Origin of the sequence: Bradyrhizobium nitroreducens, assembly GCF_002776695.1 — a bacterium.
GTDB lineage: Bacteria > Pseudomonadota > Alphaproteobacteria > Rhizobiales > Xanthobacteraceae > Bradyrhizobium > Bradyrhizobium nitroreducens.
Genome location: NZ_LFJC01000003.1, coordinates 233,682 through 288,524, shown reverse-complemented (window position 1 = coordinate 288,524; position 54,843 = coordinate 233,682). Strand labels below are relative to the sequence as shown.

General features: G+C 64.9%; 57 protein-coding genes and 1 tRNA gene (1 of these 58 cut by a window edge). 34 read left to right on the top strand and 24 right to left on the bottom strand.

Annotated elements, in window-relative coordinates:
• Together TSA1_RS01460 and TSA1_RS01455 are read right to left on the bottom strand one after the other, a co-directional pair.
• Positions 1-650: the 5' portion of an acetylornithine transaminase gene (locus TSA1_RS01460; RefSeq protein WP_100174776.1), read on the bottom strand. Its footprint begins 541 nt before the window's first position; only the first 650 of its 1,191 coding nucleotides appear in the window; it begins with the start codon at positions 648-650; its stop codon lies beyond the left edge, outside the window.
• 267 nt (positions 651-917) lie between these two features.
• Positions 918-1,559, bottom strand: a complete 642-nt coding sequence (locus TSA1_RS01455; protein WP_100174775.1) for a hypothetical protein — start codon at positions 1,557-1,559, stop codon at positions 918-920.
• 261 nt (positions 1,560-1,820) lie between these two features.
• Here TSA1_RS01455 and TSA1_RS01450 point away from each other — a divergent pair, with 261 nt between their 5' ends.
• From TSA1_RS01450 to TSA1_RS01440, 3 genes are all read left to right on the top strand, one after another.
• Positions 1,821-2,768 (top strand): hypothetical protein, encoded by a 948-nt coding sequence (locus tag TSA1_RS01450; RefSeq protein ID WP_100174774.1) that lies wholly within the window; start codon positions 1,821-1,823, stop codon positions 2,766-2,768.
• 169 nt (positions 2,769-2,937) lie between these two features.
• Positions 2,938-3,369 carry a MerR family transcriptional regulator gene (locus TSA1_RS01445; protein WP_100174773.1) on the top strand — a complete coding sequence of 144 codons (432 nt, stop codon included), beginning with the start codon at positions 2,938-2,940 and terminating at the stop codon, positions 3,367-3,369.
• Positions 3,302-3,715 (top strand): carboxymuconolactone decarboxylase family protein, encoded by a 414-nt coding sequence (locus TSA1_RS01440; RefSeq protein WP_100174772.1) that lies wholly within the window; start codon positions 3,302-3,304, stop codon positions 3,713-3,715. Before TSA1_RS01445 ends, TSA1_RS01440 begins: the two co-directional genes overlap by 68 nt.
• A 159-nt stretch (positions 3,716-3,874) precedes the next feature.
• Here the strand turns inward: TSA1_RS01440 and rimO are convergent, their stop codons facing one another.
• The gene (gene rimO / locus TSA1_RS01435) at positions 3,875-5,200 is read right to left on the bottom strand and encodes a 30S ribosomal protein S12 methylthiotransferase RimO (protein WP_100174771.1); all 1,326 of its coding nucleotides are present in this window, start codon (positions 5,198-5,200) and stop codon (positions 3,875-3,877) included.
• 110 nt (positions 5,201-5,310) lie between these two features.
• On the opposite strand from rimO, the gene TSA1_RS01430 reads away from it, so the two are divergent.
• The 5 genes from TSA1_RS01430 to TSA1_RS01410 all read left to right on the top strand — a co-directional run bounded on the left by TSA1_RS01430 (position 5,311) and on the right by TSA1_RS01410 (position 11,137).
• The gene (locus TSA1_RS01430) at positions 5,311-5,901 is read left to right on the top strand and encodes an ANTAR domain-containing response regulator (protein WP_100174770.1); all 591 of its coding nucleotides are present in this window, start codon (positions 5,311-5,313) and stop codon (positions 5,899-5,901) included.
• The gene (locus tag TSA1_RS01425; protein WP_100174769.1) at positions 5,898-7,061 is read left to right on the top strand and encodes a CmpA/NrtA family ABC transporter substrate-binding protein; all 1,164 of its coding nucleotides are present in this window, start codon (positions 5,898-5,900) and stop codon (positions 7,059-7,061) included. The genes TSA1_RS01430 and TSA1_RS01425 overlap by 4 nt, the downstream gene beginning before the upstream one ends.
• 335 nt (positions 7,062-7,396) lie before the next feature.
• Positions 7,397-9,178 carry a NirA family protein gene (locus TSA1_RS01420; RefSeq protein WP_174718689.1) on the top strand — a complete coding sequence of 594 codons (1,782 nt, stop codon included), beginning with the start codon at positions 7,397-7,399 and terminating at the stop codon, positions 9,176-9,178.
• A complete protein-coding gene (locus TSA1_RS01415) occupies positions 9,175-10,782 on the top strand; it encodes a sulfite reductase subunit alpha (RefSeq protein ID WP_100174767.1) in 1,608 nt (535 codons plus the stop codon). The genes TSA1_RS01420 and TSA1_RS01415 overlap by 4 nt, the downstream gene beginning before the upstream one ends.
• A gap of 202 nt (positions 10,783-10,984) precedes the next feature.
• On the top strand, positions 10,985-11,137 hold the full coding sequence (locus tag TSA1_RS01410; protein WP_174718688.1) for a hypothetical protein: 153 nt from the start codon (positions 10,985-10,987) through the stop codon (positions 11,135-11,137).
• Positions 11,138-11,224: 87 nt separating this feature from the next.
• On the opposite strand, the gene TSA1_RS01405 is transcribed toward TSA1_RS01410, so the two are convergent.
• From TSA1_RS01405 to pxpB, 3 genes are read right to left on the bottom strand one after another with little or no spacing between them, the layout of a single operon-like run.
• Entirely contained in the window at positions 11,225-11,992 is a 768-nt protein-coding gene (locus tag TSA1_RS01405) for a LamB/YcsF family protein (protein WP_100174765.1), read from the bottom strand.
• A gap of 33 nt (positions 11,993-12,025) precedes the next feature.
• The gene (locus TSA1_RS01400; protein ID WP_100174764.1) at positions 12,026-13,063 is read right to left on the bottom strand and encodes a 5-oxoprolinase subunit C family protein; all 1,038 of its coding nucleotides are present in this window, start codon (positions 13,061-13,063) and stop codon (positions 12,026-12,028) included.
• Positions 13,060-13,791, bottom strand: a complete 732-nt coding sequence (gene pxpB, locus TSA1_RS01395) for a 5-oxoprolinase subunit PxpB (protein ID WP_100174763.1) — start codon at positions 13,789-13,791, stop codon at positions 13,060-13,062. The genes TSA1_RS01400 and pxpB overlap by 4 nt, the downstream gene beginning before the upstream one ends.
• A gap of 254 nt (positions 13,792-14,045) precedes the next feature.
• Between pxpB and TSA1_RS01390 the strand changes: the two genes are divergently transcribed.
• Positions 14,046-14,744, top strand: coding sequence for a ribonuclease activity regulator RraA (locus TSA1_RS01390; RefSeq protein WP_100180914.1), 699 nt, complete (start codon positions 14,046-14,048; stop codon positions 14,742-14,744).
• Positions 14,745-14,764: 20 nt separating this feature from the next.
• Positions 14,765-15,169 carry a (R)-mandelonitrile lyase gene (locus TSA1_RS01385; protein ID WP_100174762.1) on the top strand — a complete coding sequence of 135 codons (405 nt, stop codon included), beginning with the start codon at positions 14,765-14,767 and terminating at the stop codon, positions 15,167-15,169.
• Positions 15,170-15,309: 140 nt separating this feature from the next.
• Here TSA1_RS01385 and TSA1_RS01380 read toward each other — a convergent pair whose 3' ends face one another.
• From TSA1_RS01380 to TSA1_RS01370, 3 genes are all read right to left on the bottom strand, one after another.
• The gene (locus TSA1_RS01380; RefSeq protein WP_100174761.1) at positions 15,310-15,666 is read right to left on the bottom strand and encodes a hypothetical protein; all 357 of its coding nucleotides are present in this window, start codon (positions 15,664-15,666) and stop codon (positions 15,310-15,312) included.
• 174 nt (positions 15,667-15,840) lie between these two features.
• Positions 15,841-16,713 carry a DUF2147 domain-containing protein gene (locus TSA1_RS01375; protein WP_100174760.1) on the bottom strand — a complete coding sequence of 291 codons (873 nt, stop codon included), beginning with the start codon at positions 16,711-16,713 and terminating at the stop codon, positions 15,841-15,843.
• A gap of 268 nt (positions 16,714-16,981) precedes the next feature.
• Positions 16,982-17,764 (bottom strand): transporter substrate-binding domain-containing protein, encoded by a 783-nt coding sequence (locus TSA1_RS01370; protein ID WP_100174759.1) that lies wholly within the window; start codon positions 17,762-17,764, stop codon positions 16,982-16,984.
• 114 nt (positions 17,765-17,878) lie between these two features.
• Here TSA1_RS01370 and TSA1_RS01365 point away from each other — a divergent pair, with 114 nt between their 5' ends.
• On the top strand, positions 17,879-18,382 hold the full coding sequence (locus TSA1_RS01365) for a DUF1993 domain-containing protein (RefSeq protein WP_100174758.1): 504 nt from the start codon (positions 17,879-17,881) through the stop codon (positions 18,380-18,382).
• A 113-nt stretch (positions 18,383-18,495) separates the two neighbouring features.
• Here the strand turns inward: TSA1_RS01365 and TSA1_RS39525 are convergent, their stop codons facing one another.
• From TSA1_RS39525 to TSA1_RS01335, 6 genes are all read right to left on the bottom strand, one after another.
• Positions 18,496-18,984: a hypothetical protein gene (locus TSA1_RS39525; RefSeq protein ID WP_174718687.1), complete on the bottom strand. Its 489-nt coding sequence runs from the start codon at positions 18,982-18,984 to the stop codon at positions 18,496-18,498.
• Between the two features lie 169 nt (positions 18,985-19,153).
• Positions 19,154-20,143 carry a hydroxyacid dehydrogenase gene (locus TSA1_RS01355; protein WP_100174757.1) on the bottom strand — a complete coding sequence of 330 codons (990 nt, stop codon included), beginning with the start codon at positions 20,141-20,143 and terminating at the stop codon, positions 19,154-19,156.
• A 34-nt stretch (positions 20,144-20,177) separates the two neighbouring features.
• Positions 20,178-21,278, bottom strand: coding sequence for an ABC transporter ATP-binding protein (locus tag TSA1_RS01350; protein ID WP_100174756.1), 1,101 nt, complete (start codon positions 21,276-21,278; stop codon positions 20,178-20,180).
• Positions 21,279-21,298: 20 nt separating this feature from the next.
• A complete protein-coding gene (locus tag TSA1_RS01345; RefSeq protein ID WP_025036339.1) occupies positions 21,299-22,210 on the bottom strand; it encodes a carbohydrate ABC transporter permease in 912 nt (303 codons plus the stop codon).
• Positions 22,210-23,148: a carbohydrate ABC transporter permease gene (locus TSA1_RS01340; protein ID WP_100174755.1), complete on the bottom strand. Its 939-nt coding sequence runs from the start codon at positions 23,146-23,148 to the stop codon at positions 22,210-22,212. The genes TSA1_RS01345 and TSA1_RS01340 overlap by 1 nt, the downstream gene beginning before the upstream one ends.
• 108 nt (positions 23,149-23,256) lie before the next feature.
• Positions 23,257-24,597, bottom strand: coding sequence for an ABC transporter substrate-binding protein (locus TSA1_RS01335; RefSeq protein ID WP_100174754.1), 1,341 nt, complete (start codon positions 24,595-24,597; stop codon positions 23,257-23,259).
• A 468-nt stretch (positions 24,598-25,065) separates the two neighbouring features.
• Here TSA1_RS01335 and TSA1_RS01330 point away from each other — a divergent pair, with 468 nt between their 5' ends.
• Together TSA1_RS01330 and TSA1_RS01325 are read left to right on the top strand one after the other, a co-directional pair.
• Entirely contained in the window at positions 25,066-25,881 is an 816-nt protein-coding gene (locus TSA1_RS01330; RefSeq protein WP_100174753.1) for a Spy/CpxP family protein refolding chaperone, read from the top strand.
• A gap of 111 nt (positions 25,882-25,992) precedes the next feature.
• Positions 25,993-26,370, top strand: a complete 378-nt coding sequence (locus TSA1_RS01325) for a response regulator (RefSeq protein ID WP_100174752.1) — start codon at positions 25,993-25,995, stop codon at positions 26,368-26,370.
• Positions 26,371-26,430: 60 nt separating this feature from the next.
• Here the strand turns inward: TSA1_RS01325 and TSA1_RS39520 are convergent, their stop codons facing one another.
• The 3 genes from TSA1_RS39520 to glk form a co-directional block, all read right to left on the bottom strand.
• Positions 26,431-26,586, bottom strand: coding sequence for a hypothetical protein (locus TSA1_RS39520; protein WP_174718686.1), 156 nt, complete (start codon positions 26,584-26,586; stop codon positions 26,431-26,433).
• Positions 26,587-26,729: 143 nt separating this feature from the next.
• The gene (locus tag TSA1_RS01320; protein ID WP_100174751.1) at positions 26,730-26,933 is read right to left on the bottom strand and encodes a hypothetical protein; all 204 of its coding nucleotides are present in this window, start codon (positions 26,931-26,933) and stop codon (positions 26,730-26,732) included.
• A 146-nt stretch (positions 26,934-27,079) separates the two neighbouring features.
• A complete protein-coding gene (gene glk / locus TSA1_RS01315) occupies positions 27,080-28,072 on the bottom strand; it encodes a glucokinase (RefSeq protein ID WP_100180912.1) in 993 nt (330 codons plus the stop codon).
• Positions 28,073-28,347: 275 nt separating this feature from the next.
• Between glk and pncA the strand changes: the two genes are divergently transcribed.
• The 12 genes from pncA (at position 28,348) to TSA1_RS01255 (ending at position 42,206) form a co-directional block, all read left to right on the top strand.
• Positions 28,348-28,974, top strand: a complete 627-nt coding sequence (gene pncA / locus TSA1_RS01310; protein ID WP_100180911.1) for a bifunctional nicotinamidase/pyrazinamidase — start codon at positions 28,348-28,350, stop codon at positions 28,972-28,974.
• Between the two features lie 16 nt (positions 28,975-28,990).
• Positions 28,991-30,106, top strand: coding sequence for an alpha/beta fold hydrolase (locus tag TSA1_RS01305; RefSeq protein WP_100174750.1), 1,116 nt, complete (start codon positions 28,991-28,993; stop codon positions 30,104-30,106).
• Positions 30,107-30,246: 140 nt separating this feature from the next.
• Complete coding sequence (locus TSA1_RS01300; protein WP_100174749.1) at positions 30,247-32,280, top strand: NAD(+) synthase; 2,034 nt, start codon at positions 30,247-30,249, stop codon at positions 32,278-32,280.
• A gap of 30 nt (positions 32,281-32,310) precedes the next feature.
• Positions 32,311-32,694 carry a GrlR family regulatory protein gene (locus TSA1_RS01295; protein WP_100174748.1) on the top strand — a complete coding sequence of 128 codons (384 nt, stop codon included), beginning with the start codon at positions 32,311-32,313 and terminating at the stop codon, positions 32,692-32,694.
• 456 nt (positions 32,695-33,150) lie between these two features.
• A complete protein-coding gene (locus TSA1_RS01290) occupies positions 33,151-33,966 on the top strand; it encodes a sugar phosphate isomerase/epimerase family protein (RefSeq protein ID WP_100180910.1) in 816 nt (271 codons plus the stop codon).
• Between the two features lie 28 nt (positions 33,967-33,994).
• Positions 33,995-35,632: an ABC transporter substrate-binding protein gene (locus TSA1_RS01285; protein ID WP_100174747.1), complete on the top strand. Its 1,638-nt coding sequence runs from the start codon at positions 33,995-33,997 to the stop codon at positions 35,630-35,632.
• Between the two features lies 1 nt (position 35,633).
• Entirely contained in the window at positions 35,634-36,617 is a 984-nt protein-coding gene (locus tag TSA1_RS01280) for an ABC transporter ATP-binding protein (RefSeq protein WP_100174746.1), read from the top strand.
• A complete protein-coding gene (locus TSA1_RS01275; RefSeq protein ID WP_100174745.1) occupies positions 36,614-37,600 on the top strand; it encodes an ABC transporter ATP-binding protein in 987 nt (328 codons plus the stop codon). Before TSA1_RS01280 ends, TSA1_RS01275 begins: the two co-directional genes overlap by 4 nt.
• On the top strand, positions 37,600-38,529 hold the full coding sequence (locus TSA1_RS01270) for an ABC transporter permease (protein WP_174718685.1): 930 nt from the start codon (positions 37,600-37,602) through the stop codon (positions 38,527-38,529). Before TSA1_RS01275 ends, TSA1_RS01270 begins: the two co-directional genes overlap by 1 nt.
• On the top strand, positions 38,526-39,386 hold the full coding sequence (locus TSA1_RS01265; protein WP_100174743.1) for an ABC transporter permease: 861 nt from the start codon (positions 38,526-38,528) through the stop codon (positions 39,384-39,386). The genes TSA1_RS01270 and TSA1_RS01265 overlap by 4 nt, the downstream gene beginning before the upstream one ends.
• A 302-nt stretch (positions 39,387-39,688) precedes the next feature.
• A complete protein-coding gene (gene ilvD / locus TSA1_RS01260) occupies positions 39,689-41,539 on the top strand; it encodes a dihydroxy-acid dehydratase (protein ID WP_100174742.1) in 1,851 nt (616 codons plus the stop codon).
• A gap of 343 nt (positions 41,540-41,882) precedes the next feature.
• Complete coding sequence (locus TSA1_RS01255; protein ID WP_100174741.1) at positions 41,883-42,206, top strand: hypothetical protein; 324 nt, start codon at positions 41,883-41,885, stop codon at positions 42,204-42,206.
• 66 nt (positions 42,207-42,272) lie between these two features.
• Here the strand turns inward: TSA1_RS01255 and TSA1_RS01250 are convergent, their stop codons facing one another.
• The gene (locus tag TSA1_RS01250; RefSeq protein WP_145984258.1) at positions 42,273-42,695 is read right to left on the bottom strand and encodes a hypothetical protein; all 423 of its coding nucleotides are present in this window, start codon (positions 42,693-42,695) and stop codon (positions 42,273-42,275) included.
• A 238-nt stretch (positions 42,696-42,933) separates the two neighbouring features.
• Between TSA1_RS01250 and TSA1_RS01245 the strand changes: the two genes are divergently transcribed.
• The 5 genes from TSA1_RS01245 to TSA1_RS01225 all read left to right on the top strand — a co-directional run bounded on the left by TSA1_RS01245 (position 42,934) and on the right by TSA1_RS01225 (position 46,166).
• Positions 42,934-43,023, top strand: a tRNA-Ser gene (locus tag TSA1_RS01245).
• A gap of 1,056 nt (positions 43,024-44,079) precedes the next feature.
• Complete coding sequence (locus tag TSA1_RS01240) at positions 44,080-44,823, top strand: DUF7168 domain-containing protein (protein WP_100174739.1); 744 nt, start codon at positions 44,080-44,082, stop codon at positions 44,821-44,823.
• A 196-nt stretch (positions 44,824-45,019) separates the two neighbouring features.
• Positions 45,020-45,298 carry a hypothetical protein gene (locus TSA1_RS01235; RefSeq protein ID WP_100174738.1) on the top strand — a complete coding sequence of 93 codons (279 nt, stop codon included), beginning with the start codon at positions 45,020-45,022 and terminating at the stop codon, positions 45,296-45,298.
• Positions 45,286-45,588: a hypothetical protein gene (locus TSA1_RS01230; RefSeq protein WP_145984257.1), complete on the top strand. Its 303-nt coding sequence runs from the start codon at positions 45,286-45,288 to the stop codon at positions 45,586-45,588. Before TSA1_RS01235 ends, TSA1_RS01230 begins: the two co-directional genes overlap by 13 nt.
• 17 nt (positions 45,589-45,605) lie before the next feature.
• Positions 45,606-46,166 carry a hypothetical protein gene (locus tag TSA1_RS01225; RefSeq protein WP_145984256.1) on the top strand — a complete coding sequence of 187 codons (561 nt, stop codon included), beginning with the start codon at positions 45,606-45,608 and terminating at the stop codon, positions 46,164-46,166.
• Positions 46,167-46,367: 201 nt separating this feature from the next.
• Here TSA1_RS01225 and TSA1_RS01220 read toward each other — a convergent pair whose 3' ends face one another.
• Positions 46,368-46,976: a sll1863 family stress response protein gene (locus tag TSA1_RS01220; RefSeq protein ID WP_100180909.1), complete on the bottom strand. Its 609-nt coding sequence runs from the start codon at positions 46,974-46,976 to the stop codon at positions 46,368-46,370.
• Positions 46,977-47,303: 327 nt separating this feature from the next.
• Between TSA1_RS01220 and TSA1_RS01215 the strand changes: the two genes are divergently transcribed.
• Positions 47,304-47,495, top strand: coding sequence for a hypothetical protein (locus TSA1_RS01215; protein ID WP_100174735.1), 192 nt, complete (start codon positions 47,304-47,306; stop codon positions 47,493-47,495).
• A gap of 49 nt (positions 47,496-47,544) precedes the next feature.
• Here the strand turns inward: TSA1_RS01215 and TSA1_RS01210 are convergent, their stop codons facing one another.
• On the bottom strand, positions 47,545-47,769 hold the full coding sequence (locus TSA1_RS01210) for a hypothetical protein (RefSeq protein ID WP_100174734.1): 225 nt from the start codon (positions 47,767-47,769) through the stop codon (positions 47,545-47,547).
• A 254-nt stretch (positions 47,770-48,023) separates the two neighbouring features.
• Here TSA1_RS01210 and TSA1_RS01205 point away from each other — a divergent pair, with 254 nt between their 5' ends.
• Positions 48,024-48,341: a DUF1476 domain-containing protein gene (locus TSA1_RS01205; RefSeq protein WP_174718684.1), complete on the top strand. Its 318-nt coding sequence runs from the start codon at positions 48,024-48,026 to the stop codon at positions 48,339-48,341.
• A gap of 19 nt (positions 48,342-48,360) precedes the next feature.
• Here TSA1_RS01205 and TSA1_RS01200 read toward each other — a convergent pair whose 3' ends face one another.
• Both TSA1_RS01200 and TSA1_RS01195 read right to left on the bottom strand, forming a co-directional pair.
• A complete protein-coding gene (locus tag TSA1_RS01200; RefSeq protein ID WP_100174732.1) occupies positions 48,361-48,831 on the bottom strand; it encodes a GNAT family N-acetyltransferase in 471 nt (156 codons plus the stop codon).
• A 41-nt stretch (positions 48,832-48,872) separates the two neighbouring features.
• Positions 48,873-49,463 (bottom strand): TIGR00645 family protein, encoded by a 591-nt coding sequence (locus TSA1_RS01195; protein WP_100174731.1) that lies wholly within the window; start codon positions 49,461-49,463, stop codon positions 48,873-48,875.
• A 213-nt stretch (positions 49,464-49,676) separates the two neighbouring features.
• On the opposite strand from TSA1_RS01195, the gene TSA1_RS01190 reads away from it, so the two are divergent.
• Positions 49,677-49,910, top strand: a complete 234-nt coding sequence (locus tag TSA1_RS01190) for a hypothetical protein (protein ID WP_430649791.1) — start codon at positions 49,677-49,679, stop codon at positions 49,908-49,910.
• A 936-nt stretch (positions 49,911-50,846) separates the two neighbouring features.
• Positions 50,847-51,773 (top strand): septal ring lytic transglycosylase RlpA family protein, encoded by a 927-nt coding sequence (locus TSA1_RS01180; RefSeq protein ID WP_100174729.1) that lies wholly within the window; start codon positions 50,847-50,849, stop codon positions 51,771-51,773.
• A gap of 69 nt (positions 51,774-51,842) precedes the next feature.
• On the opposite strand, the gene TSA1_RS01175 is transcribed toward TSA1_RS01180, so the two are convergent.
• Positions 51,843-54,843: beta strand repeat-containing protein (locus TSA1_RS01175; RefSeq protein WP_161497308.1), on the bottom strand; the 3,001-nt coding region annotated here is incomplete at its 5' end.

Below are 54,843 nucleotides of genomic sequence, written 5' to 3'. Positions count from 1 at the left end.
TCGAAAATGAGCAAGAGGCCGTGCGCCTCGGTCAGCGCGCGCAGCTCTTGCAGGAACGCATCGGTCGCGGGCCACACGCCGGACTCACCCTGGATCGGTTCGAGCATCACGGCGACGGTGTTGTCGTTGATCAGCGCTTCGACCGAGGCGATGTCGTTCAGCTTCGCCTTCTTGAAGCCGGCGACCTTCGGCTCGAACAGCGGCTCGAACGCCTTCTTGCCCGAGGCCGACATCGTCGCGAGCGTGCGGCCGTGGAACCCGCCTTCGAAGCTGATGATCTCGAACGCGCCGTTCCTGTGCAGGCTGCCATATTTGCGCGCGAGCTTGATCGCGCCCTCATTGGCTTCGGCACCGGAGTTGGCAAAGAACACCTGGTCGAATGCACTGTTTGCGACCAGCGCCTCGGCAAGCTTCAGGCTCGGCTCGTTGTAGAAGGCCGGGCTCGGCGTCAGCAGCCGCTTGGCCTGCGCGCCAAGCGCGTCGGCGACCACCGCCGGGGAGTGGCCAAGGCAGTTGACGGCCCAGCCCTGCACGAAGTCGAGATAGCGCTTGCGGCTGTCGTCCCAGAGGTAGGAGCCCGCGCCGCGGACGAACACGGCCTTCGGCCGTGCGGTGATGTCCATCAGCGCGTCGTACGGATGCGTCGTCATGTCGAACTCCTCTGGAGGCGGGTGGAAATGGGGTGCAAAAAGCAGAAAGGCCGCACCTTGCGGGTGCGGCCTTCTCGAAAACCTCGGCTGAATTCAGTGGTTCAGCGGCGTCCTCGGACATGGCGCACCCTCTCGTCGTCGCGGGAGCGACGGCGGAGCATTTCGGTGCGCTGGTTGGTCCGGTTGATCATGGGGCGCGTCGGTACAGCCGAATGGCAGGGTTTGTCAAGCGGGTGTTTTGCAAGACACAGCCCTCGCGTGCACCGCTCAGGTCAGGTGCGGCGCTTCCTCGGCGTCGTCGTGGCCCCAATCGGCAGCCGCAATCGAGGTGTCGATCAGCTCGCCGCGCAGCAGCTTGAGCGGCGAATTCCAGTACAGTGCGATGTTGTGAAAGGGGTCGGTCAGGACCTTGAACATCCAGACGAGGCCGGTCGTGGCATCGCGTGTCACGAACAGCTGGAGCATGCGCGCAAGACCACCGCCGATGCCGATCGCGAGCCAGAGCGCGCCGACGTGACGGATGAAATCGAGACGCGAGACCGGCGGATCGAACAGCCCGAACAGGGAAGGGAACGCATACAGCGCAACCGGCGCGCTGCCCCACACCAGCAGCAGGACGATCTTGCGGCTCTGGTTGTAGCCGACTTTCACCGCTTCCTTGTAATCGTTGCTGACGTCGTTGACGGAATCATAGCCGTTCGGCTCGAAGAAGAAATGCCCGGTCTGCCGCGTCAGCATCGCAAGCCAGCCGACGAGGCCCGCGAGCGCTGCGTCCTTGAACAGCAGTGCGTAGCAGCCGAGGAAGATGACGGCGCTGATCAGGTGTAGCGTCTGGTTGACAGTGCTCTGGTGATAGAAGCGGTAATCGTCGAAGCGCTGCGTGCGCAGCATGTTCGAGAGGCGGCTCATCCTCGTTTCCTCGCTCGCGTTGAAAACGTCGGGAGAGTTAGGACGAGTCCGTGACCTCCGCGTGAATGCACTATAGTGTCACACGGCGTGGGCGCAGATTGCCCGCACCCGATACCGACCTTTTCCGGCCCATTTCATCGCTCGCCCCGCAGAACCATCGCGCCGCTGGCGCGTTTGTGATCGAGGCGCGCGAATTGGTTCGAACCGGACGCAACCCGGCTCAGACCAAGAGGGGCGGGACCAACCAGATAGTTTTCGACCTTGTCCGACACGTCTTATCCCATCGACCTCGACAGCGTGCGCGGCGCATTTCCGCCGGGCCTCGAAGCGCCTCCGCTGCTGGTCGATTTTGCCGCCTGGCTCAACGGGCGCCCCTGGGGCAGCGTTGGCTGCTTCTCCCTGCAGGGCCAGTTTTCCGATTCCGCCCCGATCGTCGACGGCAGTCCGTTGCGCGACAGGTTCTCGCTGTTCATGCGTCTGCCGGACGGCTCGGCTGTCGGCGGCTGGTACGGCGCGGGTCTTGACCGCGACAATCCACCGATCGTCGGTCTGGGCTCCGAGGGCGATTACGAGCTGCTGGCACCGAGCCTCGACGTCTTGCTGGCCAAGCTGACGTCGCAAACCTTCGACGACGCCTGGAGCGATCTGAAGCCCCATGACGAGGTCGAGCCTCAAACGGTCGAGCTTGCGCAATGGCTTGTCGGACAGCCGGCCGGCGACGGCACGGCGTGCGATGACGGCGCGCCTGATATGCCCGACTTCCGCGGCTTCATGGAAAAGTGGAGCAGGGATCGGGAGGATTATTGGGCCAATCATCGCCTGATGGCTGAACTCGGCTGGCGCCTGGCTGCCCATCTGCCCAAGGGCAAGAAGCCTTGGGACCAGACGCGCTTCGAGGTCGCGATCGTCGGCAAGCAGTATCAGGCGAGCGTGTTGACACGCGGCCCGCAGCCGTTCGAGGAGGCCGTCTCGATCGAATCCCTGCTGCGCGATCTGCGCGAGGAGATGCGCAAGGCGCAGCCCGAGCTTGGGCTGTGGTACGCGATGAAGTTCGGTCTTTATGCCGACGGCCGCGTCATGCCGAGCTTCGAATACGATGTGCGTCCCACCATCGACGGCGCGCCGGCGCTGCTATCCGAGGCAAAAGCTGATCTTGTGCGGGCACCGCGCCCGGAGCGCTGGGTGCCGAAATGGCTGGTGGAAGCCTGAAGCTCGGATTCCCGCGATGCTGCCGCCGAGCCGGCGCGCCGAAATCTTCCGCTGTCACTCCATCTTGACGCCGCGGGAACGGCACCTTCGAGCCTCCTTGCGATACCCCTTGACTTAGAGTGCGCTCGAAGGGGTATCTGTACGTGCGTCAGTACGAGAACGGGCACCCATGAAGATCGGCGACCTCGCAAAACGAACCGGCTTGTCGACGCACACGTTGCGCTATTACGAGCGCATCGGGCTGCTGCCATACGCAGACCGGGATCGTTCCGGCCAGCGCGACTTCGACGCATCGATCCTCACATGGATCGAATTCCTCGGTCGGCTCAAGACCACGGGAATGCCGATCCGGGACATGTTGCGTTATGCGGCGCTTCGTGATGAAGGCGAGGTCACCGGACCTGCCCGGCGGCAGATGCTGGAAATCCACCGGGAACAGGTTCGCACGCAGATTGCCGAACTCCAGGAATGCCTGCTCGTCCTTGATACCAAGATCGCCGGCTATGCCGGCGGCGAACAGAGGACGAAGGAAAATGACGCACGCCCAAACACAAGCCGAAAGCCGCTTCGATCGCGGCCAGCGGGCTCTGTCACGCATTGACGGCAGTGCCGGTGAGAAGGTCATCGCTTCGCTCGCCGACATCGCCCCGGACTTCGCACGATACGTGATCGAGTTTCCCTTCGGCGACATCTACTGTCGCCCGGGCCTCGGCCTGCGCGATCGAGAGATCGCGACGGTCGCCGCGCTGACGGCGCTCGGAAATGCCGCGCCTCAGCTCAAAGTGCATATCGAGGCGGGTCTGAACGTCGGGCTGTCTCGCGACGAGATCGTGGAGATCATGATGCAGATGGCCGTCTATGCGGGCTTCCCGGCGGCGCTGAACGGACTGTTCGCAGCCAAGGAGGTGTTCGCCGCGCATGATGCGAAAGCGGTCCCGTCATCCTGAGGTGCGAGGCTCGCGATGCGAACGCATCGCGAGCGGAGCCTCGAAGGATGAGCGGCCGGGATGCAGCCGGGCCGTCGTCCTTCGAGGCTCACTCTACGGCGCGGTTGCGCCGCAGAGCGAGCGCCTCAGGATGACGGTGATGAAGCGTGACGGAAGCCGTCAGAACCCCGCGACGCTGCCGTGCAGATCGTATTGATCCGCGCGCTCGATCTTGGCGGTGACGATCTCGCCGACCCGCAAGGGGCGGCGGCTCGTGAGGTATACCGCGCCGTCGATCTCCGGCGCATCGGCCTTCGAGCGGCCCTTGGCCACGGTCGGACCGACCTCGTCGATGATGATCTGCTGGCGCGTGCCGACCTTGCGTTTCAGCCGGCGCGTGGAGATCTTCTGCTGGCGGGCCATCAGCGCGTTGTAGCGCTCCTGCTTGACCTCTTCTGGCACCGGGTTCTCGATCGCGTTCGAGGTCGCGCCCGCAACCGGCTCGTATTTGAAGCAGCCGAGACGATCGATCTCGGCCTCATCCAGCCAATTGAGCAGGTATTCGAAATCGGCGTCGGTCTCGCCGGGGAAGCCGACGATGAAGGTCGAGCGCAGGGCGAGATCAGGACATTCCTCGCGCCAGCGCTTGATGCGTGCCAGCGTCTTGTCCTGGGCCGCCGGCCGCTTCATCGCCTTCAGCACCTCGGGGCTCGCATGCTGGAACGGGATGTCGAGATAGGGCAGCACCTTGCCCTCGTTCATCAGCGCGATGACTTCGTCGACATGCGGGTAGGGGTAGACATATTGCAGCCGGACCCAGGCCCCGAGCTCGCCGAGCTCGCGCGCGAGGTCGAGGAACTTGGCGCGGACCTGGCGGTCCTTCCACGGGCTCTCGGCATATTTGAGATCGACGCCATAGGCCGAGGTGTCTTGCGAGATCACCAGCAGCTCCTTGACGCCGGCGCCGACCAGGCGCTCGGCCTCGCGCAGCACGTCGTTGGCCGGGCGCGAGACGAGGTCGCCGCGCAGCTTCGGGATGATGCAGAAGGTGCAGCGGTTGTTGCAGCCCTCGGAGATCTTCAAATAGGCGTAGTGGCGCGGCGTCAGCTTGATGCCCTGCGGCGGCACCAGGTCCACGTGTGGGTTGTGGGCGGGCGGCAGCGCGCGATGCACGGCGTCGAGCACGCTCTCATATTGCTGCGGGCCGGTGATGGAGAGCACGGCGGGATAGGCCTGCTCGATCTGCTCCGGCTCGGCGCCCATGCAGCCGGTCACGATCACCTTGCCGTTCTCGGCCATGGCCTCGCCGATCGCCGAGAGCGATTCCTGCTTGGCGCTGTCGAGGAAGCCGCAGGTGTTGACGATGACGATGTCGGCCCCGTCATGCTTGCGGGCGAGCTCATAGCCCTCTGCGCGCAGGCGCGTGATGATGCGCTCTGAATCCACCAATGCCTTGGGACACCCGAGCGACACGAAGCTGACCTTGGGCGCAGCCGTCTGATCCATATCCGATCTGCCTGATTGACCGGCCTGAGCTAGTCCCAATTGCCCACAATTACAACCCTTTGCAGGGCGTTCCGGCGTGCTATGGATGAATCACCTGCCGTGAGTGAGCCATGAGCGCCGAACAGTCGCCCAAAATCGTGATTGTCGACGAGAGCCCGATCCGGGCCGCGATCCTCCAGGAGGGGTTGCGGGAGGCCGGATTCACGCAGGTCGTCCATATCAGCGAGATGCAGAGCCTGCTCGCTCGTATTTATGCGGTCGACCCCGACATCATCCTGATCGATCTGGAGAACCCCAGCCGCGACGTGCTGGAGGCGATGTTCCAGGTCAGCCGCGCCGTAAAGCGGCCGATCGCGATGTTCGTCGACCAGAGCGATTCAGCCTCGATCCAGGCCTCGGTCGAGGCGGGGGTATCCGCCTATATCGTTGACGGACTGAGGAAGGAGCGCATCAAGCCGATCCTCGACCTCTGCGTGTCCCGCTTCAACGCCTTCGCCAGGCTTCAGGAGGAGCTCGATCGCACCAAGTCGCAGCTCGAGGACCGCAAGATCATCGAGCGCGCCAAGGGCATCCTGATGAAGGTGAAGGCCCTCACCGAGGACGAGGCCTATGTGCTGCTGCGCTCCACCGCGATGCGCGAGAAGAAGAAAATCGGCGAGATCGCCCAGTCGATCATCACCGCGTCGGAGATGCTGAAATGACGACCCCCCTCCGCATCGGGTTCATTCCGCTGGTCGATGCCGCAGCCCTGATCGTTGCCGTCGACAAGGGATTTGCCGCCGCCGAAGGCCTCGAAGTCGAGCTGGTGCGCGAGGTGTCGTGGTCCAACGTCCGCGACAAGCTCAATATCGGCCTGTTCGACGCGGCCCATCTGCTCGCGCCCGTGGCGATCGCGTCCTCGCTCGGGCTCGGCCATGTCAAGGTGCCGATCGCCGCGCCCTTCAATCTCGGCATCAACGGCAATGCCATCACGGTGTCGCCGGCGCTCCATGCGGCGCTGATGGAGGAGATCGACGGCGATCGCTTCGATCCCATGGTCACGGCGAGAGCGCTGGCGAAGCTGGTGGCCAAGCGGCGCAAGGCCGGGGCAGAGCCGCTGACCTTCGGTATGACCTTCCCGTTCTCGACCCACAATTATCAGCTGCGGTTCTGGATGGCGGCGGCTGGCGTCGATCCTGACGAGGATGTACGCCTCGTCGTGTTGCCGCCGCCTTACATGGTCGACAGTCTCGCCAATGGCCATGTCGATGCATTCTGCGTCGGCGCGCCCTGGAATTCGGTCGCGGTCGATCTCGGCATCGGCCACATCCTGCATTTCGTCTCCGACATCCTGGTGCGCGCCGCCGAAAAGGTGCTGGCGGTCCGTCAGGTCTGGGCCGACAAGAACCCCGACGTGGTCGCAAGCCTCGTGCGTGCGGCGGTGAAGGGGGCCGAGTTCATCGAGCAGCCCGCGAACCTCACTGAGGCGGCGCAGATCCTGGCGCGGCCCGAGCGGATCGGCGTCGATGCCGAAGTCATCCAGCGCACCCTGACCGGGCGCCTGAAGATTTCCCCTGACGGCACCTTCCGCGAAAGCGGCCGCTACCTTCTGGTGGGACGGGAGGAGGCGGGGCGCCCCGATCCGGTCCAGGCCGCCTGGCTCTATGCGCAGATGGTGCGGTGGGGGCAGACCGCGCTCACGTCCGAAGGCGTCAAGACGGCGATGTCCGTGTTCAGGCCGGACCTTTACGACGCGGCGCTGGGCCGCCGGCCGCCCGAGCAGGATCCCGCGGCGTTCGGGGCATTCGCCGGCCCGGTGTTCGATCCCGACAACATCCGAGGGCATCTTGAGGCCTTCGAGGTGGGGCGCTGGAAGGCCTGATTCGGCCCTGCATTATTTTTGAGCAAATTCTGTCATCGGCTAAATTTTGAGCCGCGTGCTCGAATTTCGTGAGCCATGGGCGGCCCGGGATTATCCGGACAGGTCCCTAATCATTTGAAATCACTGCAATCCCGCTTTGGTGAAAGCTGGCACGCAACTTGTATGTTGCACTGCGGCCAGCATGTCACAGATGCCTGCTGAGCCAAGTCCCGCAGCAACGAAGCTGATCGGACCGTTGGGTGCAAAGCCGGCTCTTGAGCCAGCCCAAAGCCTCGCGGGTCGCGCAATTTTCCGTCGATACCACCCAGGTGGCCGCAGGAGCTTCGTTACTTCCCATGAAACTCGAAACAGTCTCAGTCGACTTTACCGACGAGCAGAAGCGCTATCTCGAAGGTTTTACGACCGGTCTTCAGATCAGCCGGGTCGGGCGCGGCCTTGGCGGCGGCGCCGGCAAGGCGAATGCCGAGCCCACCGGTCCCGATGCCGTGCACATCAAGGCGCAGGACAAGGTGATCGCGTCGGGCAAGAAGCTTGCCGACCAGGAGAAGTTCAAGCGCGACGAGCATCCCTTCGATGCTTATCCGCGGTTGCGCCAGCAGGCGCTCGACAACAGCCCGCCGAGCCCGGCGGATAATTTCCGCTGGCGCTATTACGGCATCTTCTACGTCGCGCCGACGCAGGACTCCTACATGTGCCGCCTGCGCATTCCGAACGGCATCATGAAGCACTGGCAGCTGTCCGGTCTTGCCGATCTCGCCGACGAGCTCTGCGGCCCCTATAGCCACGTCACCACGCGCGCCAATCTGCAGCTCCGCGAGATCCCGCCGAAACACGCCGTGAAGCTGCTCGAGGGCATCCAGGAACTCGGCCTGTGCTCGCGCGGCTCCGGCGCCGACAACATCCGCAACGTGACCGGAACGCCGACGGCGGGCATCGATCCGCAGGAAATCCTCGACACGCGGCCCTATGCGCGTGAGTGGCACTACCACATCCTCAACGATCGCTCGCTCTACGGCCTGCCGCGCAAGTTCAACGTCGCCTTCGACGGCGCCGGCAGGATCGCTGTGCTCGAGGAGACCAACGACATCGCTTTCACCGCCTATGAAGTGAAGGACGGTTTTGGCGTGGAGCCGGGCGTCTGGTTCCGGCTCGGCCTCGGCGGCATCACCGGCCACAAGGACTTTGCCAAATACTCCGGCATCATCGTCAAGCCGGAGCAGGCGACCGCTGTCGCCGACGCCATCGTGCGCGTGTTCATCGACCATGGCGACCGCACCAACCGCAACAAGGCGCGGCTGAAATACGTGCTCGACGCCATGGGCCATGACGGCTTCCTCAAGCTGGTCGAGGAGCGGCTGAAGACGTCGTTCACGCGCGTGCCGGAAGAAGCCTTCGCGCCGCGGCCTGCGGCGGATCGCATGGCCCATGTCGGCGTGCACAAGCAGAAGCAGGACGGTCTCAACTGGATCGGCGTGTCGCTCACGCTCGGCAAGCTCAGCTGCGACCAGATGCGGGGCCTTGCCAAGGTCTCGCGCGACCTCGGCGACGGCGAGATCCGCCTGACGGTCTGGCAGAACCTCTTGATCTCAGGCGTGCGCGACGAGAATGTCGAGCTTGCCGTTGCCGCGATCAAGCAGATCGGGCTCGCGGTCGAGGCTTCTCACATCCGCGCCGGACTGATCGCCTGCACCGGCAATGCCGGCTGCCGTTTCGCCGCTGCCAATACCAAGCGCAACGCCGCCGAGATCGGCGACTGGTGCGAGCCGCGCGTCGCCATGGACAAGCCGGTCAACATCCACGTCACCGGCTGCCATCATTCCTGCGCGCAGCACTACATCAGCGACATCGGCCTGATCGGTGCGCGCGTGCCGATCAACGATGAGGATACGGTCGAGGGCTATCACCTCTTCACCGGCGGCGGGTTCGGTCCCGATGCGGATGTCGGGCAGGAGGTCTATCACGACCTCAAGGCCGAGGACGCACCGAAGACGGTCGAGGGACTGCTCAAGGCCTATATGGCCCACCGCGCCACGCCTGACGAAACCTTCCTCTCCTTTGCGCGCCGCCATGACGGCGAGACGCTGCGCAAGCTTGCCGATGCACAGGTGTCCGCATGAACCAGATCACCCCTCCGCCGAGACTCGATATCATTCCTCCCAGCGCCCCGTTCTCCGACGCGCAGCGGTCCTGGCTGAACGGCTTCTTTGCCGGGCTGCTGTCGCCTGATGTGGCTGCGCCCCTGTCGGCGGAGCAGGGCGCCGCCATCATGCAGGCCGGTGACGGCGACGACGGTGAAGCGCCGTGGCATGACCAGACCATGCCGATCGCCGACCGGATGAAGCTCGCCGAGGGCCGCCCCGTGCGCCGCAAGATGATGGCGGCCATGGCGCAGCAGGATTGCGGCCAGTGCGGCTACAATTGCCACGACTATTCCGAGGCGATCGCGAGCCGCAGCGAGGCGCGGCTCAATCTCTGCGTCCCCGGCGGCAAGGAAACCGCGCGGATGCTGAAATCGCTGTACGAGGAGCTCGACAAGGCGCCCGCAGCGAAAGCCCCCGAGAAGGCGGACGCGGTGACCGCGCCGGCCGTGACCGTGACCATCGCCGAGCCCGGCCGGTCGCGCGACAATCCGACCGAGGCGACCTTCCTGTCGCGCCGTCTGCTCAACAAGGGCAAGTCGGAGAAGGAGACCTACCACGTCGAGTTCGATCTGTCCGAGAGCAAGCTCGACTACGTCGTCGGTGACAGTTTTGGCGTGTTCGCGCGCAACGATGTCGGCCTCGTCGATCAGATCATCGCGCTGCTCGGCGCCTCCCACACCACCAAGGTCAACGGCAAAACGTTGCGCGAGGTGCTGATCGACGACGTCTCGCTGTCGCCGGCACCGGACTCGCTGTTCGAGCTGATCTCCTTCATCACCGGCGGGGCGGCGCGCGAGAAGGCAAGGGCGCTGGCGCAGGGCGAGGATCCCGATGGCGATGCGGCGACGCTCGACGTGATGGCCGCGCTGCAGAAGTTCTCCGGCACGCGGCCGCATCCGGAGGCCTTCGTCGAGGCGCTGGAGCCGCTGCAGCCGCGACTCTACTCGATCTCCTCGTCGCACAATGCGACGCCCGGAAAGCTCTCGCTGACGGTCGATTCCGTGCGCTACGTGATCGGCAAGCGCAAGCGCATCGGTGTCGCCTCGACCTTTCTCGGCGAGCGCATCAATGAGGGCGAGAAGCTCAAGGTCTATGTGCAGAAGGCACATAATTTCGGCCTGCCGCAGGATCCGAAGACGCCGATCATCATGGTCGGCCCCGGCACGGGCATCGCCCCGTTCCGTGCCTTCCTGCTCGACCGCAAGGCGACCGGCGCGCCCGGCAAGAACTGGCTGTTCTTCGGCCATCAGCGCAGCGATTGCGATTTCTTCTACCAGGACGAGCTCAACGCGATGAAGACCTCGGGTCAATTGACGCGGTTGTCGCTGGCCTGGTCGCGCGACGGCGAGAAGAAGTTCTACGTGCAGGACCGCATGCGCGAGGTCGGCCGCGAGCTGTGGACGTGGCTCGCCGAAGGCGCGCATTTCTACATCTGCGGCGATGCCAAGCGCATGGCCAAGGACGTCGAGCGCGCGCTGGTCGACATCGTCGCCCAGTTCGGCGCGCGTTCGACCGACGAGGCCGTCAGTTTCGTCGCCGAGCTCAAGAAGACCGGGCGATTCCAGGCTGACGTGTACTGACCGTCGTCGCTCAACGTTCGCCGAGCCGGTTCCAACTGGCTCGGATTTGAACGAATAAGATTCTCGGAATCCGCGTCTGGAGAGAATTTACCTCTGTGATGCGGCCTTCTCGGAGGAGGCGCATCGCTATTTTCGCCACCGTCTTGCTTCCCGCCCTGGTTGATCCCTCATAATCCCGCAAATGGGGCGTTGGAGATCGACCATGCGCGAGCTATCGGCGGAAGCTAGGTTGCACTTCTACGCGCGCTCACTGTCACGCCGGACCGTGGCGAACGCCCATCACCTTGGGCTCTACAGCGCCTTCGCCGTCATCGCCGCGATCGTGTTCGGCACGCTGTCGGTGCACCCGTTCTAGGTTGTCGTTCCGGGGCGGCGAAGCCGAACCCGGAACCTCGAGATTCCGGGTCTGATGCTTCGCATCATCCCGGAATAACGACAAACATCACCCGCGCTTGAACGGCGCCACTTCTATGCCGGCTTCCTTCAACGCCTGACGCAAGGTCCGCGCGATCTCGACGGCGCCGTGCGTGTCGCCGTGGATGCACACCGTATCCGTGCGCATCTTGATGACCTTGCCGGTCACCGACACCACCGCGCCGTCCTGCACCATGCGCACCACTCGGTCGGCGATCGCCTTGGCGTCGTGCAGCACCGCGCCGGGCTTCTTGCGCGAGACGAGGTTGCCGTCGTCCTCATAGGCGCGATCGGCGAACACCTCGTGCACAACAGGCAGATTGGCGTCCTCGCCTGCTTTCACCAGCTTTGAATTGGCGAGCACGACGAAGATCAAGCTGGGGTCGACCGCCTTGATGCCGGCGGCGATCGCCTTCGCCGTCATGTCGTCCTCGCAGGCGACGTTGGAGAGCGCGCCGTGCGCCTTCACATGCGTGACCTTGTGGCCCGCCGCGGTCGCGATCGCCTGCAACGCGCCGATCTGGTAGGCGACGAGGTTTTCGATCTCGGAAGCCTTCAGGCCCGCGATCGGATGCCGGCCGAAGCCGTGCAGGTCGCGGTAGCCGGGATGGGCGCCGACCGAGACGCCGCGCGCCTTCGCCAGCTCGACCGTCCGGCGCATGATGTCGGGGTCGCCGGCATGGAAGCCGCAGGCGACGTTGACCGAGCTTGCCAGCTCGATCATCGCGGCGTCGTTGCCCATCTCCCACGCGCCAAAACCTTCGCCGAGGTCGCAATTGAGATCGATCGTCTTCATGGGTGCTCTCCGCCTCTGGTCTTGTCGTTACGTTTAGGGCTCCGCGGTGACCTGCCAGGTTCCGGCATCGACGGCGCTCACCGCATAGCCGGCGACGTTGGCGTCGCTGAGCGCCTCGATGTTCAGCGCGACGCCGTCGGCCGCGCGCAGGCGATCGGGCAGGTTCTTGATCATTTGCGCGAATTTGCGCGCCTCGTCCTGCGCCTCGGCCATGCTGACGGCCTTGAAGCGGAACGCCGTTCCCGCCGAGGTCTGGGCGAGGCGGCCGATGTCGGCGGTGATCACGGTGGCGATCTTTGGATAGCCGCCCGAGGTGCCGCGGTCCATCATCAGCGCGATCGGTGCGCCGTTGCCGGGCACCTGGATGCTGCCATTGACGGTGCCGTCGGAGACGATGTTGTGGCCGTGAAGATGCTTGATCGCGGGACCTTCGAGCCGGTAGCCCATGCGGTCCGAGGTCGCCGAGATCTTCCACTCGCTATCCAGGAACAGCGCCTTGTTGGCGTCGTCGAACTCGTCGTCCTGCGGCCCCAGCACGACGCGGATCGGACCGCTCGGGGGCTTCGGCAACTCGATCCGCAGCTCCGGCGTGCCGCTCGCGGCATCGACCGTGAAGTCGTCGCCGGCCTGAAGCGGGCGCGGGTAGGGGCTGCCGAGACCGGCGCGGGCATTCACCGCGAGACTGCCGAACACCGTCTCGCCCTTGATGGCGCCTTCGATGGCGAGATACGTGAACGCACCGCCGCGGGCAAAACCCAGCGTCAGTGTCTCGCCGTCCTTCAGCGTCACCGACGAGTCCATGGCGAGCGGGTTTCCTGCGACGTCCGCATTGCGAGGCGCGCCTGAAATCGCGACGCGCACGGCGCCATCGCGCGCGGTGAAGGACGCGCCAAACGGGCCGATCTCCACGGCCGCTGCGAACGGCTCGTTGCCGACGAGCGTATTCGCCGCGGCCAGCGATAGCCGGTCCATCGCGCCGCTGACCGTCAGGCCATAGCGCTGCGCGCCGTGGCGGCCGCCGTCCTGAACGGAGCTTGCCGGCCCGATGCTGGCGACGACGAGCCGGCTCATGCGTTCACCTGCTCGGCGACGATCTCGCCGGCCTCGGCGGCGCGGTCCAGTTCCTCAAAGCTCTTGTGGTCGATGGCGAAGAACGTCACGCGATCACCGGGTTCAGTCAGGAAGGTCGGGTTGCGGTGGAGCTGATAGGTTCGCACCGGCGTGCGGCCGAGCAGATGCCAGCCGCTGGGGGCGGCGAGGCACTGGATGCCGGCCTGGACGCCGCCGATCGAGATCGTGCCGGCCGGCGTCAGCAGCCGCGGCGATTGCCGGCGCGACATGTGCAGGGATTTGTCGAGGCCGCTGAGATAGGACCAGCCCGGCGTGAAGCCGATCATGGCGACCTTGTAGTCGCCGCCCGCATGCCGGGCGACGATGTCGTCGGGCGTGGTGCTCAGCGCCTTGGCGACATCCTCGAGATCGATGCCATGCTCGCCGCCATAGGCGACGGGAATGCGCCAGCGGCGTGCCTTGGTCACCGGCGGCGGCGGCTGGATCGCGATCGGAAGCAGCTTGTCGCCGAGCGCATCGAAACCGATCTTGCAAGGGTCGTAATGCACCAGCAGCGAGCGATAGGTCGGCACCGTCTCGGTGATGCCGTCGATGGGGCTTGCGGCGAGCGCCTTGTCGAGCGCCAGCACGCGCTGGTTGGCGTCGTCGTCGATGGTGCGGCTGAACTCGACCGTGACGGCGCTGTCGCCACTGGGCAGAAGGCGGGGCGGGGGAAGCGTCGCGGCCATGAGCTGTCGAAGAGCTGTCGAAATCGGGCTTCGGGAGAGCGCGGGCTCGAGCTCGAGTTCCGCCTCACCCCTGCTTCGCGTAAATGCGCCCGCAAGTCCAATAAATTAATCCGGGGGGATACGATAAAGCCTTGTTATCGCGGCGCATAACGGCCCGGCTCTGCATTTCTGCAGGTCTATTGGCCCTTGACGCAAAGCTCGCGGCTCGCAAGATGCGCGCGTTCTTTCCTGCACCTCGGAGCTCGTTCTCGTCCATGTCGCTGTCCCCCGAAGCCCGCAAGACCCTCGCCGGCATCACCACTGCCACCATCACCACGGTCCTGCTCAAGAAGGGCCTGCGCAATGTGTGGATGCGGGGCGCGCGGCCGCTGCGCCCGGGCCTGCCGCGCCTGGTGGGACCGGCGTTCACGCTGCGCTTCGTGCCGGCGCGCGAGGATCTGGCGACACCGGAATCCTGGTCCTCGCCGATCTCGACCCGCACCGCGATCGAGGCGATGCCCGAGGGCTGCATTGCCGTGGTCGACGCCATGGGCATCACCGACGCCGGCATCTTCGGCGACATTCTCTGCGCCCGCATGGTCAAGCGCGGCGTCACCGCGCTCGTCACCGACGGCGTCGTGCGTGATGTCGAGGGTGTGCTCGGCACCAATCTTCCGGTGTGGTGCGACGGCTATGCCGCGCCGCCGTCGGTTGCGGGCCTGACCTTCGTCGGCTGGGGTGAGCCGATCGGCTGTGGCGGCGTTGCCGTTTTCCCGAACGACATCGTCGTCGCCGACCAGGACGGCTGCGTGCTGATCCCGCAAGCGATGCTCGATCACGTGCTCAACGAGGGCGTCGAGCAGGAGCGGATGGAAGCCTGGATCGTCAACGAGGTGAACAACGGCGCCGCGCTGCCCGGTCTCTATCCCATGAACGCCGAAACCAAGGCGCGCTACGCCGCCAGCAAGAAGTAACAGGAAACGAGGTAACCCCCATGGACATCACGCTCGCCGGCACGCGGCCAACCCGCCGCGCGCCGAAGGAACACTTCACCGGCACCGTGTTGCAGGATCCCATCAACATGGCGCCCGCGCCGGCGCGGTTGAACGTCTCGCGCGTCGCATTCGAGCCCGGCGCCCGCACCAACTGGCACCATCATCCGCTCGGGCAGACGCTCTACGTGATTTCCGGCGTCGGCCGCGTCCAGACCAAGGGCGGGCCGGTGCAGGAAATCCGTCCCGGCGACACCGTCTGGATTCCGCCGGGTGAAGTGCACTGGCACGGCGCCTCGCCGACCAACAGCATGTGCCACATCGCCATGCAGGAAGCGCTCGACGGCGTCTATTCGACCTGGCTTGAGCCGGTCACGGACGCTGAATACGGCGCGCCGCTGGGCTAGCCTCCCGTGTCCCGGACAAGATGCATCGCCTATGGCGATGCGTCGCTGATCCGGGACCCAGACCTTCCAGCGATCAAAATGCTGGGTCCCGGCTCTGCGCAGCAACGCTGGCCGTTGCCGCTTGTCCGGGACACAAGGCATTACATTCTCTCTGCCGTCCACGTGCCCGTGCACAGCGCGCCGCGCCAGGTGCCGGAGCCGGAACTGCCGCTGAGGCGGCCGAAGCCGACGGCGCGCTTGATGCCGGTGCTCAAGGTGACGTTGATGCTGCCGGCGTCCGCGACGCGGCCCGACGCCGACACTGCGGCGTTGCTCGATGCGATCAGGCCGTTGCTGATGCCGATCGCGACGGTCGCGCCGTTGCCGCAAGTCTCGCTCGATGAGGCGATGCGGACATTCCATGCACCGTCGAAAGTGGAGGTCGCCGCGCCTGCCTGCGTCAGCGGGAAGGCGATGGCGACGATGGTGGCGAAGAGACCTTTGCGAAAGCCGTTCATGACACGCCCCTTGGGTGACCATGCGGGGAACCTGACATGGGCGCGGAACCGGCGATGTGAGACCCGTCACGCGCGCGGGAGGCTCTGTGAGGTAGCGCGCCTCGCCAATCTCGCGGCAAAAGCAAAGGGGCCCGGTTCGCGGGCCCCTTGCAGTCGGATCGTCGATGTCGAAACTCAGTTCACCCGCGTCCAGGTCTGGCCGCCGCAGAACATGCCGCCGAAGGCGCAGCCCTGCACGCGCAGGCGGTCGGTGCCCTTCATCGCGATGGTCGAATCGTAGGTCGAGCCGGAGTTCGGATCGAGGATGCGGCCGGACCATTTCTGGTCCTTGCCGGGCTTCATGTTGATCAGGACCTGCTCGCCGTTCTGGTTCGATTTGCTGTCGACCGAATAGCCACAGAGATTGCTGCCGCACTGCTCGATGCGGACCTTGCCTTCCTTCTCCTCGGTGAGCCAGATCCCGAGCGGTGAATTGAGATCGCGGGTGGGCGCAGCCGCCGGGGCAGGCGGAGCCACGGCCGCAGCCTGAACCGGGGCAGGTGCGGGGGTCGCCGGAGCGGGGGCCGGAGGCGGCGCAGGAGGGGCCGCGGCTACGGTCGGGGCCGGCGGTGGTGTCACGGCGGGAGCGGCCTGCTGCGTGGCCGGCGCGGGCGCCGGAGGAGGCGCGGGCGGCGGCAGCACGACGGTCTCGGCCGGCGCGTTGCTCGCGGTTGCCGCCGCAGGCGGAGCCGGCGGGGGCGCCACGGCTGCGGGTGCAGGCGCCTGCGCAGCCGCGGGAGGCGGGGGGACTGGGGCGGGAGCCGGCGCAGCCGGCGTCTGCGGCTCGACCGTGGCTTGCTGCGGCGGCTGCTGGCCCGGCGCCGTCTCGTTCTTCTTGGCCTTCTTGGCCTTGGGCTGGCCGGTGTTGTCGTAGACGCCGGGAATCTGCACCGTGCCGCGGTCCGGATCGATGCGGATGGTGCGCCCGTTATACTCGAAGGTGTACTGCGCCTGGGCAGCTGTGCTCGCCAGCAAAAGGAATGTGGCCGCAGCCAACAGCTTCCTCATTTCGGATCTCCTCAACAGATGGTCCCCGCACCGACGCTTAGGCGACGGTCCGATCGCAAAAAGTGATCTAGATCACTGTCTCGGTATGAGTCGTCGTCCCGCTGTCCCGGGTTCAATAGCTCAGGGGCCGGTCCAAAGTGAGGCCGCGGCAAGCGACAGGAGGACGCGGCCTGAAGCGCCGTTCCAGTGCAATTGGAACGGATTCCAGCCTCCGACGTCACCGCACTTTCCAGACGCGGCCGGTCCTTCGCTTCGCCTTGAGAACGCTCTAGTCGAACCAGGCGGCGTAGATCTTCCTGTAGCTGCCGTCTTCCATGGAAATGTGCAGCCATTGGTCGACGAAGGCCTTCAGGGCCACGTCGCGCTGGAGCCAATAGGCCTTCTCGGAGAAGTCGAACGGTTTGTCCGGATGCACCGCGCAGAGCACGCCCTGATGCTGCTTCTGCTGGTAGCGCGTCTCGGAGGCGTCCGTCATCATCAGATCGGCATTGCCCTTGGCGATCTCGTCGAAGATCACGGTGTTGTCGGGGAAGACGGTGATGTCGGCGTCCTTGATGTTGGCGCGCGCGAAGCGCTCGTTGGTGCCGCCGGGATTGACGATGACGCGGGTGCCCTTCTTGTCGATGTCGGCGATGCTCTGGTACTTGCCGACGTCGGCGCAGCGCGTGATCGGCGTCTTGCCCTCGCGCATGATGGGCGTCGAGAACAAGCCCTTCTTCTGCCGGTCGAGCGTGACCGAGACGCCGCCCATGGCGATGTCGAACTGGTCGGCCTCGAAATCCTTCATCAGCTTCGGCCAGGCCGTGGCTACGAACTCGACCTTGACCCCGAGCGCCTTGCCGAGCGCTTCCGCCATGTCGACGTCGAAGCCGCTGAATTTCTGCGTCGCCTTGTCCAGATAGGTGAAGGGCTTGTAGTCGCCGGTCATGCCGACGCGCAGGGTGCCGCGCTTGACGATCTCGTCGAGACGCGAGGGTGATGCCTGCTGCGCGTAGGCCGAAAGGTTTGCCAGCAACGCAACGGCGACAGCTGCCACGATTCGAACGATCATCTCTTCTCCACCCCTGCGCGAGCTGTCATTGTGCAGCTCTCCAAAGCTGGATTTAGACCAGATGCCAGTCGCTGGCGAGACGGAATTGAAAGGATTCTCGACGTGACGATCTCGATGTACGAGGCCTCGGTCGGCCTGTTCGTGCCTTACCTGCGCAACCTGTCTGCGCTGCTTGACAAGGGCGTCGCCTGTGCCGAGGCGCGCAAGTTCAACCCGACGGTCCTGCTCGGCATGCGCCTTGCGCCGAACATGTACGACCTCGCGCAGCAGGTCGGCGAGGCCTGCCGCCATGCCGTGGTTGCGCCGGCCTTGCTGGCAGAGTGCGAGCCTGTGGCGCTGCCCCCGCTCGAGCACGACATGGCCGGGCTGCAGGCGCGCATCGCGACGTCGATCGAGTTCATTGAAAGCCTGCCGCGCGCGGAGATCGACGCGGCGGCGGAACGGAACGTCTTCTTCAAGCTGAAGAACGGGACCGAGCTGCCCTTCACCGGGCGGACGCTGCTGCTGACGTTCAGCGTCCCGCAATTCTTCTTTCACGTCACGACCGCCTACGACCTGTTGCGGCACGCAGGCGTCGAGCTGGTGAAACGGGACTTCCTCGGCCCGCGCGAGCGCTAACCATCGCGCTTTAGAGCATTTTGGGTTCTGATTGAATCAGAACCGAAGCTCTAGATTCTTGTTTTGACGCGTTTTCTTCACGCGAACGGGTGTCCACTTCGCTCGAAAACGCTCTAGGCTTCGCCCTTGCGCTCGTAGTCGGCGAGCGAGCTGCGGCCGGCGATCTCGCTGCGCAGCAGCTCGAAGCGCCTCTGCGCCTCGTCCTCCTGGACGTCGACGAAATGCACCGCGGCCTCGCTCGTCATGGGGCCGCTGACCACGGGCGCGGATTGCTCGCCGATGGTCTCGTGCACGTAGTACTGGCCGTCATCGCCGCGATGGACCGTCCATTTGAGCCGGATCGCCACCATGGGGCCGGGCCCGACCTTGCTATAACCATCGGCGTCGGTGTGCTCCGGCACCAGCGGCTGCTCCTCGACGACGGGATGGTCGTCGAGAGCCCGCGGCTCGTCGATGTCTGCCTGCTCGTCGGAAGCCAGGTGCTCACGCTCTCCGGCGACCACGATTTCGGTCTCGGTCTGGCGAACGACGAGAACGGGCTCGGGCTCCAGGATGCTGGCGATGGTCGCCAGCGCGTGGTCGGTCGGGTCGATCTCTGACAAGGCTCCATCCTCCAGCTCGACGCGGCCGGCCAGTCTGTCCCACTGCCGCCGCGGCTCGGCTTATTACGCGCGTTTGATTAAGGCTGAGTTGGGGCTCGATCTGCACCAAAATGGGACGCATTCTGGCCTTCCGAAGGCGGATGGGTTGACCATCCGCCTTGGGTCGCGTTCAGCCCAGCACGTCCTGATTGATGACGTTCTGCGTGATGGGATCCCCGTCCAGCACACTCAGGATGTTGCGCGCGGTCTGCTCGCTCATGCGCTGGACCGCCTCGACCGTGACGCCGGCGACGTGCGGGGCGATGATGACGTTGGGCAGGGCGAACAGCGCGTTGCTGACCGGCGGCGGCTCCACCTCGAACACGTCGATGCCGGCACCGGCGAGCTTACCGGAGACCAAGGCGTCGTAGAGCGCTGCTTCCTTCACGATGCCGCCGCGTGCGGTGTTGATGAGATAGGATCTCGGCTTCATGCGGCCGATCCTGGCAGCATCGAACAGGCCGACCGTCTCCGGCGTCTTCGGGCAGTGGATGGTGACGAAATCGGCGTGAGGCAGCGCTGCGTCGAGGTCCGCGACCGGCTCGCAGCCGGCGGCCTTGATCTCGGCGGCGGGCTTGTAGGGATCGTAGACCTGCACTTTCATTTCCATGGCCAGGCACCGCTTGGCGGTACGGGTGCCGATGCGACCGAAGCCGATGATGAGCACGGTCTTGCCGTAGAGATCGAACGGCAGCATGCCGAGCCGGTCGGCCCATTTGCCGTTCTTGACGCAGGCATGCAGCTCCTGCGCGCGCTTGGCCAGCGTCAGCATCATGAACAGCGCCTGCTCGGCAACCGAGGGCGAGTTGGCGCTGCCTGCCACCATCAGCGGCACCTTGCGGCGGGAGAGGGCGGGCACGTCGACGGCGTCGTAGCCGACGCCGATGCGGGTCACCACCTTCATGTCCCCGGCGGCTTCGAGCTCGGTCTCGCCGAAGGCGGTCGCGCCGAGCGCGACGCCGTGGACCGGCGCATGACTCTTCAGCAAGGCCTCGAAATCCCGGGCCGAGATCAGGTTCGCGAACTCGACGAGCTCGATATCGTCGCGCTGGGTGAGGAGGGCGCGCGCCCCTTGCGACAAAGTTTGTGTAACGAAAATCTTCTTCTTGTTGGTCGCCATCGTCCCCTGCCTGCACGAGTTTCTTGAACCGGCGTCATAACACGGCGCCGGTCGCCTCGTTTAGCAGGTGCATGTTATTGAGGTCCATCGCCAAACGCATGGGAGCCCCGTCCTTGGCGCCGGCATTGGGATCGACGCGGCCGCAGACCGGCGTGCCGTCGAGCCCGAAATAGACCAGGGTCTCCATGCCCATCGGCTCGGTGACGTCGAGCACGGTGTCGAAGGACTCCACGCCCGGTCCGAGATGCGCGTGCGACTCGGTGAGATGCTCGGGGCGGATGCCGAGGAGCAGCTTCTCCGTGCGCGGCAGCGTGTTGTAGCGCGCGGCGCGTGCCGGCGGCAGCGCGAAGGCGATGCGGTCGGTCAGACGGATCTGCAGCGTGCCGCCGACATCCTCGAGCCGGCACGGCAGGAAGTTCATCGCGGGCGAGCCGATGAAGCCGGCGACGAAGCGCGTTGCCGGCTTGTGGTAGAGCTCGTTCGGCGTGCCGATCTGCTCGATCCGTCCCTTGTTCATCACCACGACGCGATCGGCCAGGGTCATCGCCTCGACCTGGTCGTGGGTGACGTAGACGGTGGTGGTGCGTACCTTCTGGTGCACCTTCTTGATCTCGATCCGCATCTGCACGCGCAGCTTGGCGTCGAGGTTGGACAGCGGCTCGTCGAACAGGAAGACCTTCGGGTTGCGGACGATGGCGCGGCCCATCGCAACGCGCTGGCGCTGGCCGCCCGAGAGCTGCTTCGGCTTGCGGTCGATCAGGTCGGTGATGTCGAGCAGGCGGGCGGCCTCCGTCACCCGCGCCTTGATCTCGGCCTTGGGATAATGCTTCAGGCGCAGCCCGAACGACATGTTCTCCGCGACCGTCATGTGCGGATAGAGCGCGTAGTTCTGGAACACCATCGCGATGTCGCGGTCCTTCGGCGGCACGTCGTTGACGACATCGCCGCCGATCATGATGTCGCCGTCGCTGATGTCCTCGAGGCCTGCAATCATCCGCAGCGTGGTCGACTTGCCGCAGCCGGACGGGCCGACCAGCACGATGAACTCGTGGTCGGCGATGTCGAGGTCGATGCCGCGCACGGCCTCGACGTCGTCGTAACGCTTGACTACCTTCCGCAGAGCAACGTCAGCCATCGAACTTCAGCTCCTCACCATCAACCCTTTGTCGCACCGGCGGTCAGGCCGGCAATGTAGTAGTCCATCAGGAACGCATAGATGATCAGCGGCGGCGCCGCGCCGAGCAGCGCGCCGGTCATGATCTGTCCCCAGTTGAAGACGTCGCCCTTGATCAGCGTGGTAATGATGCCGACGGGCAGCACGAGCTGGTCCGTGGAGGTCGTGAACACGAGCGGATAGAGGAACTGCGCCCAGGACACGGTGAAGGCGAAGATGGTCGCGGCGATCAGCCCCGGCAGCGCCACCGGAATGAAGATCCGGGTCAGCGTCTGGAACCAGGACGCGCCATCGATGATGGCGGCCTCGTCAAGCTCCTTGGGGATCGATGCGAAGTAGCCGATCATGATCCAGGTGCAGAACGGGACCGTCAGCGTCGGATAGATGAAGAGCAGGACGTACCACCGGTTGATGAGCTGGATGCCAGTCCAGTCGCCGAACAGCGCGAACACCTTGAACAGCGGAATGAAAAGCAGGCTGTCTGGGATGAGGTAGGTCAAGAACACGCCGGTCGCCAGCGTGGCCGACCCCCAGAACCGCATCCGCGCCAGGGCAAATGCCGCGGGCACGCTGATCAGCATCGTGATGGTGACCACGAATATCGAAACCAGCGCGGAATTCCAGAAGAACCTCAGGAACTGGTTCGATGTCAGCAGGCCGACATAGTTCTCGAGCGTCGGGTGGAACACCCACCAAGGATTGGTCGCCGCCGAGATTTCGGCGCTGCTCTTGAGCGAGGTGATCAGCATGTAGATGGGCGGCAGCAGCGAGAAGATCGCAAACAGCGTCAGAAAGAAGTACGACCATCGCAGCGCCCATTTGCGGTCGCGGCTCATGCTTCCATACTTGACGGTGCGCGTCGGTGCGGCCTTGTCGATCGTGACTGAGCTCATCAGGCTTCATTCCCGCGCTTGTTGACATCCCGCAGGATGAATATCGCTGCGACCGCCAGGATCGGCACCATGAACAGGGAGACGCTGGCACCGAGCGGAATGTCGCTCCCCTCGATGCCAATCCTGAAGGCCCAGGTGGCGAAGATGTGGGTGTGGTCGAGAGGGCCGCCGGCGGTCAGGATTCGTACGATGTCGAAATTGGCAAAGGTGACGATCAGCGAAAACAGCGTCGTGATCGCGATGATGTTGCGCATCATCGGCAACGTTACGTACCAGATGCGCTGCCACCAATTGGCGCCGTCGATCGCCGCCGCCTCATAGAGCTGTTCGGGCACCGACTTCAGCGAGGCCAGATACATGATCATGAAGAACGGCGCGCCGTACCAGACGTTGACCAGAATGACGGAAAAGCGCGCCCAGGCCGCATCGCCGGTCCACGGGATCGGGCCGATTCCGAAAAACGACAGCGTATAGTTGAACGCGCTGTAGGAGGGATCGAACAGCCACAGCCATGCGAGCGTACTCATCGCGGGTGGGATCACCCAGGGCACCAGCAGCATGCCGCGCCATTTGCGCTGACCCTTGGCCGGAATGTTATGGACGAAGTGCGCGACGATGAAACCGATCAGCGCCTTGAAGAACACGGCCGTGATCGCGAAGATGCAGGATTGCTTGACGACCAGCCAGAACGTGTCGCGCTTGAACAGGAATTCGAAATTGCCGAGACCGACGAATCTCTGCATCGACTTGTTGAGGGTCGCCAGATGCAGCGAATAGAACGCAGGATAAAGCACCAGAAGCGCGATGAGGATGATCAGCGGCAGCGTCATCAGGAACGCCGCGGTGGATTTGCGTTTGAGCGCCTTCTGCAGACTGGAACGTTTTCGCGCCGGTTGCGCTGTGCCAACCCTGTCCGGCTGCAATGCGACGTCCGCCATGATGCATTTTCCTCGCGCGGTCTGGTTCAAAGAGCTCGGTTACGGAACATTCGAGAGCAGGGGCGCCGCAAGACGACACGCGGCCGCTTGCGGCGACACCTGGCCGGCTCAGCTCCGCATGAAGCCTTCGCACTCGCCTTCGGCCCAGGCGAGCGTCTTTTCCATCGCTTCACCCTGATGATAACGCAAACACATCTTGGTCAGCGTGGCCTGCGCGTAGATCTGCTGTGCAATCTTCGGCGGCGCGGGCGAAGCTGCGATCGACAGCGTTTGATGCTTGTAGGGGTTCGGATAGTGATAGAGCGTGCCTTTCGGCGGCCCTTCCTCCTGCCAGACCTTCAGCGTCGTCAGCTTCTCATAGGCCGGTAGGTCGTAGCCGCCGCTCGCGACCACCATCTTTTCGATGGCCGCCGGCTTCGACAAATGGACCAGGAGGCTCTTCGCCGCGTCCTTGTTCTTCGAGAAATTCCAGATGCTCCAGAAGTATGGCAGGTAGGGAGCAAAGCGCCCCTTGGGTCCGGCCGGGAATCCGTGCGTCCAGCATTGCTCCGCAACCTGCGGCGCGTCGCGCTTGGCGACGGCCCAGGCGCTCGGCGGGTTCATGATCATCGCGCCCCTGCCGGAGACCAGCCATTTATTGTTGGATGCGTCGTCCCAGGCCGCGACGTCGGGCGGCAGGAAGTTGATCAGCTTCTTGTAGAAGTCGAGTGCCTGACGAACTGCATCGGTCTTGACCGTGAGATTGCCCTTGGCATCGACGAGCTGAGCGCCGAACGAGAGGAAGATCGCGCCCGCCGTATCGACATTGTCGGTCGTCTCGCCGAGGCCGATCCCGAACGGGAAGCCTGCCTTGTGACAAGCTTCGGCAGCTTTCAGGAACGTTTCGAGCGTCCAGTTGTCGGCCTTTGGTTCAGAACCGGCCGGATACATCTCCTGTACGTCGATGCCCGCGTGCTTCTTCATCAAATCGATGCGGGAGCAGGGGCCCTTGATTTGACTGCCGACGCAGGCGGGAACGCCGAGCCACTTGGTCCCGGCCGTGCCGAGATACTTGGCTGTGCCGTTCACCTCTCCGTTCTCGGCGATGATCGGCTTCATGATGTCGCTGACATCCTCCAATTGCTCGGCGTTGGAGTGGGCCCACCATGTCGGCATCGCGAAAATATCATGGCCCGACTTGGCTTGCGCTTCGGCGGCAATGGTGAGCAGGTTCTTGTTGCCCTGGCTTGGGATGTAGTCGATCGTAACTTCGACCTTCTCCTTGGCGGCCCATTCGTTGACGAGGTCGGTCGAGGCCTTGTTGGCGCCGGGGACCCAATGGTCCCAGAAGCCGATCGAGAGCTTGCCGGCGGCGTAAGCGCCCCGGACGTAGGGCGCCGTGATCAGCGCCGCGGAGGACATTGCAGTGGCAGCCACAAATTGACGTCGCGTCAGTGTCTTGCGTGACATCTCGTTTCCTCGCTTGGGTGTTGTTGTTGGAGTTTCCTCTAAGACTTCTTTTTCCGAGTTTCTTGTTGTTCGATTTTCTTATTGGTGCCGTCGGCCCGATCGAAATTCACGCAGGCCGCAGCAAATTGGTAGCGCGATCAGATCATGATTGATCGCGTCTGTCGAGAAAGCCGAACGTGCCCGCGCATAGAACTAACGTTGCGTGCCGGAACGCTCACGTGTCGCGCCCGCTCGTCCGTCCCGATCGCTTGTTTGCGATGCACACTTGACGTGAACCGGCCTGGAACGATCCGTGCGCAATTACGCCGCAGTTTCGAATGAGCCTGCATAACCGCTTCGCGCGAAAGAGTTTTCGGACGTGGACAGCACTTGGCTGCGTCTGGACCGCGGCGCGGCGGAAACGATAGAGTTGCAGTTGCGGGGAGCTCCCGCTCCAACAGGCCAGTCAGATCGACGATGGAGACGAGAATGATCAACCCGGCGCCGTCAGCGCGGCTTCACATGCGGCGATGGTTTGCGCTGGGGGCCGTGCTCGCGCTGCTGCTCGGTGGAGCCGCAGTGGCCGATGCTCAAGGTTTGGTCAAAGGCGTTCAGGATGGCGCGGCCGCCGGAAACAAAGCGGCGGGTCCGGTCGGTGGCGTGCTCGGCGGCGCAATCGGCGGCGTGGTCGGCGTCTTCACCGGCGTGCTCGGTGTCGGCAACAACAATGGCAATCAGGCTCCTGCGGCGAAGGACAACACGGCCAAGGACAACACGGGCAAGGACAACACGGGCAAGGATGCCAAGCAGCAGGGTGCCGCCAAGGACAAGGATGCCAAGAGCGCCAAGGCGGGAAAGGGCGCCAAGGCGAGCAAGGAGGCGAAGAACGCACCACAGGGCAAGGACAATAAGGACGTCACGGTCCTCACACAGCCCGGCGCGCCGCAGCAGACCGCCGAACAGATCGTTGCCAACAGCGATTCCTATATCGAGCGGATCAAGACCGAGCTGAACCTGACGCCCGATCAGGAGAAGCATTGGTACGGTTTCTCGAGCGCAATGCACTACTTGGGGCATAATGGTGCAGAGCGGCTCAACTTGCGGGTTGCCCGCGCCAAGCGGGATCCGCCCGATGACATCATCGAGCAGATGCGCAACGAGGCGCAGTTCCTGATCGACCGTGCCGCCGATCAGCGCAATGTCGCCGACGCCGCCGAGCCGCTGTATTCGAGCCTCGACGACAAGCAGAAGCAGGTCTTCATCCAGGCGATGGTGCGCCTGAGCCACGAGCGGGGATTGGATTGATCAAGTTGAATCGGATCGGGCGCGTGCGAATTAACGGCGCCCACCACGAATTCGTGTATCCCATTCGCGATTGAGGTATGATTATCTTCGCAAGCTGACTGCGGGGTTGATATGGCGGACGGACTCTCCGTTTTCCTGGTCGAAGACGAGGCGTTGATCCGGATGATGATCGCCGACATGGTGGTGGAACTCGGCCACCACGTCGTCGCGGAAGCGGACAATGTCCGGGACGCCAGCGCGTTCGCGATGACCGCTCAATATGATCTGGCCATCCTCGACATCAATCTCATGGGCGTCTACGTCGATCCCGTCGCCGACCTGATCGAGCGTCGCGGCAAGCCGTTTCTGTTCGCCACCGGCTACGGGCCGGAACTGCTGCCGTCCTTGCTCCGGCGCAGGCCGATCCTGCGCAAGCCCATCGCGATGGATCAGCTCAAGGCGATGATCGATTCGATGTTTCCGGGTCCCGCGCCCCAACCGCCGCACTGAGCCATAAGGAAAATGGCCGCCCTCAAGGGCGGCCATTTGGCGATGGAACTTGTGGCGGTCTCACACCAGGGCGGCGCCGAGGTCGATGCCGTACGCCATCAGGCCGAACGAGGCGACCAGGCCCGTGCAGCACAGCAGCAAGATCGTCTTGAAGGACGAATCGGAAAAACGCGTTTCGGCGACGGCCGGCATCGCGGCAAGCGAAATCATGCTCATGTTCATTCCCCCCTTGTTGATCCTGAATTGCATCAGGTGAGGGAACTTCTAGAGCAAAAAGTTTGACACGAGATTGCGAGGCGTCGTTAACGGAGTCGCAATCGAAGCTCGCGTCCTCGCCGGCCGCGGCCGGATTGCAAGCCTCAGTTGCGGCCGTTCTTGAGCACCGTGGCAATGGTCTGGGCGGTCATGGCGGCCCGGTCCGATGCGCGCTGGGCGGCCAGCCGGTCCCGCGCCTTTTCCTCGATCAGGAGGTCGATCAGTGCCAGCCGCTTGTCTTCGTCGTCCGCCTCGCTCAGCAGGCGGTGATAGCGGTGATAGTCGAAACCCACATCCTGCTTACGCATGTCACGCCCCCGCAACTACGCCACACACACGGCGGGATTGTTTCCCATCCGAAACAGGCACGCAAGCAGGATCCCGTCCGGAGGGGCGTCTGCGCAGCAATCAGCTGTGCATGACTGGAACCGCCAGCAGCTGAGACGAGCGGATCTCAACCCGCCTGGGAATCGGCAAACATCTTCAGGCCGACGAAGCTCGCATCGGGTTTGATCACGAGCCGCGTCGGGATGTTGCGCAAATAATCCTGGAAGCGTCCCTTGGCTTCGAAGCGGGCCCTGAATGCGGAAGCCATCAGGAACTCGGGAAAGCGAGGCACGATTCCGCCGGCGACATAGACGCCGCCTCGGGCGCCGAATGTCACCGCGAGATTGCCGGCGACTGAGCCCAAGATGGCGCAAAACATGTCCAGCGCTTCGCGGCTGACGGGACAGCTGCCTTCCAGCGCGGCCTTGGTGATAGCAGCAGCATCGCGGTGCGGCACCTGGGCGCCGTCAACCTCGGCCAAGGCCTCGTAGAGGTTTTGCAGTCCGGAACCCGAGAGCGCGCCGCGCTCGATGGAGACGTGGCCGAGCCGTCGGCGAAGGCACGCGATCACACGCTCCTCGCGCTCATTCTCGGCCGGCAGGGTCGCGTGTCCGGCCTCGGTGACGACGGCCAGGCGCGCGCCATGGCGCTCGACCAGACAGGACACGCCAAAGCCGGTTCCGGGGCCGATCACCAGCATCGGCTCTCCCGGCAGGCCGTCGCCTCCGCCGAGCGGAATGAGATCGGCAGACTGCAAGGCGGGGAGGGACCAGGCGACCACCTCGAAATCGTTGAGGACATGGACGCTGTCGAAGCCGAGCGCCGGCCGCAATTCGTTGCCATCGATGACCCAGGGGCTGTTGGTCATGACGCAGCGGTTGTTGGTGACAGGACCCGCCACGGCCAGCACTGCTCTTTGCGGCTGCTGGCCGCAGGCCCGCCGCGCGAGGACGTCCGCAATGGCCTCCCGGACGGTTGGGAAGTCGGCGACCTTCACATAGTCGATGGGGCTTGCTTGATCGAATCGGCCGAGGCCCAATTCGCTCCGGCTCAGCGCGAAGCGCGCATTGGTGCCGCCGATATCGGCGAGAAGTATCTGTCCAGTGTTGCCGATATCCATGCCGGTATTCATAACCTCGTGGCTGCCGCCGCCCGCTGGCCGCGGCACCCTGTCCTCCACGCCTTCGACCCGATCCGCCTGTCGCCGACAGTGCGAGAATCCGCCCTGGGATGCGCCTAGTCAACACGGACGGGGCGAAACCGTTGCATGCTGGCGGTCGTCCGGTGACCAATTCGCGTTGCAAGGCGACGGCGGTTGCGAAGCAGCGCGGGAAGACCGACACTAAGGGGGGCCTGTCCGGCGCCGCCGCGCCGGGGCCATCGAAGAGGCCGGTGATGAAGATTTCCGACCGTGACGTGCTGCTGGCGATCGACGTGCAGAACGACTTCTGCAGCGGCGGGGCGCTCGCCGTTCCCGGCGGCGAGAAGGTCGTCCCTGCCATCAACCGCATCGCCCAAAGATTCGGCAATATGGTTCTGACCCAGGACTGGCATCCGCGCGACCACGTCTCGTTTGCGCCGAACCATGTGGGCAAGCAGCCGTTCCAGACCATTGAGCTCGACTACGGCACCCAGGTGCTCTGGCCGGCGCATTGCGTGCAGGGCAGCTCCGGCGCCGAATTCCATCGCGATCTCGACGTCACACGCGCGAGCCTCGTGGTGCGCAAGGGCTTTCGCCGCGGCATCGATTCCTATTCGGCCTTGTTCGAGAACGACAAGAGGACGCCGACCGGCCTGCTCGGCTATTTGCGCGAGCGCGAGCTGAAGACCGTCTTCGTCGCCGGGCTTGCGCTCGATTTCTGCGTCCGCTTCTCGGCAGAGGACGCCCGCAAGGCGGGATTCGAGGTCGTCGTCATCGAGGAGGCCTGCCGCGGCATTGATCTCGACGGTTCGGTGACCGCGACGCATCGGAGCTTTCGACAGTGCGGCATTTCGGTGGTCGGCCTGGAGGCGTTCCTGTGAAGATCGTGAGATAGCCATGGTGGACAAGGCCCGCAAAGAGAAGGGCGCACAGGACGCTAGCCCGGAGGATCCGCTGCTGTGGCCGTTCGCGGCGGCGCGCCTCGCCATGGATTCCTGCTTCTGGTGGCTGGAGGGCAGCCCGGTCGAGCAGGACGAGAGCTGTCTGGCCTGGACGACGCCGAACGATGTCGCGCTCGAGCTCGCGACCATGCGCCTGCGCGATTGCTCGAAAGACAAATCCGGCGCGCCGGCGCTGGTCTGTGCGCCCTATGCATTGCACCGGGCGCTGATCGCCGATTTCGCGCCCGGCCACAGCGTGGTGCAGTCCCTGCAAGCCGGCGGCATCGACCGGGTCTATCTGACCGATTGGCGCTCGGCGACGCCGGACATGCGCTATCTCTCGATCGACAGCTATCTCGGCGATCTCAACGTCGCCATCGACGAGATCGGCGCGCCGGTGGATCTGGTCGGCCTGTGCCAGGGCGGCTGGTTGTCGCTGCTCTATGCGGCGCGCTTTCCGGCCAAGGTGCGGCGGCTGGTGCTAGCAGGCGCTCCCGTCGACCTGTCGATCGAGTCCTCGTTGCGCCGGCTCACCCGCAACGCACCCGAGATGGTCTACCACCAGCTCGTCGCACGCGGCGGCGGCAATGTCAGCGGCGGGGAGATGCTGCGCTTGTGGTCCAAGGCGCCGAACCGCGATGATATCGTCGCGGCTTTGCAGAGAGACCTGTCGGACGAGGAGGGGGCGGCTCTGCTCGCGCGCTTCGAGCGCTGGAACGCGGAGACGCTTGATCTGCCGGGCACGTATTATCTGGAGATCGTCAACCGGATATTCCGGGAGAACCGGATCGCTGGCGGCAGTTTCGTCGCACTTGGTCGCACGATCGATCTGAAGGACGTCAAGGCACCGGTCTTCCTGCTGGCGGGGCTCGACGACGACGTCGTGCCGGCTGCGCAGGCGCTGGCCACCGCGGGGCTCCTCGGCACGCCGCCGGCCTTCATTGCGGCGGCCTCGGAGCCGAGCAATCACCTCGGCCTCTTCATGGGCGCGCGCACCCATGCGCACGCCTGGCCGCGGATCGCCGCCTGGCTGCGCGACGACCTGCCCGGCGTACTGGCCCGCCGCGCCTGAAATCGCCAGGCGCTGGCCAAGCGGCCCTGCAAATCCGTTATGCATGACGGCGGATGGCCTGCACGGGCCCCGGCCGATGGGCTACATAGGGTCCGGAGCCGACGGCTTCGGCCGTGAAGAGATTAAGGGTACTGCGCTCGATGACTTTCCACTCGATCTACGCTCACGGATTTGCGCGCGTGGCGGCCTGCGTCACCACCTCCCATGTCGCCGATCCCACGGCCAATGCCAAGGCCGTGCTGGCGGCGGCCAATGCCTGTCACGAGCAATCGGTGGCGGTCGCCGTGTTTCCCGAGCTGTGCCTGTCCGGCTATGCGATCGAGGATCTGGTCAAGCAGGATCCGCTGCTGGACGCTGTCGAGCGCGGCCTTGCCGGCATCGTCGAGGCCTCCGCGGGGCTGATGCCGGTCCTGATCGTCGGCGCCCCGCTGCGCTTTGGTCATCGCATCTACAATTGCGCCGTCGTCATTCATCGCGGCAACGTGCTCGGCGTGGTGCCGAAGACCTATTTGCCGACCTATCGCGAGTTCTACGAGGGCCGGCATTTCGGCTCCGGCGCCGGCATGGTCGGGGAGACCATCGCGTTCGGCGGGCTGCATGCGCCGTTTGGCGTCGACCTCCTGTTCTCGGCCGAGGACGTTCCGGGCCTCACCATCGGCGTCGAGATCTGCGAGGACATGTGGATCCCGGTAACGCCGGCCTCGGAGCTCGCGCTGGCTGGCGCCAGCGTGCTGGTCAATCTCTCCGGCAGCCCGATCACGATCGGCCGGGCGCGCTCGCGCGCGCTGTTGTGCCAGTCGACGTCGGCGCGCTGCCTTGCGGCTTACGTCTACTCGGCTGCCGGCGCCGGGGAATCGACCACGGATCTGTCCTGGGACGGCCAGACCTCGATCTACGAGAACGGCGTGCTGCTGGCCGAGGGCGAGCGGTTCCGCCAGGGCGGCCAGGTCACCACTGCCGACGTCGATCTCGATCTGCTCAGGCAGGAGCGCGCCCTGATGGGCACGTTCGACGACAATCGCCGCCAACGGGAGGCGTTCTATCGCAGGGTGACGTTCGCCTTGAGGCCGCCATCCGCCGATATCGGCTTCCTGCGCAAGGTCGAGCGCTTTCCCTTCGTGCCGAGCGACGAAAGCCTGCTCGAGCAGGATTGCTACGAGGCCTACAACATCCAGGTCGCCGGCCTCGTGCAGCGCATGCGCGCCACCGGCACCAAGCGCGTCGTCATTGGCGTCTCCGGCGGGCTCGATTCCACCCACGCTTTGATCGTCGCCGCCAAGGCGGTCGATCTGCTCGGCCTGGCGCGCGAGAACATCCTGGCCTATACCATGCCCGGCTTCGCCACCGGCAGCGAGAGCAAGACCCATGCGCTGGCGTTGATGCAGGCGTTGCACACGAGCTGGCAGGAGCTCGACATCCGCACCACCGCGACGCAGATGCTGAAGGACATCGGTCACCCCTTCGGCCGGGGAGAGAAGGTCTACGACGTCACCTTCGAGAACGTGCAGGCGGGCCTGCGCACGGATTATCTGTTCCGGCTCGCCAACCATCACGGCGGCATCGTGATCGGAACCGGCGACCTCTCCGAGCTCGCGCTCGGCTGGTGCACCTACGGCGTCGGCGACCAGATGGCGCATTACAACGTCAATGCCGGCGTGCCGAAGACGTTGATCCAGCATCTGATCCGCTGGGTGATCGCATCGAAGCAGTTCAGCGGTGACGTCAACCGCACGCTCGGTTCGATCCTCACCGCCGAGATCTCGCCCGAGCTGGTGCCGGTGGAGCCCGGCCAGAAGCCGCAGAGCACGGAAGCGTCCGTCGGGCCGTACGAGCTGCAGGATTTCAACCTGTTCTACACGCTGCGCTTCGGCATGCGCCCATCCAAGATCGCTTTCATGGCGCAGCACGCCTGGAAGGACGTTGCCAAGGGCGAATGGCCGCCGGCGTTTCCGAACGACCGGCGCAAGGCCTATGACCTCAAGGAGATTCGCCGCTGGCTCGAGGTGTTCCTGCGCCGCTTCTTCGCCTTCAGCCAGTTCAAGCGTTCGGCGATGCCGAACGGCCCGAAGGTCTCGGCGGGCGGCTCGTTGTCGCCTCGCGGAGATTGGCGCGCGCCGTCGGATTCGAGTGCGGCGGCGTGGCTCGAGGACCTCGAGCGGAACGTGCCGAACTGATCGGAGCGACGGATCGTTGGGGGTGACCTGATGTCGGCGGCGGATGGGGAAGAAGCGAAGGCGGAGGCCAGAGTCGTCAACGGCCTCTACATCTTCGACATCGAGATGCGCGACGGCAAGCGCGGTCAGGCGAGGGGTGTCGTCGTGCTCTGCGATGGACGCATCATGGGCGGCGACAGCTATTTCTACTACACCGGCAGCTACACCTTCCGGAACGGCAAGTGGCGCGGCGACATGATCGTCAACCAGCACACCGAAGCCGTCGGCCGAACGCTTGCCTTCGGCGGAAGGGAGGTCACCTGCGGCTTCTCGGGCGACTACTCCGCCGGCGGCGCCGAGGTCGAAGGCATGGCCCTGGTCGGCAAAACCAGCGTGACATTCACGGCGAGACTGACGCTGAAAGATGCAATGTGAGCGGGCTCCAGGGGCCGCCCTCCTGAAACGACAACGCGCCGCCCGGATGCCCCAGCCGGACGGCGCGAAGTTGCGTTCAATGTCAGAAAGTTTCGAGGTCCGGAGTGCCTAGGAGTCCGGACCTCGTCACCTTGCCCCAGCCTTCAATCCCCCGCCCCATGTGGTCCCCCAACCCCATGTCGCGCGATCAGAGGGTGATGCCCGTGGAAGTGGCCGCCGATCGATGCACGCGATGTACGTGACATCGCGATAGGATTCCATTCCGGATCACTACGGACACAGATACCGCTTGCCATGTGTCCGTTCGGCATCGACGCCGCGATCGCGATGGCCTGGAACGGGAGCGCGCCAGGAGATGTCCACATCTCCTCACGCTGCGGAACCTGCATTTCACCGGCCTGTCATTGAACTGGTCTAGCGCTGCTCCCGTCATCGTTGACGGTCAAGGAGCAAGCCATGTCGAAGCCGGTGCTGGGCGCAGCATTGTCCATCAAATCGATCCCCGCGCATCGCGACTGGCTTCTCGACCGCCAGCGCGATCTCGAGATCCAGGACTTCTTCCGCGCCGATCTGCTCGACGGCGACTGGCGGAGTGCTGCGACCGACATCAAGCAGATGCTGTCCGGCCATACCGGCCGGCTCGGCATCCACGGCCCGTTCTGGGGCTTCAAGATCGACAGCCACGATCCCATGATCCGCCAGGCCGTGACCAAGCGCCTGATCCAGGGACTCGATGCCGCCGAATTCCTCGGCGCGACGCAGATGGTGATCCATTCGCCGTTCACGACCTGGGACCACAACAATCTCGACCTCTATCCCGACAACCGCGCCAATATCGTCGAACGCGTCAAGGCAACGCTCGCCGAGGTGATCGCGCGCGCCGAGACCATCGGCTGCGAGATCGTCATCGAGAACATCGAGGACAAGGACCCGCGCGACCGCGTCCGCCTCGCCAAGGCGCTGGAGAGCGCCAAGGTCCGCGTCTCACTCGACACCGGCCACGCCAATTACGCCCACATCTCCACCGGCGCGCCGCCCGTCGACTATTACGTCGAAACCGCCGGCGACATGCTGACGCATGTGCATCTGCAGGACACCGACGGATTTGCCGACCGGCACTGGGCGCCGGGCGAAGGCAACATCCCCTGGGTCGCCGTGTTCCGCGCGCTCGGACGGCTGAATTCCAACCCGCGGTTGATCCTCGAGCTTCGCAATCACGACGACGTCCGCAAGGGCGCGGCGCATCTCGCCGCGCTCGGTCTCGCCGAATAATCGCATCATCCAGGGCAGGGCTACCGCCATGAGCAGATTCACCCGTCGCACCATCCTGAAATCCGGCGGCGCTGTCGCAAGCACGCTGCTGCTGCCGCGCTTTGCCATCGCGCAAGGCGACAACCGCCCGTCGGTGACGGTTGCCGTGCAGAAGGTGACCAACGCGAACGTGCTCGACGTGCTGCGCGAGCAGTCCAACGTCGGCGAGCGCGTGTTCTTCTCCTCGATCTGGGAAGGCCTGATCTCCAAGAACTGGCGCGGCAACCTCGAAGCCGTGCCGGGCCTTGCCACCGAATGGCGCCGCATCGATGACCAGACCGTCGAGGTGAAGCTGCGCCAGGGCGTCAAGTTCCACAACGGCGACGAGCTGACGGCCGAAGACGTCGTCTTCACCTTCAGCCGCGAACGCATGTTCGGCGAGACCGAGGCCAAGAGCCGAAGCACCATCCAGGCCTTCGAGAAGATCCCGACGCCGCGGCCGGGCAAGGAATTGCCGCCGGACGTGCCCGCGGTTGCCCGCCGCATCTGGCCGGACCTAGTGCGCGTCGATGCCGTCGACAAGTACACGGTGCGCTTCTACAACGCGACGCCCGACGTCACCATCGAGGGCCGGCTGTCGCGCTACGGCTCCGACATCATGAACCGCCGCGCCTGGGAGGAATCCGCAAGCTATCTCGACTGGGCGCGCAAGCCCGTGACGACCGGCCCCTACAAGGTCGTCGAGCTCAAGCCCGACGTGTCGCTGACCCTGGAAGCGCACGACGAATATTGGGGCGGCCGTCCGCCGCTCAAGCGCATCCGCTTCCTCGAAGTGCCTGAAGTGGCGAGCCGCATCAATGGGCTCTTGTCGGGCGAATACCAGTTCGCCTGCGACATCCCGCCGGACCAGATCGCCGGCATCGAGAAGAATTCGGCGTTCGAAGTGCAGGGCGGCACCATCCTCAATCACCGCCTCACCGTGTTCGACAAGAACCACGCCGTGCTCGCCAATCCCCTGGTGCGCCGCGCCTTCACCCATGCGATCGACCGTCAGGCCATCGTCGACAGCCTGTGGGCGGGCCGCACCCGCGTGCCGAAGGGCCTGCAATGGGAATTCTACGGCGACATGTTCAACGCCGACTGGAGCGTGCCGGACTATGATCCCAAGCTCGCGCAGGATCTGCTCAAGCAGGCCAATTACAAGGGCGATCCAATTCCGTACCGCCTGCTCAACAACTACTACACCAACCAGGTCGCGACCGCGCAGGTGCTGGTCGAGATGTGGAAGTCGGTCGGCCTCAACGTCCAGATCGAGACCAAGGAGAACTGGTCGCAGATCATGGAGCGTGCGCCGACCCGCGCCGTACGCGACTGGTCGAACTCGGCCGCCTTCAACGATCCCGTGTCCTCGCTGGTGGCCCAGCACGGCCCGAACGGCCAGCAGCAGCAGATCGGCGAGTGGACCAATGCCGAGCTGAACAAGCTCTCGGAGTTCCTGGAGACGTCGACCGATCGCGCCGCCCGCAAGAAGGCATTCCGCCGCATGCTGGAGATCGCCGAGCGCGAGGACCCCGCTTACACGGTGCTGCACCAGAATGCGACCTTCACGGCCAAGCCGAAATCGATCAAGTGGAAGGCCTCGCCCGCCTTCGCGATGGATTTCCGCGCCGGCAATTTCGAGGCCTGAAGTGTCGCCGCTGGTCAGCATCGAGGACCTGCGCGTCGCCTTCAGCGGCGTGCCGGTCCTGCGCGGCGTCGATCTCACCCTGCAGAAGGGCGAAGCGCTCGGCCTCGTCGGCGAGTCCGGATCTGGCAAGTCGGTGACCTGGCTTGCCGCGCTCGGGCTCTTGCCGCGCCATGCGAGGGTCTCGGGCTCGGTCCGGCTCGATGGCCGCGAGCTCCTCGGCGCACCGGCCGCCGAGCTCGACCAGGTCAGGGGCGGGCGCGTTGCCATGATCTTCCAGGATCCCGCGAGTGCGCTCAATCCGGTGCTGACGATCCGCAGGCAGCTCTCTGAAGCGCTGGCGCTGCACCGCGACCTTTCCGGCAACGCCGTGAAGGCGGAAGCGCGGCGGCTGCTCGATCTCGTCGGCATTCCTGATGCGGCACGGCGGCTGGAGGCCTATCCGCACGAATTCTCCGGCGGCCAGGTCCAGCGCATCATGATCGCGATGGCGCTCGCCGGAAATCCGGACCTGCTGATCGCGGACGAGCCGACCACGGCGTTAGACGCCACCATCCAGGCGCAGATCCTGGAGCTGCTTTCCACCATCCGCCACGAGATGAACATGGCGATGGTGCTGATCAGCCACGACCTCGGCGTCGTCGCGGAAAACTGCGACCGCGTCGCCGTGATGTATGCCGGCCGCATCGTCGAGCAGGCCCCCAGCAACCAGCTGTTCGCCGATCCCGTGCATCCCTATGCGCAAGGCCTGATCGGCGCGCTGCCGCCGCTCGACGGGCCGCGGCGGCGCCTCACTGCCATCCCCGGCACGGTGCCCGATCCCGCGCAGATGCCCGTTGGCTGCGCCTTCGCGCCGCGTTGCGCGATGGCCGCCGAGGCGTGCGGTGTTTCCGCGCCGAGCTTGGCGCCCATCGCCGATGATCGGGCTGTCGCCTGCATCCGCGCCGAAGCCTCGCGCCGCGCGCTGCTCGGGATCGCCGCCGAATGAACCCGCCGCTCGTCGAGGTGTCCGCGATCTCTCGCAGTTATTCCATGCGTTCCGGGATGTTCGGCCGAGCTGCGGCCGTGCACGCGGTCGATGGCGTGTCGCTGACGATCCGCAAAGGCCAGACGCTCGGCCTCGTCGGCGAGTCCGGCTCCGGCAAGTCGACAACCGGGCGCATCGTGCTCGGGCTCGATCCGCCGGACAGCGGCGAGGTGCGGTTCGACGGCAAGCCGATGGCCACGCTAGGGACGGCCGCATGGCGTGCGCAGCGCGCCCGCATGCAGATGATCTTCCAGGACCCGCTCGGCGCGCTGGACCGGCGCCTGCCGGTGGCAACGCAGATCCGCGAGCCGCTCGACATTCACGGCCTCGGCACGGCCGCGGAGCGCGAGGACCGGGTGCGCGAATTGCTGCGCGCCGTCGAGCTGACGCCGGCGCATGGCGTGCGCTACCCGGGTGCGCTGTCCGGCGGCCAGCGCCAGCGCATCGTGCTGGCGCGCGCGCTGGCCACAAAGCCTGATTTCCTCGTCTGCGACGAGCCCGTCAGCGCGCTCGACGTCTCGATCCAGGCCCAGGTGGTGAACCTGCTCTGCGACCTCCAGGCTCAGCTTGGCTTGACGCTGCTGTTCATCAGCCACGATCTGCGCGTCGTCAGGCAGATCAGCACGATCGTCGCCGTGATGTATCTCGGCCGCATCGTCGAGATCGGCAGCGCCGACGATCTCTTTGCGCGCCCCGAGCATCCCTACACGCAGGCGCTGGTCTCGGCATCGCCCGCGCCGGGCCGCCGCAGTGCCGGCCGCATCGTGCTGGCAGGCGATCCGCCGAACCCGGCGGCACGCCCGAAGGGCTGCGCCTTCCATCCGCGCTGCCCGCGCGCCATCACGCGCTGTGCGAGCGAGGTGCCGGCGCTCTCGGCCGTCGACGGTGACAGGCAGGTGGCCTGTCATCTCGTCACGGGCACGCAGGCGCGGGACGCCGCGTGATGGGACGCTATTTTGCCATTCGCATTGGCCGTGCCGCGCTCACGATCGTGCTCGTCGTGACCTTCGCCTTCGTCGTGCTGCGTCTCTCGGGCGATCCCGCGCTGATGATCCTGGGACCTGAGGCGCCGCCCGAGGTGCTCGCGGCCTTCCGCAAGGCCTGGGGCCTCGATGATCCCATCTGGTTCCAGTATCTCGATTACTTCCACGCTATCGCCAAGGGCGAGCTCGGCCGCTCCATGCGCGACGGCCGCCCCGCGATCGAGCTGGTGCTGGAGCGGATCCCGGCAACGCTGGCGCTGACGCTGCCGGCGTTTGCCTTCAAGGTCGCACTCGGCGTTCCCGCCGGCATCTACGCCGCGTTGCATCGCGGCTCCGCCATCGATCGTGCCGTGATGATGACGGCGGTCGCCGGCTTCACCGTGCCAAGCTTTGTGCTGGCGCTGCTGCTGGTTCTCGTCTTCGCCGTGCAGCTCGGCTGGCTGCCCTCGGGCGGACAGGACAGCTGGCGCCACGCCATCCTGCCGATCGCCACGCTCAGCCTCGGCGGCGCCGCGGTGCTGGCACGCTTCACCCGCAGCGCCATGCTGGAAGTGCTCGGCCAGCCCTACATCCGCACCGCGTCCGCAAAAGGCGTGCCGTGGCGCAAGGTGGTGACCTCGCACGCGCTGCCGAACGCGGCGATCCCGACCGTGACCATTCTGGGCTTCATGGTCGGCACGCTGATCGCAGGCGCCGTCGTGGTCGAGAGCGTGTTTGCATGGCCGGGAGTAGGGCGGCTGCTCGTCGTTGCGGTCGCCAACCGCGACCTCGCCGTCGTGCAATGCATCCTGCTGCTGGTCGCGATGACCATGGTCACGTCGAACCTGATCGTCGACTTCCTCTACGGCTTCCTCGATCCGCGGCTGCGCGCCAAAGGAGCGCACGCATGACCGACGCGACGTTGAAGGAAACGGCCAGCGGCCGCCGCATCAATCTCCCAGCGATTCCGGTCTCGGTCCTGCTCGCGATCACCTGGATCGTCGCGATGCTGGTGGTCGCAGCTTTCGCCGAGAAGCTCGCGCCGTACGGCTACACTCAGCTCGACCTGCGCAACCGGCTGGCAACGCCCGGCAATGTCGCGCACTGGCTCGGCACCGACGAGCTCGGCCGCGACGTGCTGTCGCGGCTGCTGGTCTCGATCCGCATCTCGCTGCTGATCGCCTTCGGCGCGACCGCGATCTCGGCGATCGTCGGGACCACGCTCGGCTTCCTCGCCGCGCATTTCCGCGGGATCGTCGAGCAATTCGTGCTGATGCTGACCGACTTCCAGGCCAGCATGCCGTTCCTGATCATGGCGCTCGCGGTGCTGGCCTTCTTCGGCAATTCGCTGCCGCTGCTGATCGGCCTGATGGGCCTGTTCGGCTGGGAGCGCTACGCCCGGATCGCCCGCGGCCTTGCCATCTCGGCCAACGCGCAAGGCTATGCCGCCGCCGTCCGCCAGTTGGGGGCGACGCCGCCGCGGATTTACCTCCGGCACATCCTGCCCAACATCGCCTCGACCCTGATCGTCTCGACCACGCTGGTCTTCCCCGAAGTGATCCTGATGGAGTCGGGCCTGTCCTTCCTCGGGCTTGGCGTGCAGCCGCCGATGACCAGCCTCGGCAACATGGTCGGTTACGGCCGCGAGTACCTGACCCGGGCACCCTGGATCATGCTGGCGCCAGCGGCCACGATCGTGGTGACGACGCTGGCGGTCTCCGTGATCGGCGACTGGCTGCGCGATCGGCTCGATCCGACGCTGCAGTAGGTCTCACACTCGTGTCCCGGACGCGCGAAGCGCGAGCCGGGACCCAGGAGGCCGCAGCACACGCGGCCACATGGGCCCCGGCTCTGCAGCGCACCGTCGCGCCGGACGATGCTTCGCATCGCCGGGATGACGCTGCGCTGCGTCCGGGGCATGGACCAGCCCCCGCGCCGGGAGCAGGGGAGCCCTGTCCGCCCCAAGTTCCCGTTGCGCCCGTTCCCCCCGTGCGCTATCCGGCCGGAAAGGCCTGAGGCGGCACCATATTTTCCCGCCCGGCCCACGCAAACCCGAGGACGGAAACCGCCATGCCAGCCTATCGCTCCCGCACCACCACTCACGGCCGCAACATGGCGGGCGCCCGCGGCCTCTGGCGCGCGACCGGCATGAAGGACGGCGATTTCGGCAAGCCGATCATCGCGGTCGTCAACTCCTTCACCCAGTTCGTGCCGGGCCACGTCCACCTCAAGGACCTCGGCCAGCTCGTCGCCCGCGAGATCGAGCAGGCCGGGGGCGTGGCGAAAGAGTTCAACACCATCGCGGTCGACGACGGCATCGCCATGGGCCATGACGGCATGCTCTACAGCCTGCCGTCGCGCGAGCTGATCGCCGACAGCGTCGAATACATGGCCAACGCGCACTGCGCCGACGGCCTCGTCTGCATCTCCAACTGCGACAAGATCACGCCTGGCATGCTGATGGCCGCGCTGCGCCTCAACATCCCCGCCGTGTTCGTCTCGGGCGGCCCGATGGAGGCCGGCAAGGTCAAGCTGCAGGGCAAGACCAAGGCCGTCGACCTCATCGATGCCATGGTGGCCGCCGCCGATTCCAAGGTCAGCGACGAGGACGTCAAGGTGATCGAACGCTCGGCATGCCCGACCTGCGGCTCCTGCTCGGGCATGTTCACCGCGAACTCGATGAACTGCCTGACCGAGGCGCTTGGCCTCGCGCTGCCCGGCAACGGCACCGTGGTGGCCACCCATGCCGACCGCAAGCGGCTGTTCGTCGAGGCCGGCCACACCATCGTCGATATCGTGCGCCGCTACTACGAGCAGGACGATGCGAGCGTGCTGCCGCGCAACATCGCCAATTTCACGGCGTTCGAGAACGCGATGACACTGGACATCGCCATGGGCGGCTCCACCAACACCGTGCTGCATCTCTTGGCGGCCGCCCATGAAGGCGAGGTCAAGTTCACCATGCAGGACATCGATCGCCTCTCGCGCCGCGTGCCCGTGCTGTGCAAGGTCGCGCCGTCGGTTGCCGACGTCCATGTCGAGGACGTGCACCGCGCCGGCGGCATCATGGGCATTCTGGGCGAGCTCGATCGCGCCGGCCTGATCGACACCGCGGTCTCGACCGTGCACGCGCCGACCATGAACGAGGCGCTGGAGCGCTGGGACATCAAGCGCTCCAAGAGCGAGTCGGTCCGCACCTTCTTCCGCGCGTCGCCCGGCGGCATCCCCACGCAGGTCGCCTTCAGCCAGGAGCGCCGCTACGACGAGCTCGATACCGACCGCGAGAAGGGTGTGGTGCGCGATATCGCGCATGCCTTCAGCAAGGACGGCGGCCTCGCCGTGCTCTACGGCAATCTCGCGCAGGACGGCTGCATCGTGAAGACTGCCGGCGTCGATGCCTCGATCCTGAAATTCTCCGGCCCCGCGCGCGTGTTCGAGAGTCAGGACGCCGCCGTGGAAGGCATCCTGGGCGGCAAGGTCGTCGCCGGCGAGGTCGTGGTCATCATCTACGAAGGCCCGCGCGGCGGCCCTGGCATGCAGGAGATGCTGTATCCGACCAGCTATCTGAAATCGATGGGCCTCGGCAAAGCCTGCGCGCTCGTCACCGACGGCCGCTTCTCCGGCGGTTCCTCCGGTCTGTCGATCGGCCATCTGTCGCCGGAAGCCGCCGAAGGCGGCAACATCGGTCTCGTGCGCACCGGCGACATCATCGCCATCGACATCCCGAACCGCAGCATCACGCTGGAGGTCTCCGACGAGGAGCTCGCCAAGCGCCGCGCCGCGGAGGAGGCGAAGGGCGATGCGGCCTGGCAGGCCGTGGGCCGCAAGCGCAACGTCTCGACCGCGCTTCAGGCTTACGCCGCGCTCACCACCAGCGCCGCGCGCGGCGCGGTGCGCGAGGTGAAGCGGCGTCCGAAATAAGGGCCTTGTAGCCCGGATGGAGCCATTGGTCGGCGTCAAGCGCCGAGCCGTTGGTGTAATCCGGGGCAAGTGCGAGACCAGAGGTGAGACCGGTCCCGGATTGCGCTACGCTCCATCCGGGCTACTCATCGGGTCGTTGCGCCAGCATCAATGGTCAACGAGTCCTGAACGGCCGGCTTGCGCCGGCCGTTCGCGTTAAGGATGCCTCCACGAAGTTCGGCAAAGCAAGGTTTTGCGGCGTATACTGCGCCAACCTTCGCAAATCCATTTCGGGCAATTGGGGCACCACATAATGTCGCGTACTCTTGCTGTTGTTTTCTCCACCGCCGTCGCTGCGATTTCCATGACGGGCGCGGCCTCCGCCGGCTGCTACAATTGCTACGCACCGCCGCCGTGCCAGACCTGCTACCAGCAGCAATACGTCGCGCCGCAATACCGCACCGTCGACGAGACGGTGATGGTGTCGCCGGGCGCCGTGGTCGCGCACCGCACGCCCGCGCAATACCGCACCGTGATGGTGCCGCAGACCGTGATGGTCGCGCCGCCCAGCGTGCAGTACCAGCGCATCCCGCCGCAATACGCCACGCGCCAGCGCGTCGAGATGGTCTCGCCGGGCTATTCGTATTACGCGCCGGTGCAGATGGGGTGTGCGAGCTGCGGGTACTGAGGCCGACGCAACAACGAGGAAATTCACGCGGCGCTCCCTCGGGCGCCGCGTTTTCTTTTGCACGGCTTACGGAATCGCCACCTTGTTCGACACGACTATTCGGCGCCGCAACCGGTCGGTGAGCGTAATGTAAACCGCCCTTGGCCGCTGGGTAATGGGAACCGAGAAAAAGAGCTGCGAGAGATTGGACGGATCGTTGAAGTCGCAGAATCCGTAGAGCCTCTGGCCTCTGGCGTTGTAGATGTCGACCCAGGTCCGCGACGCCGAGGTATTGAGCCCGCACGGCGGCAGCTTGGGCGATTCCGCGAAGAGGGCGGGTGAGTAATCGCGCCAGTTGACGACCGTCAGCCCGACAATGAGCGTTGGGCCAAAGACCAGTTGACCGGTAAATTGAAGCACCGGACGCGGAAACGGCTGCGCCACTGCAGGTGTCGCAAATCCAACCAAGAGCGCAACGGCTACCAGGAGTCGCTTCAGCCTCATCTTCATCCTCCGTCCATGGCGTCAACCCACGCTAGCGACGGGCGGCGGAAATCCTTTGATCCGGGTCAACGGAGAGGTGCGCTCCGCAGGCGCCAAGGCGTCTTAAACGATGGCCGCAGCAGGGCCTCGCCAAGTCCCGGGCGGCAACAACGCCCTCGCAGCCGCCCAAACTCCATCACACAGCAGCCCAACTTCGCGTTGCCATGCGCCGTCGACTGCGTTAAGCGACACCCATTCCATGCTTGGAAGGGTGGCCGAGTGGTTTAAGGCACCGGTCTTGAAAACCGGCGTGCCCGCAAGGGTACCGTGGGTTCGAATCCCACCCCTTCCGCCAGTTCTCCTCTCATGGAGCTGATATTGCAGCTAAACTGTCGTCATCTGTGGCGTGTACCCCGAAACCAGCCTTCAGCGCAGGGTCCATGTAATTTGACCAGCAACGCAATGCTGCAGCACCCGCTGAGCGGGATTTTCGGCGAGCAGTAGGATCAGATCGGGCCCATCCATCCCTACGGTTCGTGTTCGCGGCTCAGAAGCCAACAAAAAACGGTCAGCAACGAATGGGCGCTGAAGGCTTCATGGGCTTTATGGGGGCGGCGGCGGTCACGTCTTGACCCCGTTTTCCTTGCAATCTTAAATGGCATCTGATGAGGTCAGGAAGTCCGCGGCAGGATGATGCGATGTTGAACCGTTTTTTGGCTACGAACGCAGTGATATTGCTTGCAGTCTTGGGGGCCAAGACCACAGCAGTTGCCGCGCCGACTTCGGCACAACATGCAGCGACTGCGACGGGACAGGTGCTTTGCGACGCGAGAGGATGTCGTCCGGTAAAAAGTGGATGCCGGCTGGAATATCGAACCGGCATCGCTGGAGGTGCGGTACCCACGGGCGGAAACGTTGAGATCTGCCCTCGCCAGTCGGCTCGATAGAGAGGCGCGCGCTTCAGGCTGACGGGCCTCTTCCTTCGGGCCATCCAATCATGTCGAATTTCGTGGGCGAGCTGCGCGGATGGGCGTGGAGCGCGTGCGCAAGATGCGTCGATCCCGATTCGTCGACCGAAAAACGATTGTGTCCCTGGACCAAAAAACTATTGTGGCTCGGCTGGCTTATCCCGTTCATGGCTTTCGGCTTCGGCGGCTGCGCACGCGTCCATGCCATGGCACCTGCTTAGATAGTACCGAGCGCCCGCCACGATCGAGCAAACAGCGAGCAGGGTAACCAGCAGGATGATCATCCACCGTCTATTCGACATTCCATGACCTTCTGTGATGACAGCCTTCTACCAACCGCTGTCCGATATCCCGATCGTGAAGGCAAGGAGAAGATGTGGTGCCCATCCGCCACTCGATCCGACCGCGATCCGTCGGCCAGGCTTTCCCCGAGCAGGTGACCAGTGAATCAAACGTCCAGTCCAGCCGCGCTCGACAAGCTGAAGCTCCGCATTCAGGCGTTGCGCGCCAAGACGATTGCCAATGGCTGCACCGAGGACGAGGCGCTGTCGGCCGCCGCCAAGGTCGCCGAGCTCTTGGACCGCCACGATCTGTCGCTCTCCGACGTCGAGCTGCGCGCCTCGCCGTGCGAACGGCGGGTCTTCGAGACCCATCGCAAGAAGCGAATTCCGCTGGACGATTGCATCGGCGCGATCGCGCATTTCTGCGATTGCCGGGTCTGGCGCGAGAAGAACGCAAGCGGGGAGAACAGCTATGTGTTCTTCGGTCTCGGCACCGATGTCGAGGTCGCGCACTATCTGGCCGAACTGATCGACGGCGCCGTGCGCGCCGAACTCGGACGCTTCAAGACCTCGGTTGATTACGGCAGGTTCCGGCACCAGGAGCGGCATCTGGCCAACGCCTCCTTCGCGCTCGGGATGGTGGCCTCGATCGCGGACAGGCTGGTGGCGATCAAGGCCGGTCGCGATCAAGTCAACGAAAGCACCGGCCGCGGGCTGGTCGTCCTCAAGACCTCCGTGGTCGACGCAGAACTGGACAAGCTCGACCTCAAGCTCCGGACAGCGCGCAGCACCAGCCGGATGGTCTCGATGACGGCCTATGAAGCCGGCGGCGCTGCCGGAGCGTCGCTGGCCATCAATCCCGGGCTCGGCGGGTCCCGGTCAGGGGCCACTTCCAAAGGAAGCTGACCGCGTCGGGGGGCTTCGGCTGGAGCTGAGAGCATGGCGGATAACATTCCAGTTAGTCAGCTGCCCTCTGTCGTCACCATGCTGCTAACTTGCTCGAAATCGATCCTCTCCGGGGCGCTTTCGTGCGGCACCGCTGAGGTGCCATGGGCTAGGATTGGGCTAGAATTGGCCTCCCGATTCGAAAAGGACGTGAGCCATGATGCTTGGATCGTTTGCTGCGGGTGATGAGGTCAGATTTCAAGCCTACACGCAGGAGGCCGCGGAGGTCGATTACGCGACCGGCACGGTGCTAACGGCGTGCGAGGGCAGCCCACTCCTCGGCGAGTGGGTCGACATCGCATTCGGCAAGGTCATTCGCCGCGGCGTGCCAACGGGCCGGCTCGAGCTTGTCTGTCGCGCGCCGCAGAATGCAAATGATGCCCGCTGGACCGAAGATCTTCAGGCGGCCGATCAGGCGCGGGATTGGCCAGCCTGATGCAGCTCCCCCTTCAACCCCGCCTTGATGGCTACCGAGGAGCGGATCCAAGGAAACGCCGCGAGGCATCAGAGCACAATGCGATGGCGCAACGCATTGTCGACCACCTCAACACGCTCATCGCGAATGACCCGGACCCAATGCAACAGTACCACTGGTACGAAATTGCTCGCGATCTCGGACTCTCTCCGGAGGACGTCGAGTCTGCTGTCATGTACGGCGGGCACAACGGGATCACGGTCGACGTGACTGATGAAAATCGGCGAGCGGTAGCGGGCTACAAAAGATAGTACCGAGGCGGACCACAATGGAGACCTCCGAACCAGCCAGCGGCCTGTCGACGAAGAGCAAATTTTCGACAGCACATTACGCCGCGGTGGTATCGACCATCGCGCTAATAGTCTCTGGTGGCAGCCTGCTCTTTACGAAGCGCGCCTACGATCTCGCCGCGGCAAAAGACGAGCGCGAGTTGCTTGAGAAAGAACCAGTCGTCGACGTTCAAGTCGCGCCGAATGGCAAAGCCAGAAGCGCCGACCTCATCATCTACATTTTCAATCGCGGCGATATCAACCTCGTGCCGCAAGACATTACGGCCCTTCATTTGCTTGAGCACGGTGATCTTTACTTATCGGCCGCGCGCCAAAGTGTAGAGAAGCTTAGCACGTCCCTCAGCCTCAAATCGATGGGCGTAATTTTTCCCAAAAGTGCAGCAACCATGAAGGCAACTGTCTCAGGCGTGACCGACGGAAAGGACGATTGGCCGAAAACCGGGGTTGATCTCACGTTCACTCTCCGGGTACGGCTCGCCGACCAGGGCGAGACGTTGAAGACGATGAGCGTTACCAGAGAGATTAAACCGGGGCCTTGAGATGCGCCGCTGGAGAGTAGGTCTGTGAAGCCCGAACGAATACTGGCGCGCCGCTCTGAGCTTGGCGGCACGCTCTCCTGATCGTCATAGCCATGTACCTCAATGTCTCAGTGGCAATGAGGGCGCGTGAGCTACAGCCGTGCCACGCGCGCTCCTACATCCGTCCTATTCTAAGCGGGCAGGTTCGACGAACCGAAAGCCTCAGCTCTTCGGACTTGCACCCTTCAGCGCGTTCCAAGCCGCCTGGTTCGCTTGATCAAAGGCCTTCCGGGACTCGGCGAGGGCGGCGCTCAGGACCGACCAGGACTCGCTGCCGGCCTGCTTCAGCTTCTGCAGACGCGCCTCGGCCTCGGACGCATCGGATTTCATCTGCTTGAGCGCGGCATCGACATCGACGGTGCGGGCTGAGGCCACTTTGCCCGCGGCGTCGCGGAATTTGTCCGCGGCTTCGCGCCAGGCTTTTGCCTGTGCGGCCGCAACGTCCTTGAACGTGGCCTGTTGCTGCTCGAATTGTTTGCCGGCGCCTTCGAAATAGGTCTTCACCTGGGCTTCGAAGCCAGCCCACTGCTTTTCCAGGTCGGCCTTTGCCTCGGTCCAGGCGGCTTCACCTGCTTCGGCCTGGGTCTTGAGCATTGCCTGAAACGCGTCACGGCGCGTCGTCAGGTCGGACAGGAGCTGATCTGTCTTGACCTTGGACTCAGCTTTGGCCTGGCCGGCCTTGACCTCGAACGAGGCCAAGGCGGCATCCATTTCGTCGATCCGCTCCTTGGCCCAATTGAGGTAGAAATGCATGCTGCTCTGCTGTGACATGGCCGTCTCCATCTACTTGCCGGAGCTAAGACAGCAGAGCCTGGGCTTGCCCGTATTGACCTGTCTCAACGACGACGCTTTCCGAGCTTTGGGAACTTTCCATCGTGGGCGGATGTTCCGAAGATGGCGATCAGTTTCTGGTCCCGGCGGGCCAGAGGGTGCTTTTCGCGGACTCAAAAAGACGTTACGCCGCCGGGGACTTAGCTACTGTGCATGGGGTTGTTTTGCGATTTTTGTCGGGAGCGTAGGGGGCAGTTGAATTGGGTTCGGGCGATGCGCCCGGCGCGTCGTTGCGGAACTCTTTCCTCAGCTCCGCGTTATCTCGGCATGACTGGTGACCTTTCTTTCCGACGCAAACCCCTGACCCCCGAGCAGCGCCAGGCGCGCGATGCGGCACGCCGGATCGAGGCCGAAAAGGCCATGCGCGACCACGAAGAGGCGCAGAAGGCGTTCTACGCCAATAAGGAGCGGCTGAGGGCCGAGCGGCTCGCACGCGAGGCGGCGACGGCAAAGGCCTGACCGATCGCGGTCGGCGTGCCCTGGATTGATAGCCCGAGGATGACCGGAGCTAGTGCCGGTGGGAGACCCGCGTCGCGCTCAAGGCCAGCTTCAGCGCCTCAACGGCGCCTGCCAATGCGCCGCGAGGCGATTTGGCCTCGATAGCTTCCGCTGCGATGCGGCAATCGTCGGCGACCTTGAGCAATCCGCTTCGCGCAAGGTCCAGGGTGGAAAGGGCGGCCTGCTCCAGGCAGACCCGTTCAAGTCGTCGAAACTCCCGCAGCTCTCTGTTCATGCGTCAGCTCTCGATTTCCACGCACCCATGCGGCGCTGAGTCTGCTTAACGAATGGTAAATATCTTCCCTTAGCCGGTCTGGCTGGCCCGAAGCTGCTGGCTGCCGCAAAGGCGCTGGGCCTGCCACCAGCGCAGGCTTGACGCCGTTTGCCTTCCGCCGGAAAATTCAAATGATCCTCAACTGACGTGAATGACGGAGACGTTCGCTCCCAGCCAGTCCGATCCCCATCCGCGAAAACGCAATGGAGCCGACCATGACCACGTTCGACAAGCGCGAGCAGGGCTTTGAGGCCAAATTCGCCCACGACGAGGAGCTCATGTTCAAGGCGACGGCCCGGTCCAACAAGCTGCTCGGGCTCTGGGCTGCCGGCCAGCTCGGGCTCAGCGGCGATGCCGCGACGAGCTACGCGACGGCGCTGGCGACGGACCATCTGGAGAGCCGGACGATCGACGAGGTCCTGGACAAGGTGTCAGGCGATCTCGTCGCCAAGGGTGTGGCGCGCGAGCAGGTCGCCGCGAAGTTCCAGGAATGCCTGCATCAGGCCGTTCAGCAACTCGAAGCAAAGGCCTGAGCAAGGAGCGGTTTGCTGCTCACAGCTCCATGTACACGATCTCGATGGGCTCGCCGCCGAGGCCGTGCGAGAATTGCCCTCTGCCTGTGCTTCTGAAGCCGTATCGTCGGTAGAAGCCTTCCGCGTTGATCGTGGCTTCAAGACGGATCGGCCCCGTATGGCCCAGCCGCGCTTGGACTACGCCGATATCGAGCAGCCGCTGGCCGAGACCGGAGCCGGCCGCCTCGGGCAGGATGAACAATCGGGTCACCTCGCCGGGCTCGGCATCGACGAAGCCGACGACGACGTCGTTGCGAAGGCAGACGGTCATTCGTCCCTTGGCGATGAGGTCCTCATAGAAGCGGGGTGTCCGTTCGCCCATCCAGTTCTCGATCTGCAGCGGCGAATAGCATCCCTGTGCAAGGCCGGCGATCGAGGCTTTGGTGATGTTGAACACGGTCTCTGCGTCGTCCGGACGCGCCGGCCTGAAGGAGACGTCATCGGTGGACATGTGGACTCCGGATCCAGCAGGTGTACCGCAAATTGAGCGCGTCACTCGGCATGTTTGCGCATTCCGGAGTCGCTGATCTTGTCGACATAGGCGATGCCGAGCGCCGAGACGATGAAGGTGATGTGGATCAGCACCTGCCACATCACGCCGGTCTCGGTGTAACCGGCGCGGTTCGAGCCGAGATTGCCAGCCTCGATGAAGGTGCGCAGCAGTGCGATCGAGGAAATGCCGATGATGGCCATGGCGAGCTTGATCTTGAGGACGCTGGCATTGACGTGGCCGAGCCATTCCGGCTCGTCCGGATGGCCCTGCAGGTCGAGCCGCGAGACGAAGGTCTCGTAGCCGCCGACGATGACCATCACCAGCAGGTTGGAGATCATCACGACGTCGATCAGCGCGAGCACGCTCATCATGATCTGCTGCTCGGTGAGATCGAGCGCGTGCCAGGACAGATGCCAGAGCTCCTTCAGGAACAGCGCGATGTAGACGCACTGCGCCACGATCAGCCCGAGATAGAGCGGCAATTGCAGCCAGCGCGAGCCGAAGATGATCATCGGCAGCAGACCCAGGCGCGGCAGGGGCGGGCGTGGTTCGGTACGAGGTTCCGATTGGGGCCCAGGCTCAACCGACATTCAGGCAGCATCCTCGCAATCGCAACGATTTCGCTTTCATCTAGCCCGACAAGATGGCCGGCGGAAGACGCCGCGCTCCTCGGCGTCGGCGGATCGCGTCATTTCGTGCTAGCGTGCCGCGGCCGTCGCGTGGCGGCCCGGATCGGGAGGCGAGGCGTGATTCAGCGCGGCTTCGGCAGGTGGACCGGCGGGGTCGCGCTCGCCGGTGCGATCATGATGGGCGCCGGCGCCACGGACGTGTCGGCGACACCGCTGACGCCGTTTCGCTACGAGGCGCAGGCACAGCGTCATTGTCCGCAGGACAGGGTGGTCTGGCTGGATTTCCGGAAGGGCGTCTACTACCGAAAGGGCCAGAAGCGGTACGGCCAGGGATTCGACGGCAGCTTCGTCTGCCAGACCGAAGCCCGCGACGGCCGCTATCGCCGCTCCCTGCTGGGCCTGCGCTGAGCGGATGTGCGCTCGATCGTCCGACTATTTCTGACCAGTCAGCCTCATCGGGACGTGCGGGGAGGTGCTGATGACCCGGGGGCTTCCGTCGGGATAGGTGCGGTGTCCGCAGATCAGCGATTCCAGAACCAGGAAAAACTTCTCGGCAAGCATTTGCGTCACCCTCGTTGGTGATGGCCTCTTGAAATAGGTCGAGGCGCCGAACTCGGAAATTCAATCAACTAGACGGGAGCGCGACAGTACCGGTCACGTTGCGTGCTGCGTCGCGGTGGTGCCGCGGGTTGGAAATTCGGAAGGGGAGTGTGGCGCTCAGGCGAAGGCCAGTGCCATGAGGCTCGAGCAGAGCAGGACCAAACCGCCGGCGGTCAAGGCCAGGAAGCCGTCAGAGACCAGATCATGGTTGCGCATGGGACACCTGCCGCTCTCGTCTTCGATGCTCGGTCGGATCGATTAAAATTGTCCGAACGTGCCGTCTTGAAAGAGGTGATGCTTGCCTCTCGCGCGAGTGCCGTCAGGCCCTCGTGCGGTAGCCTTCAAACGCATGGGCCAGGAAGATCCCCGCGCTTACCAAGCCCATCAGTGCCGAAACCGTCTCGATCATCGTTAAATTCCAAATCCCGCCCTTGCATCCGAGAGAACGCGTGCGGCCTTGCACAGTCAAAAGAATTCCAGTGAAGCCGGCGACAATGGGGGTGGAGTGAGGATTTGGCGCAACAGAATGTCCGGGATGTTCCGTAGAACAACGGAAAAATGCGAACGTCCCGTTTACCATCCCGGCGGGATCGCTGCGCGCTCCCCATTTCCGCCGTGTTCGGGTTGCGTTATCGTTACCGCTTCCAGCGCGGTGGTGGGCCGCCTCGGATCAAAGGACCGGACGGGCTGCGCCGCTGCCAAGGCGGATTGGGCAGACCTCCGACGGAATGGTATTTGGGGCGAATGGGGATCCGACGGTCAGATTCGGTTTTGCGGGCCGCGCGCGGTGTTGCGGCGGTCGCAACCTGCGTTGCGCTTGCCAATTGCGCCTCCTCCAACAAATTCGCCAACCGCGTCGATCCGAAATACGGCGTGTCCTCGAGCCCCCGGGTGGTCGCTTTCGGCGAGCCGGTCCCAAAGGGCGGCGGCACCTACCGCGTCGGCAAGCCCTATGTCGTGGCGGGCAGGACCTACGTTCCGGAGGAAGACGTCAACTACCGCGCTGAGGGCATGGCGTCCTGGTACGGCGATGACTTCCACGGCCGCCTGACCGCCAATGGCGAGGTCTTCGACATGACGTCGCTGACCGCGGCGCATCCGACCCTGCCGATGCCGTCCTACGCCCGCGTCACCAACATCTCGAACGGCAAGTCGCTGATCGTCCGCGTCAATGACCGCGGGCCCTATCACGGCAACCGGCTCATCGACGTCTCGAACAAGGCCGCCGAACTCCTTGAATTCAAAGGAAATGGTGTCGCCAAGGTCCGTGTCGAATATGTCGGCCGGGCGCCGCTCGAAGGCTCCGACGACCGCCAGCTCCTGGCGACCCTGCGCACCGGCGTTCCGGCGCCATCGCCCTCGATGGTCCGGGTCGCCTCGGCAAGACCCTTCGTGCTGGAATTGCCGGGATCGAGCCGCGGTGCCATTCGCGGCGACGTGCCGATGCCGGAGGGGCGGCCCTATAATCTCGGCAACACCTCCGCCGACATGGCCTCGCTCAATGCGACCTCGGAAATGTCGGCCTCGAGCCGCAGCCGGGGCCGGGCGCTCCAGAACGCCCGCGCGGTATCCTATGACACGGACGGCCGCTACGCCGCCGAGAGCGCGTCCTCATCGGCCGACGGCGCCGCCGAGGCCCGCAGCATCCTGAGCGGCCGCGGCCTTTACTAGCCGCAGGCACCAAGCAAGCAGATCTGGCTGGCGGCGTCGCGCGCGCCGGTTCGTCGTCATCTCCCGGGATCAGAACGGGATGCGTGCGCGTCCCGAGAACGTCCATATCTGCGTGTTGCCGCCGATGCCGCCGAGCTCGGCGCCGAAGCCGACCGTGGCCCCACTCGCCAGCCTGGCACCGATGCCGCCCGTAACCCGCGCCGACCAGCCCTGGAGCAGCGGTGTGGACGCCAGCGGTATGCCACCCGCAGCGACGATCGCGGCCGCGTCGTCCTGGGTGAAGTAGTAGTCGGCATAGACGCCGGCATACGGCGCCAGCAGCACACTATCGAGCCACGGCACAGGATAGGAGATCCTGTTGCCCGCAGACGCACGGCCGCTCGAGAAGGTGCGGGCAGCCTGCTGGGTGCCGAGCGAATCGACATAGGCATTCTCATGCTCCCACAGCGCGTACACCTTGGCCGACGGCTCGATCGTGAAATTGGCCCAATTGTAGGTGCCGGTGAAGCCGGTCGCGAACATCCAGCGATTGCCGTTGAAATTGCCCTGGGCCGTGCCGGCGGTGCCGTCATAGCCGATGCCGGAATAGGTCACCGCCACGTCGTAGCGCAGCGTCGGGATGATCTTCCAGCCGAGATAGGCGCCGACAGTCCAGCCGTCGCCCTTCAGCTTCCCGTTGATGTCGGTCTGGGTGTAGCTGAAGTTCTCGTAGCCGCCGGTCACACCGACCAGCAGGTTCGGCGCCGCCCGATAGGTCAGGCCGGACAGCAGGTTGATCTGCTGGCCGTAGAGCGTGGCCTGGGTTGCCCCCTGACCGATATTACCGGACGAGCCCCATCGGTCGATGCCGGTGCCGCGCACGTCGATCCAGAACAGCCAGTCCTTTTGCTGCTTGAAGCGCGCGACCGGCGCCTTGGTCGGCGCAGCCCGGTCGATGGCGGCGAAGGCGTCGTCGATCCGCGAGGCGCCGCGCGTGGCGCGGCCGCCCCGGCCGGAGCTTTCCCTCCCGGCATAGGCATTGGCGCTTTGGGACGCGGACTGGGGTTTGCCGTCATCCTCGTCACCGTCAGGCGCGGCGGCGAAGTTGACGCGCAGCCCGCCGGCGCCCGGCATGACGTATTGCCCGCCACTGCTGAACCCTTCCGAGATCGCGGTGTCGATCGCGCCGGAGATCGCCTGGCCGGAGTTTTGCGCCACCACCTTGGTGACGTTGAGCTGGAGCGCGCGCAGCCTGGCGCTGTCGGCGGGAATGTCGACTGACTGGGTCAGCGCCGGGGATGTCGAGGCATTGAAGGCGGGACTGCCGTTGTAGGTCGCCGTCATCGTGTGATTGCCGACGACGAGCGTCGTGGTTGCCAAGGTGGCGATGCCGGCTGACAATGTGGACGTGCCGATCGGTGTCGTGCCGTCGAAAAACGTCACCGTTCCCGTCGGCGTCCCGCCCAAGCTGTTTACGTTTGCCGTGAACGTCACCGACTCACCGTAGCTGCTCGGGTTCTTCGAGGAGGTGAGGGCCGTCGCCGTCGTGGCGGACAGATAAGTGAACCTGTCTGCGGCCGAGGTGGGCGATGTGCCACCGCCTGTCGTCACGGTGACGTCGACCGTGCCGGCGCCGGGCGGCGATGTCGCCGTGATCGACGTTGCCGAGTTCACCGTGAAGCTCGTTGCATTGTTGGGGCCGAATTTCACTGCGGTGGTGCCGGTGAAACCGGTTCCCGCGATCGCCACTGACGTGCCGCCGACCGCCGATCCGGAGGTCGGCGCAATCGAGGTCACGGACGGTGCGGGCGTGTAGCTGAATTGATCCGATGCCGATGTGGCTGATGTTCCGCCCGGTGTCGTTACGGTCACATCGACGATGCCGGTGCCGGTGGGCGAGGTTGCCGTAATCGAGGTTGCCGAATTGACCGTGAAGCTCGCGGCATTGGTTGCGCCGAACTTCACGGCGGTCGCACCCGACAGTGCAGAACCGGTGATCGTGACAGAGGTGCCGCCCGCTGCAGGCCCTGCGTTCGGCGAAACCGACGTGACTGCCGGCGCTGCGGCGTAGCTGAACTGGTCGGCAGCCGAGGTGGCCGACGTCCCACCTGGCGTCGTCACCGTGACGTCAACCGTGCCGGTGCCGGCAGGGGACGTGGCGGTGATCGAGGTCGAGGAGTTGACCGTGAAGCCGGTCGCATTCGTCGCGCCGAACTTCACGGCTGTCGTGCCGGTGAAGTTGGTGCCTGTGACGGTCACAGACGTTCCGCCGGCGAGCGGGCCAGCGGTCGGCGAAATCGACGTCACCGTCGGCGTGCCGAAATAGGTGAACTGGTCGGCCGCCGAAGTCGCGGACGTGCCGCCCGTCGTCGTCACCCTGACGTCCACGACACCGGCCCCGGCCGGCGAGGTCGCGGTGATCGATGTCGCGGAATTGACCGTGAAGCCCGTCGCAGCCGTTGCGCCGAAGGTCACGGCTGCGGCGCCCGTGAGGTTGGTGCCTGTGATGGTCACCGATGTGCCGCCCACCGCCGGGCCCGATGTCGGCGAGATCGAGGTGACGGTCGGCGAGGGGATATAGGTGAACTGGTCCGCAGCAGAGGTCGCTGAGGTACCGCCGGCGGTCGTCACCCCGATGTCAACCGTGCCGGTGCCGGCCGGCGATGTGGCCGTGATCTGGGTCGCCGAATTGACGGTGAAGCCGGTCGCCGGCGTTGCGCCGAAGGTCACGGCCGTTGCACCGGAGAAGTTGGTGCCGGTGACGGTGACGGTGGTGCCGCCCGCACCCGGACCCGACGTCGGTGAGATCGAGGTGACGGTTGGTGCTGCGACGTAGGTGAATTGGTCGGCGGCGGAGGTCGCCGACGTGCCGCCCGTAGTCGTCACCCTGATATCAACCGTGCCGGTACCGGCGGGGGACGTGGCGGTGATCGAGGTCGCCGAATTGACCGTGAAGCCAGTTGCCGCCGTTGCTCCGAACGTGACCGCGCTCGCGCCGGAAAGGTTCGTGCCGGTGATGACCACGGTCGTGCCGCCGGTCTGCGGACCAGCCGTCGGCGAGATCGATGTGACTGTCGGCGTGCCGACATAG

What these genes read in the sequence shown, in the direction of transcription:
- TSA1_RS01455 (WP_100174775.1), bottom strand. Translation starts at nt 1,559, where the DNA reads ATGAGCCGCCTCTCGAACATGCTGCGCACGCAGCGCTTCGACGATTAC.
- TSA1_RS01445 (WP_100174773.1), top strand. Translation starts at nt 2,938, where the DNA reads ATGAAGATCGGCGACCTCGCAAAACGAACCGGCTTGTCGACGCACACG.
- TSA1_RS01440 (WP_100174772.1), top strand. Translation starts at nt 3,302, where the DNA reads ATGACGCACGCCCAAACACAAGCCGAAAGCCGCTTCGATCGCGGCCAG.
- rimO (WP_100174771.1), bottom strand. Translation starts at nt 5,200, where the DNA reads ATGGATCAGACGGCTGCGCCCAAGGTCAGCTTCGTGTCGCTCGGGTGT.
- TSA1_RS01430 (WP_100174770.1), top strand. Translation starts at nt 5,311, where the DNA reads ATGAGCGCCGAACAGTCGCCCAAAATCGTGATTGTCGACGAGAGCCCG.
- TSA1_RS01425 (WP_100174769.1), top strand. Translation starts at nt 5,898, where the DNA reads ATGACGACCCCCCTCCGCATCGGGTTCATTCCGCTGGTCGATGCCGCA.
- TSA1_RS01420 (WP_174718689.1), top strand. Translation starts at nt 7,397, where the DNA reads ATGAAACTCGAAACAGTCTCAGTCGACTTTACCGACGAGCAGAAGCGC.
- TSA1_RS01415 (WP_100174767.1), top strand. Translation starts at nt 9,175, where the DNA reads ATGAACCAGATCACCCCTCCGCCGAGACTCGATATCATTCCTCCCAGC.
- TSA1_RS01410 (WP_174718688.1), top strand. Translation starts at nt 10,985, where the DNA reads ATGCGCGAGCTATCGGCGGAAGCTAGGTTGCACTTCTACGCGCGCTCA.
- TSA1_RS01405 (WP_100174765.1), bottom strand. Translation starts at nt 11,992, where the DNA reads ATGAAGACGATCGATCTCAATTGCGACCTCGGCGAAGGTTTTGGCGCG.
- TSA1_RS01400 (WP_100174764.1), bottom strand. Translation starts at nt 13,063, where the DNA reads ATGAGCCGGCTCGTCGTCGCCAGCATCGGGCCGGCAAGCTCCGTTCAG.
- pxpB (WP_100174763.1), bottom strand. Translation starts at nt 13,791, where the DNA reads ATGGCCGCGACGCTTCCCCCGCCCCGCCTTCTGCCCAGTGGCGACAGC.
- TSA1_RS01390 (WP_100180914.1), top strand. Translation starts at nt 14,046, where the DNA reads ATGTCGCTGTCCCCCGAAGCCCGCAAGACCCTCGCCGGCATCACCACT.
- TSA1_RS01385 (WP_100174762.1), top strand. Translation starts at nt 14,765, where the DNA reads ATGGACATCACGCTCGCCGGCACGCGGCCAACCCGCCGCGCGCCGAAG.
- TSA1_RS01380 (WP_100174761.1), bottom strand. Translation starts at nt 15,666, where the DNA reads ATGAACGGCTTTCGCAAAGGTCTCTTCGCCACCATCGTCGCCATCGCC.
- TSA1_RS01375 (WP_100174760.1), bottom strand. Translation starts at nt 16,713, where the DNA reads ATGAGGAAGCTGTTGGCTGCGGCCACATTCCTTTTGCTGGCGAGCACA.
- TSA1_RS01370 (WP_100174759.1), bottom strand. Translation starts at nt 17,764, where the DNA reads ATGATCGTTCGAATCGTGGCAGCTGTCGCCGTTGCGTTGCTGGCAAAC.
- TSA1_RS01365 (WP_100174758.1), top strand. Translation starts at nt 17,879, where the DNA reads ATGTACGAGGCCTCGGTCGGCCTGTTCGTGCCTTACCTGCGCAACCTG.
- TSA1_RS01355 (WP_100174757.1), bottom strand. Translation starts at nt 20,143, where the DNA reads ATGGCGACCAACAAGAAGAAGATTTTCGTTACACAAACTTTGTCGCAA.
- TSA1_RS01350 (WP_100174756.1), bottom strand. Translation starts at nt 21,278, where the DNA reads ATGGCTGACGTTGCTCTGCGGAAGGTAGTCAAGCGTTACGACGACGTC.
- TSA1_RS01345 (WP_025036339.1), bottom strand. Translation starts at nt 22,210, where the DNA reads ATGAGCTCAGTCACGATCGACAAGGCCGCACCGACGCGCACCGTCAAG.
- TSA1_RS01340 (WP_100174755.1), bottom strand. Translation starts at nt 23,148, where the DNA reads ATGGCGGACGTCGCATTGCAGCCGGACAGGGTTGGCACAGCGCAACCG.
- TSA1_RS01335 (WP_100174754.1), bottom strand. Translation starts at nt 24,597, where the DNA reads ATGTCACGCAAGACACTGACGCGACGTCAATTTGTGGCTGCCACTGCA.
- TSA1_RS01330 (WP_100174753.1), top strand. Translation starts at nt 25,066, where the DNA reads ATGATCAACCCGGCGCCGTCAGCGCGGCTTCACATGCGGCGATGGTTT.
- TSA1_RS01325 (WP_100174752.1), top strand. Translation starts at nt 25,993, where the DNA reads ATGGCGGACGGACTCTCCGTTTTCCTGGTCGAAGACGAGGCGTTGATC.
- TSA1_RS39520 (WP_174718686.1), bottom strand. Translation starts at nt 26,586, where the DNA reads ATGAGCATGATTTCGCTTGCCGCGATGCCGGCCGTCGCCGAAACGCGT.
- TSA1_RS01320 (WP_100174751.1), bottom strand. Translation starts at nt 26,933, where the DNA reads ATGCGTAAGCAGGATGTGGGTTTCGACTATCACCGCTATCACCGCCTG.
- glk (WP_100180912.1), bottom strand. Translation starts at nt 28,072, where the DNA reads ATGGATATCGGCAACACTGGACAGATACTTCTCGCCGATATCGGCGGC.
- pncA (WP_100180911.1), top strand. Translation starts at nt 28,348, where the DNA reads ATGAAGATTTCCGACCGTGACGTGCTGCTGGCGATCGACGTGCAGAAC.
- TSA1_RS01305 (WP_100174750.1), top strand. Translation starts at nt 28,991, where the DNA reads ATGGTGGACAAGGCCCGCAAAGAGAAGGGCGCACAGGACGCTAGCCCG.
- TSA1_RS01300 (WP_100174749.1), top strand. Translation starts at nt 30,247, where the DNA reads ATGACTTTCCACTCGATCTACGCTCACGGATTTGCGCGCGTGGCGGCC.
- TSA1_RS01295 (WP_100174748.1), top strand. Translation starts at nt 32,311, where the DNA reads ATGTCGGCGGCGGATGGGGAAGAAGCGAAGGCGGAGGCCAGAGTCGTC.
- TSA1_RS01290 (WP_100180910.1), top strand. Translation starts at nt 33,151, where the DNA reads ATGTCGAAGCCGGTGCTGGGCGCAGCATTGTCCATCAAATCGATCCCC.
- TSA1_RS01285 (WP_100174747.1), top strand. Translation starts at nt 33,995, where the DNA reads ATGAGCAGATTCACCCGTCGCACCATCCTGAAATCCGGCGGCGCTGTC.
- TSA1_RS01275 (WP_100174745.1), top strand. Translation starts at nt 36,614, where the DNA reads ATGAACCCGCCGCTCGTCGAGGTGTCCGCGATCTCTCGCAGTTATTCC.
- TSA1_RS01270 (WP_174718685.1), top strand. Translation starts at nt 37,600, where the DNA reads ATGGGACGCTATTTTGCCATTCGCATTGGCCGTGCCGCGCTCACGATC.
- TSA1_RS01265 (WP_100174743.1), top strand. Translation starts at nt 38,526, where the DNA reads ATGACCGACGCGACGTTGAAGGAAACGGCCAGCGGCCGCCGCATCAAT.
- ilvD (WP_100174742.1), top strand. Translation starts at nt 39,689, where the DNA reads ATGCCAGCCTATCGCTCCCGCACCACCACTCACGGCCGCAACATGGCG.
- TSA1_RS01255 (WP_100174741.1), top strand. Translation starts at nt 41,883, where the DNA reads ATGACGGGCGCGGCCTCCGCCGGCTGCTACAATTGCTACGCACCGCCG.
- TSA1_RS01250 (WP_145984258.1), bottom strand. Translation starts at nt 42,695, where the DNA reads ATGAAGATGAGGCTGAAGCGACTCCTGGTAGCCGTTGCGCTCTTGGTT.
- TSA1_RS01235 (WP_100174738.1), top strand. Translation starts at nt 45,020, where the DNA reads ATGATGCTTGGATCGTTTGCTGCGGGTGATGAGGTCAGATTTCAAGCC.
- TSA1_RS01225 (WP_145984256.1), top strand. Translation starts at nt 45,606, where the DNA reads ATGGAGACCTCCGAACCAGCCAGCGGCCTGTCGACGAAGAGCAAATTT.
- TSA1_RS01220 (WP_100180909.1), bottom strand. Translation starts at nt 46,976, where the DNA reads ATGTCACAGCAGAGCAGCATGCATTTCTACCTCAATTGGGCCAAGGAG.
- TSA1_RS01215 (WP_100174735.1), top strand. Translation starts at nt 47,304, where the DNA reads ATGACTGGTGACCTTTCTTTCCGACGCAAACCCCTGACCCCCGAGCAG.
- TSA1_RS01210 (WP_100174734.1), bottom strand. Translation starts at nt 47,769, where the DNA reads ATGAACAGAGAGCTGCGGGAGTTTCGACGACTTGAACGGGTCTGCCTG.
- TSA1_RS01205 (WP_174718684.1), top strand. Translation starts at nt 48,024, where the DNA reads ATGACCACGTTCGACAAGCGCGAGCAGGGCTTTGAGGCCAAATTCGCC.
- TSA1_RS01200 (WP_100174732.1), bottom strand. Translation starts at nt 48,831, where the DNA reads ATGTCCACCGATGACGTCTCCTTCAGGCCGGCGCGTCCGGACGACGCA.
- TSA1_RS01195 (WP_100174731.1), bottom strand. Translation starts at nt 49,463, where the DNA reads ATGTCGGTTGAGCCTGGGCCCCAATCGGAACCTCGTACCGAACCACGC.
- TSA1_RS01190 (WP_430649791.1), top strand. Translation starts at nt 49,677, where the DNA reads ATGATGGGCGCCGGCGCCACGGACGTGTCGGCGACACCGCTGACGCCG.
- TSA1_RS01180 (WP_100174729.1), top strand. Translation starts at nt 50,847, where the DNA reads ATGGGGATCCGACGGTCAGATTCGGTTTTGCGGGCCGCGCGCGGTGTT.